Genomic DNA, 57,671 nt, shown 5'->3' on the forward strand with positions numbered 1-57,671 from the left:
TATGTTTCGATTAAATAATCGACCACGTAAAACACGAGACTATCAAACACCGAATGAAGTCTTGTACAATCGACAGGACAGGTTAGTTATTTTTTAACAAAATTGCAGTTATTGTTTGAATCCGCCGTGTCGAATAAAAATCAAGGGGTCAGACTCCTTGATTTAGCTTCAATAACTCCAGATGCCGCTAACTCCATTAGACGACGGAACTTTGGACATTCTATATGGCTCGGTGCTGAACATACTGCCGCATGTCTCAGCCCATCTCGCATCGCAGTCAATTTTCGAATAGTTTTGTCGAGCTCCTCGGCCTTATCTGTCAGCAACTGTCGATCAATTTGAGGATGCTCGTCAGTCCCTAACATTCGGGCAATTTCGTCTAGGGAAAATCCCGCTACACGACCGAGCGCAATCAACGCCAGCCGTTCCAACACGTTGCCCTTGAACAATCTACGCAGGCCCAGTCTGCCAACAGAAGTAATTAACTTCTTCTTCTCGTAGAAGCGCAGCGTGGAAGCAGGAACACCAGAACGTTTAGCGACTTCGGAAATATCCACGCCCACCCCTTGACCTCAAGTTGACTTCAAGTTGTAAGCTAGCACTACTTCTGAATAACGACAATCTTTGGAGCCCATATGAACAACTTGATATTCGCTCTTATCATCGGGATAAGCGCGACACTAATCATGGACTTGTGGGGTGTTATTCGTAAATTTCTATTCGATATCACACCACCCAACTATGGACTGGTGGGCCGCTGGATCGCCTACATGCCCCGCGGGCGGTTTCGTCATGAATCCATCGCGGCATCTTCTCCTGTACACGGCGAATACATCGTAGGTTGGACTGCTCATTACGTGATAGGAATCGCCTTCGCAGCTTTACTAATCAGTATCTGGGGAGGCGAATGGACTCAACATCCAACAATTGGACCCGCACTCGCTGTAGGCATTGGTACCGTCTTAGCCCCCTTCTTAATAATGCAACCGAGTATGGGTGCCGGTATTGCCGCCTCCCGAACCCCGCATCCGTTATCTGCACGAGTACAAAGCCTCATAACACATACGGTTTTTGGTTTTGGTCTCTATGCAACAGGCTGGGCTATCCGCTTCTTTTACTCATCATGAATAAAGTCTAGCCACAACAATTATTGAATTCAGCAAGTTAAACATAGGAAAATAAAATGCGTATTCCCGCTCGCTTTGCACCCGTCCTTTTCAGCGCATTACTCTCGGCCATCATGGTCTGTATCGTTTCAGCGTTCGTGCTCATACTTTCACAAGGAATCTATGCAGGATTTCCTTCGCAGTGGCTCAAAAGCTGTCTAACGATATGGCCGGTTGCGTTTCCAACCGTCGCAATTGTGGCTCCATGGGTACGACGCATCGTCAGCGAAGTAACCGGCTAATTTAGCGAAATCAAGAAGTGGGCCACCCCTGATTTGACGACACTTTAGAAAAGAGATAATAGTCTATCGTATTAAAAGGATCAGATCAGAGCCCCTTAAACGCTCGCGGAATTTATTAAAACGCATTTACCCAAAGGCATGCAAATATTAAACACCTAATATGACGAAATCATTTGCCACTCGATGATTTGCTTAATAGTCCGCCAATAAAATAAGTACAATACGCCTTCCTTGCCTTATCACTTTTGAGCCTATCATGGAATTTTTAGAATTTATTTTGCACGCGGAAACACATTTGCGCTCTTTTATCCAAGATCACGGCGCCTGGATTTATATTTTATTATTCCTGATCATTTTCTGCGAAACGGGTTTAGTAGTGACGCCGATATTACCGGGCGATTCATTATTATTTGCCGTAGGCGCATTAGCCGCCGAACAATTACTCGACCTAAACTTAACATTGATATTGCTGTGCATTGCCGGCATTACCGGCAACAGCCTTAATTACGCTATAGGTCGTTGGCTAGGACCAAAAGTTTTTCATTACGAACGTAGCCGCTGGTTTAATCCGCAATACTTGCAACGCACGCATGCTTTTTATGAAAAACACGGCGGCCAAGCGATTGTGCTTGCGCGTTTTATTCCCATCGTACGCACCTTTGCGCCTTTTGTGGCCGGCATCGGCAACATGCACGCCGGGAAATTCCTTTTTTATAATGTTATTGGTTGCATAGCCTGGATTGCGATATTTTTATACGCCGGTTTTTATGCAGGTAGTCTGCCCTTTGTGCAAAATAATTTTAAAATCTTAGTGCTCATTATCATCATCGTATCCTTTGCACCGTTAGTTTATGGTGTATGGAAAACCCGAAAAGAACTTAAACATGAAAACCAATAATTAACTCATTTCTAATTGACCGCACACATGCGGTCAATTTATGAGGACGCATATTCTATTACCATAAAAGTTCCGCAGGTGTATTCCGCCACAGCCGAACACGTGTTCGACGCATGGTTAGATGCGGATACCGTAGGTCAATGTTGTTTGCAACGCCTAATGGGAAAATGTTGCGAGTGGAAATTGATGCAGCAATCGGCGGCACATTTATTATTGTAGAACGCCGCGCAGAAAGTGATGCTGAGCATTACGGACACTACTTACGACGTGATTACCCGCATCGTTTAGCCTTTGAGTTTGCTGTGGAGAAATACTCGCAAGACCCCAGTCGCGTGACTATCGACATTAAGTCATTATCACAAGGCTGTGAATTAACGTTAACACATGACATAGATGCAAAATGGGCTGAATACACAGAGCGTAAAAAAACAAGGCTGGGTTAAGATTTTAGCAAGGCTTGCTCACAAGCCGAGCAAGCTTTAAAAAGGAATACAGGCGAATTACAAATAAATCCGCGCCATAACAAACATACCCGTGTGAACAGAAGAATCGTCAGTACTGGTTTCTATACTAGAATATTTCTCTTCGTAACCGCCTAATGAAGAGTTATATGAATATTCATATTTATCATTGCTTCCCTTTAATTCCATTTTTTTATAGGTTATTACTGCGCCAATGCCCAAATAAATTTTATCGTGCGCCTTATATTCAAAGCCTAAGCGTGGAGCTATAAAGAAGCCGTCTCCTTCCAAATTATGGCTACGTCTATCTAAATACTCATAATCATTATATTGATCAATAACTCTATGATACTCATTAACACTAGTCACTTTTTTTCGCGAATATCCGAAATTTAAACCATAGTTAAATAATATTTTTCCTGTGAAGGAATCATGTTTATATATTCCCACGCCCAAAGAAGAAACGTCGCTCGAATTACTATAAGCGTATCTATACAAATTATGGGTTGAATAAAGAGGCTCTTCATCATCAGTTGATTCATGAAATACAAATGGTTCGATAATATAACGCGCTGTTCGTATCGGCATAGATAAGTAACTGCTTCCTCCTAGATCTACGCCCAGACCTATCTCCGCACTAGTTGCCGGAAAAGAAATAGTGACCAGTAATGCTGCAATGCTTATATATCGAATCATTTTGTAGCCTCTAAATTATATCGTGCTGTTAATTTTAACTGTTTGTTTACATGCGGGTCGTGAGCGCTTGCCTCTTAAGATATCGCGAGCTGTTTAAATTAAAAATATAGCCTTACTTTCAAGTTGCTACCTGTAGAAGTAGAGGACCGCGCTGAAGATGTGCGTTGTTTATCAAATTCTTCGACAGAAGAATAAAGAGTGTTGTAATACGAATATTCTTCAGAAGTGCCTGTTGATTTTGTATTTGTGTAAGTCATATAGGCATTTATGCCAACATATATATTCTTATAAGCTTTATATTCAAGCCCAAGTTCTGGCCCCACAAAATATCCAGACCCATCACTATTATTAGCATCCTGCGACACGCTGATATTTCCATTGGAATCACTTTGATAGCTATAATAGTTATAAGTTTTTTCTTCGGTTTTTATATACCCCAATTTCACACCATAATTTATAGAAAAATTTTCTGCTAAAGCTTGATACGCATAAATTCCTAAACCAATAGAGTTATTTTCTATGGCACTTTTATAATTACTTACACTAGTAGATTCTGATGAGGGCTGATCTTCATTCGCATACTCATAAGACCAATGCGATATAAAAGGCTCAAAAATGTAATGCTCGGTGCGGATTGGAATTGATATTGAACTATTACCCCAGAATGTTGAACCTAAGCCTATTTCCACACTGCTCGCTGAAAACGAAGCCAGCATTAGTAATATTGTGATGTTTATATTTCGGATCATTTAGATAGCCCTCTACCATTACATAAATTTATTAGCGCAAAACCGTTTGCTTATTTGTGCGCTTCTCTGCGGGGCGCCGTTTAATGGATCCACGCGGCAGGAAGCAAGGTCACGAGGCTTGCTTGTACTTTGCAACATAAACTTCATATAAGCAGTGCTTAGCTATAATCGTTATAATCCCGCCCGCATGATTACCTTACAAAACCTTAGCCTACAGCGCGGCGTGAAGCCTTTATTAGACGCGGTGAATTTAACGATTCATCCTGGTCAGCGCGTGGCGTTAATTGGTGCGAACGGCACCGGCAAAACCAGTTTATTTAAATTGTTATTGGGTGAGCTCAATCAAGAAGCGGGCGAGTTAAGTATTCCGCGACAGTGGCGCGTGGCGCATATGGCGCAGGAAATTGCCGCAAGCGCGCAAAGCGCTTTAGATTTTGTGTTAGACGGTGATGCGGAGTTACGCGTCGTGCAGCGCAATATTGCACTCGCGGAAAGCAATCACGATCACACGGCATTAGCTCATCATCATTTGCTATTTGACACATTGGATGGTTATACCGCCAATAGTCGTGCAGAAATTTTGTTACGCGGTTTAGGTTTTGTCAGTAGCGATAGCGCGCGGCCGGTGTCGTCTTTTTCGGGTGGTTGGCGTATGCGTTTAGGTTTGGCGCAAGCGATGATGTGTCGTTCGGATTTATTGTTACTCGATGAACCCACTAACCATTTAGATTTAGACGCAACCTTATGGGTAGAAAAATGGTTAACGCAATATCGCGGTACCTTATTGTTAATTTCTCATGATCGTGAATTTATAGATGCAGTGGTTACGCATATCGCGCATTTAGAACAACAGAAAATTATTTTATATGCAGGAAATTATTCAGCGTTTGAAACCCAACGTGCCGCGCAATTGGCAAATCAGCAAGGGTCGTTTGAAAAACAACAACGCCAAATAGCCGACTTAGAACGTTTTATTACACGCTTTAAAGCCAAAGCTAGCAAAGCTAAACAAGCGCAAAGCCGTGTCAAACAATTAGAACGCATGGAAAAAATTGCCCCAGCGCATGTAGATTCGCCGTTTAATTTTAGTTTTAGCGAACCCGACAAATTGTCTGATCCTTTGTTGAAACTAGATCATGCGGATATTGGTTATGCGGACAACATTATTTTGCACGATGTTACGCAAAGCATACGCCCCGGTATGCGACTCGGTTTATTAGGCGCCAATGGCGCGGGCAAGTCGACTTTTTTACGCAGCTTAACGGCGGAGTTGCCCTTGATAAAAGGTGCGCGCATTACTGGCGAAAATCTTAACGTTGCGTATTTTGCACAAGATCAATTGCAAGCCTTGGATTTAAACGCCAGTCCTTTATTGCATTTGCAACGACTCAGCCCGCACGCGAGCGAACAAAGTTTACGCAGCTTTTTAGGTGGTTTTGATTTTCAGGGTGATCAAGCGCTCAGTGCTATTACGCATTTTTCGGGTGGCGAAAAAGCGCGTTTAGCACTCGCTATTTGTGTATGGAAGAAACCCAGTTTATTGGTGATGGACGAACCTACCAACCATCTTGATTTAGAAATGCGTCATGCGCTGACGATGGCGCTGCAAGCTTATACGGGTGCTTTGATTGTGGTGTCGCATGATCGTTATTTATTGCGCAACACCGTCGATGAGCTGCTATTAATTGCTAATGGCCACGTTAGTATATTTGCGGGTGATTTGCTTGATTATCAACAACTGCTGTTAAATCAAACTAACGATACAGTTGCTGATGCTCGTCAAGATGGAAAAACCGTTGACAAAAAAATGTTGCGCCAACAACAAGCGGAGCAACGCCGTTTATTAAAACCGTTGACGGATAAAATAAAACTCGCTGAAACTGAAATGCAAAAACTGCAACAAGCTTTAGCGAAGATAATAGAATCGTTAAACAATCAAGATTTATATACCGACGCCAACCGCGCTAAATTGCAAGCGGCTTTGCAACAGCAAGGCCAGTTGAAAAATGCTTTAGATGTTCAAGAACAGCTCTGGCTAAGCTTGATGGAAGAGCTGGAAATAGTGCAAAACCAGATGGCCACTGAGGCGTTATAAAAATAACTTTAAGTCTACCTGTTTTGCTTATATATTCTCTGCGCGTTGTCCCGAATAAATCCGGGAGAACTTTGGGATAAATTTAGAATAAATTTTATATAACATCGGCTAGGGCAAAATTAAACCAAAGGGAAAAATAATGGCGTTACTTTATAGGGTTGTTTTTGTTAATACGGCAGACTCCGAAACTGATTTAATGGCAATTAAGCACCGCTTAAGCCAACGTTTTCGTTTGACGCCGACTGCGTTAGACAAATTATTACGTAGCCGCGAAATGATCCTAAAAAATAATTTGACCGGCGAAAAAGCTGCCACGCTAAAAATGGCTATTGATGAAACCGGCGCTTATGCGCGTATTGAAGCGATGCCCGTGGATACTACGAACCAAGAATCCGTACCCAGTTTTATGGAAAAACGCCGTGTTGAACGCCGCACACCGAGTAGTCGTGACCGCCGCGTCCGAATTCGCAATGGCGCCATCCAACCGGATCGCCGAACCAAAGATCGACGCAATTAATTTATAAAATTTCTAAGGTGTTTTCCGTCAAAGCAAATTGTTGTTCACGCAAAGCCAACACTTGCTCTTCCCAATAGCGCGACGTATTAAACCATGGAAAGTTATGTGGGAACGCAGGGTCCGTCCAACGCTTCGCTAACCAGGCGCTGTAATTCAACATGCGTAGGGTGCGCAAGCTTTCGATTAAACGCAGTTCACGTAAATTAAAATCATGGAACTCACGATAACCTTCTAAGATTTCACTGAGCTGTTGGGTTTGTTCGGTTCTATCCCCTGATAACAGCATCCACAAATCTTGGATGGCCGGCCCCATTAGTGCATCATCAAAATCTACAAAATGTGCTTGCTCATCGCGCCATAAAATATTGCCCGGATGGCAATCACCATGCAAACGGATATTTTTATAATTACTGACGTCACTGAATATTTGATTCACTTGCAACAAAATATCGCGCGTTAATGTTTCGTAGGCTTCGCGTAGATGTTGCGGAATAAAATCATGCGTTAATAAATAATCGACGCTGGCTTCGCCAAAATTTTTGGTATTTAAATTAATCCGATGTTCAAAGGGTTGCGTCGCGCCTAATGCATGAATACGACCCAAACAACGCCCGATTATTAAGAGGTTATCTAAATTATCTAAAGGCGGCGCATGCCCACCTTGACGCGGGAAAATCGCAAACCGAAAACCATCATATTCATGCAAACTGCGCGCTTGCAGTATCAATGGTGGCACGACGGGTAATTCATGCTCTTTAAGTTCGGCGCACCACACGTGTTCTTCGAGAATTTGCGCATCGCTCCAACGTTCCGGCCGATAAAATTTCGCAATAATCGGCTGGCTATCTTCAATGCCCATTTGATATACACGATTTTCATAACTGTTTAACGCCAAGATTCGCAAATCAGCGATAAGACCTAGGCTTTCAATCGCGGCAATCACCGTATCGGGATTGAGACGACTGTAAGGATGTTGTGATTCGTTGCTATTCATCATGTCCAAACAGTTGCTTGCAAGGGGCGCTTAGCCTAGCATGACCGCCCACATAAACCATGACATTCTAATGATTACCTATGACGACTTACTCAATTCCCAGCCCTAGCGAACAAAGCATTCCTCAAACCGAGAATTTTTTTAAATTCGTGTTGCTGATGGTTTTATTGCAAGCTAGTTTTTATGTCACGGATTACACGTTGGATCATTTTGCGCTGCAATGGGCTGCGATCGGGCGCATGTTATTTATTGGCAGCATGGCCGTCATGAATGGCTTTTTGATTATTGGTCTGGGCGTGTTAGCGCATGACGCAGTACACAAAGTGCTGTTTCGTAATTTGACGCTGAATGAATGGGTCGGCGGGATCGCGACGGGGTTTGTAATGGTGCCTTTTTATGCTAATCGACAATTTCATTTAACGCATCATCGTTACGCGCATCAGCCTGAGCTTGATCCTGAAAACGAAATGCACAGTCCTTCATTTTGGTACGCCGCAACGATTGGCGCGACCATGGGTTTATATCTACAATATAAAATATTTTTTATCGATTTATTCACGCGCTTATTCGATGCGCGTTATACCGGCGCATTATTAAAAGACATTACGTTTCTTTTGTTGGCTGCCGGGTTTTATTTTATTTTGCCTACTTTATGGGGTGTGAATTTATTATTTACCTCGGTAGCGACTTTATTAACTTTTCCGCTGGTATTTTCGTATCGCGCTTTATCCGATCATTATGGAATTCCCGCAGTTGCACGCAAATCGCAACAACGCGAATATATTACCGATGGGACTGCATGGTATAGCGAAACCGATCCGATAAAAGTAACCGGTTGGGTGGTGCTCACGCATCCGTGGTTAGAATGGTTATGGAGCAGCGTGAATTATCACGAGGTGCATCATAAATATCCGTATTTATCGCACCAACATTTAAAAACAGTTTTTGAAAACACGCGCTCGCAGGTTCCGTACATGGTGATTAACGGTTATAGCGCATCATTATGGAATTTATACAAACGGCCTTATTACGAATCGCCAGAACAAGCCCAAACATTTTTAACTGTAAAATCTAATTAGAGCGCTTTGCTTTTAGTGGCAGCACAACGCTGACAGCGATACAGCGTCACCAGCTTGCCTTGTTTTACGTCGAATTGTTTTTCTTGAACAATTTGCCATTTATGAAATCCGTTTAAACATAAAATTTTATTTTTATGCTTATCCGCTAGTTTGATTTGCGGAGGTTTTTTAAATGGAATGATATCGCCCATATCACATACTCGTGTAGATCAGCGCGCTTCTGCATGTTGGATACATATTGCACCATGTTGCATAAGCGCGCTTTATTGCCAATGATTATAAAACTACCAGCGCATCTAAGGCTAAAACGCCATTAGGTAATGCGCGCACCGGATTAATATCAAGTTCTTTTATTTCTGGGTGTTCACACAACAAACGCGAAACGGATACTAACGCTTGCGCTAACGCTTTTTTATCTTTCGCTGGCGCACCACGCCAACCGTCTAACAACGCTTTGCCGCGCAAACTTTCAATCATTTCTTCTGCATCAACAATATCTAATGGCGCCAAGCGCGTGCAAACATCTTTAATCGCTTCTGCTTCCGTACCACCCAAACCTAATAATACGGTGGGGCCGAATACGGGATCTTGCAAACCACCAATAATTAAATCAACGCCACTGCTCGCCATTTCTTCTACAAAATAACCGCGTTTTTTGTTGCTGCTCTCGATCGCATCAATTGCATCTAGGGCTTTGTTAAATTGTTCTTCATTGCTGATTTTTAAATGTACGCCGCCTACATCGGATTTATGCGTAATGGTTCCGTCTAATACTTTTACTACTAAAGGCGGACGAAATTTTGAAAATGCAACTTGTGCTTCAGCGCGGGTCCAACAGGCTGCGGAATGCGGAGTTTTAAAACCGTATTCATTTAATAATGTTTTACCTTGATGCTCATCTAAAGCATTACCAATATCCACTTTTAATGCGGCTTTGGGTTTAGCTGTTTCGCTTTTGCCATAACGACTACGACGATGCGCATATTTTGCATCATTAACTAATGCAATCACGGCGCGCGCGGCGCGTTCAGGTGATGCAAACGCCGGCACACCTAAATTATTTAATGCTTTTAAAGTAGGATCTATTTCTTCAGGCAAACCTTGCGTGCCAAATATTAAGGGTTGTTTAACAACACCTTGAGCTTTTGTGAAAACATCCACTGGATCAATGGCGGCAGCCTCGGCAATCGCGTAGGTGATGGTTGCATCAATCGCGGGATCTTGATTAATGATTTGCAAAATTTCAGCAAACGCAGGCGACGGACGACCCGTGTCGACCGGATTTTTAATATACGTCAGCGGCGGCAAATGTTCGGCGATTTTTTTAACCGTAGCATCAGACAAATCTGGCATTTCAACGTGTTGTGATTTTAATTGATCCAAAATCAACAAAGCAGGACCTGCTTGGCCAGTTAATAATGCAATGCCGGGATTTGCTTTTGGTGTTAAACGTCGACGCGCTAATGCGCTTACTGCATCGGCTAATTCATGCGTGCTATCAACCACTACTGCACCGGCTTGTTTTAATGCAGAAATTTTTAAATCATAAGAGCCAGCCAAGTTGCCAGTGTGCGATTGCGCAAATGCGCCCACATCAGCGCGACCAATCGTAATCGCAACCACAGGTTTTTTCAGTGTGGCTTTGCTAATTGCATTAAATAATTTGCGGCCATCAGCAATGCCTTCTAAGTGCAACGCGATGGCTTTGGTTGCAGGATCATCCGCTAAAAATTCAATCACGTCCGCCGCATCAACATCCACAGCATTGCCTAAACCTACGGATAAACTAACGCCTAAACCTAAATGATGAATTAAAAATGCAACGGTTAAATTCACGCCGCCACTTTGCGCCACAACTGCGATATCGCCTGCGGCAATTTTATCGATGCCAGGCACGAAACAAACTGATGCGCCTACTGCTGGACGTAAAAATCCTGAGGTGTTAGGGCCGAGCAAACGAATGTTGTTGTCATGACAAATTTTTAAAATATCATTTTGTAATTTCAAACCTTCTTCGCCGGATTCACCAAAACCACCGCTGACAATTAACGCTGCGCCTAATTTTGCTTTTGCGCCATCTTGTAATGCGCCCACGCAGGCAGCAGCAGGAATCGCAAGTAATGCTAAATCAACTGGCTGACCAATTGCTTCTAATGATGGATACGCTTTGTGGCCGAGAATTTCATCGGCTTTTGGATTGATCGGATACACTTTGCCTGGAAAATTGGCTAACGCTTTTACCGCTTCATAACCCGCTTTGCCGGGTGACGCTGATGCGCCGATGATGGCGATGGATTTAGGATTAAATAATCTAGCTAATGTCGTCATATTAAAAGTCCACTCTAATATTAAATTTTAATTTGCTTTATTTATTCGGCATCCGGCTGCGCTTCAGGCGCGGCTTGTTTGAATGCGTCAAACTGCACTAATGCGTCATTGATGCGCGACAAATGCGGATAAGCATTCATGTCACATTTAAAACGCTTCGCGTTATAAACTTGCGGCACTAAACATACGTCGGCCATAGTAATGGTATCGCCAAAACAATATTTGCCTGCGTGTCGACTGACTAATTCTTCTAAACCTATAAAACCTTCTGTGACCCAATGTTGATACCACGTGTTCGCGGTATCTTCGTCATGTTTCAAAGTGGTTTTTAGATAATTTAAGACGCGTAAATTATTGAGCGGATGAATTTCGCAAGCAATGGCTTGTGCCATGGCGCGTACGTGCGCGCGGGCAACAATATCCGTCGGTAATAATTTCGCAGTGTTGGGATACGCTTCATCGAGATATTCAATGATCGCGAGTGATTGTCCTAACGCATTGCCGTTATCTTCTAAAGCCGGCACTAAACCCATGGGATTTAAAGCAAGATATTCTGGTTTTTTATGTTGACCACCATCTTTACGAAAATGCACAAAATGGGGTTCGTAACTTAAACCTTTATGATTCAGCGCAATGCGCACGCGATATGCGGCGGAGCTACGAAAGAAAGTATAGAGTTTTAACATGATGAGCTCTCCTTAAATACGGTAGATAATTTTTTAATTAATATTCTAGTCTTCTAGTTCAACAAATCTTTTTATGAAGGCTTCTGGTAAAGGTAGCGCTACTAACTTACCCACATTTACAGGATCGTTTATTCCCCAAAAACGGGTTTCAGTACCTTCAACGGCCACGACACCTTGATTGATAACGCGATGTTGTAATTCAAAGGTGCGCTCGCGCCATGATGTTAGTCGTGTTTCGATGGTTAGCGGTTCGCAATAACGACAAGGGGCGCGAAATTTAGCATTCACATCTACTAATGGAATGCCCACCGTGTTGTATTGTTGCATTGCTTGCGGAATAGGCAAATCGATAGCTGCAAAATAAGCCCAGGCCGCACGATCAAACCAACGGAAATAATTTGGATAAAACAAAATGCCGGCGTTATCGCATTCGCCCCATTCGGCAGTGAAGGTTTGTATTTGAGTGCGTTTCATCGGTGTTGTGTTATCAGCCGACTAAACGGTCGACTGATAACAATCTGCCATGTATTAATTAAACGATTTTGGTAACTAACATTTCGTCGATGCCTTCAATACCACCAGTAATGGTATCGCCAACTTTTACAGCGCCAACGCCAGCAGGTGTGCCGGTGTAAATTAAATCGCCAGCTTGTAATTTGAAAAATTTCGATAAGATAGAAACGATTTCCGCTGTATCCCAAATTAACTCTTTCAAATCCGCTTCTTGACGGGTTTCATTATTTACTTTCAACCAAATCTTGCCAGATTCTAAATGACCAACTTGGCTAACAGGATAAATTTTGGTGATCGGTGCAGATAAATCGAAAGCTTTGCCCGCATCCCATGGACGACCTTGTTCACGCGCAACTAATTGTAAATCACGACGTGTTAAATCGTTACCAACGGCATAACCATATATATAGTCTTTGGCTTTTTCGATCGGCACATTCACGGCTTCTTTACCAATCGCAATGACTAATTCAATTTCGTGATGAAAGTTTTCGGTTTCAGTTGCATAAGGAACATCAACATTGTTTGCAACAACTGCATCAGCTGGTTTGCAAAAAAAGAATGGCGGATCGCGCTCAGGATCTTTGCCCATTTCACGCGCATGCGCAGCGTAGTTACGACCCACGCAATAAATGCGATGGACAGGAAAACGATCTTTAGTGCCAGCAACTTCAACGCTGGGAATTTCAGTGGCGGGAACAACGTAACCCATGTGAATCTCCTTTAAAAAATCATGAACAATATAAATGTATATAAATCTGCGATCTCAGCATGCCCAATGAATGAGCAGATGACAGATGATCACAGCACAAGAAAGGTGGCGTAGTTTAGCGGTTTGCTACTTTAAAAGACATAGAACGTCGCGTTGCTCACTGACAACGGCCAACGACCTGCAGTAAATAAACGTAAACGCGCCATGAAAGGATGCCCTTCGCCTGCATCATTCAACATCGCTAAGGCTGCTTGAAAACACGCTTGTGACGCCGAACCCGCTGCCACTCGACTTAAGTTTTGATCTGCAACACCCATACGCGCTGCTGCTAATGCGGCATGGCCATGCACATGTTCCGCCGACATTTCATTTACTTCAGTAAGCAACATCAACAAAGCGTATTCGCCGATTGTTTTGCTGGCTTTTTCAAATAATTCTTTGCGTTGTTTCTCTTCCGCTTTCCACCAAAATTGATCCCATTCAGGATCCATCGTGATGCGCCGCGCTTCCGACCAATTCGCTACTGCTTTTACACTGTACGAAGCAAAACCAATTGTTTTGATGTATTGCTCAGCATCGTGTTGCTCGGTTTCAACCATAGGCTCGCCTACTGCTGTAAACCAACTGGCTTCATTAATATCATCGTATAAGCGCTGCAATTTTTTTTGCTGCGCGGCAAGATCTAACACTGCTGGCATATCAACTCGCTTAATTCGTTAGAGATATTATTAACGTGAGACGGGGCTTTTTTCTTCGCGCCATATACCAATTTTTTCTTGCACTACACGATCAGAATAACTAAACAACACCGCATCTTCTGGCACTTCGTGATAATGGAAAGTCCAATTTGGAATGGTGAATACATCATGCGCTTTCCAATGGAATGTCTGATCGCCAATCACCGTTTTACCGCTGCCTTCAACAACAACATAAACCGTTGCATCAGTAGAACGATAGGGCAAAGTTTTAAAATCTTTTGGCAATAACTGCATGCTGGTTGCAATGCTTGGCATTGCCCAACCACCCGTAATTGGATTGACGTATTTTAATTTAATGCCGTGCCACGGATCCCATTCCGCCGCGTTACGCAAGGTTTCTAAGGCTTCGCGGGTGCGGGTGTACGGATAATTAAAGACCGGTGAATTTAAATTTTTTGGTTTGTAATCAATCGGCAATAAACCTGAGCCGTAACGCGCTAAAGCATCACCTTCTGGACGACTAACATCTTGCATTGGCTTACCTAAATCTTCTGCGAAACCGGCGCCGAAGAAATGCACGAGTTCAATATCTAAGCCATCTAACCAAATAACAGGTTCGTTTACTTCGCTGCCGTGATCGTGCCATGTCCATGCGGGCGTAATAATAAAATCGCCTGGATGCATAATGGTTTTTTCGCCATCAACCGCGGTGTATGCGCCGCTACCTTCGATAATAAAACGTAAAGCCGATTGCGAATGACGATGGCTTGGCGCAACTTCACCGGGCAAAATTAATTGCAGCCCAGCATATAACGAATTAGTGATTTTAGAATCACCACGGAATTCTGGATTTTCTAAAATCAATACGCGACGAATCGCTTCTTCTGCGGTAATTAAGGTGCCTGCTTCCATCAAATGTTTACGCAGCACACTGTAATCCCAATGCGCAGGTTTGCCTTTGATGATCGGCGTGGGCGTGACCAATGCGTGCAGAATTTCCCACAGCGGAGTCAGGTTATCCGCGGAAATTTTGTTGTAGTACGACTTACGCACCTGTTGCATTTCTTGATCAGCGGGCTTGTTCATCACACTACTCCTGTTTCGGTTGTATTCTGCACGTCATCAATTACTGACATTACTTCATTTTGGAAAACTATTACGCCGCTAATTTCACTTCTGGCATTACTAAACCATATTTATCAGCAGCTTCTTTAGCGCGAACTAAAAAGTCTTCCACCATTTCTTCGTTCTTACGTTGCTTAATGCCCCATTTACGGTACATGTCGTTGTTCTTAGAATTTGGTGCGCCAAAAAACGGTGGTAACAATGGGATGTAACGATTCATCGCTTCTTGTACCGCTTTTCTGCCTTCTTCGGTTTTGATCAATTCACCAACGAATTCAACGCCGAAGTCATGATGGAAACGTTCTTCCGGCATCGTTGAACGCGCTAAATTGCGCAAAGGATGGAATGGGCAATGCAACAAATCTTCTACTTGCAAAATTTCTGCTAAGTCAGCAAACATTTTGATCACGCAGAATTCAGCCCAACTGGTTAATTCAAATTCAAAAATAGTGTTGTGCGCTTTATCGCGACCTGGTTCTAACTGTGCTTCAGGAATGCCGATTTTGTCGCCGAGTTCACGGAAACGCACGTGATGCGCATATTCTTCCATCGCTACACGGCAGGTTAACCATTTAGCATACGGAGTAGGTGCAAGTGCAATAGCAGGTTCATCAAATGCGCGCGCGCCTTGTAATTCATTTACTGAATGGCTGCGAACGATTTTGCGAACGGCATCTTTGAATTCTTGTGGTGCGCTTTCGAATTCTTCGATAGTTTTAATTTCGATTTGTGCTGACATAGTATTACCTCCAGAAAAATAATTAAATTTACTTAAACGACAGGTTCGTAATTGAATGCGTCGAGATCCGTTGATAGATCAACAAACTTCGGCACAAAGTCTTCTTTCATTTGATCCGCCAGCTGCGCTGCTGTCCATTCACCTTCGGCTGGTTTCAGCACGCAGGCAATCGGACGTGGTTGCGAGAACAAAAATATTTCGCGGCCACGTGCGCCAAACAATTGCCCAGAAATAGCTTGTGCTTCAGGCGAACATAAAAATGCAACGAAGCCGCCCACATGCGCAGCATCAATTTTTTGCGCACGGGTTTTGTATTCACCTTCGGGCACTAAATCGGTTACGCGGGTTGCCGCAAACGGACAAATTGCATTCGCTGTAACATTCGAACGACTCATTTCTTGCGCGGTGACGCGTGTCAAACTAAACAAACCGCCTTTTGCACTGGCGTAATTGGAAGTGCCCACGTTACCGTATAAACCCGCCGTCGATAACATGTTAACAACTCGTCCCCATTGATAACTTTCGCCGCCGCGACCCGACTTTGCTTGATCACGTAATACGGGCGTCGCTGCATTTAATAAATAATACGCAGCCGATAAATTATTTTGCATAACGCGATCCCAATCGGCGGGATTACCTTTAAACAACATGGCATCACGCAAAATTGCGGCGTTGTTAACAATGATGTCAACGCCGCCAAAAGTGTCTAGCGCTAATTTCACCGCAGCTTGCGCAGCAGCTGGACTCGCCATATTTTGCGTAAACGCGATCGTGTTCGCGCCTAATGTTTTTGCTAATGCTTGTGCTACGTTCGCATCTTCGCCGTCACCATTTACGGCGGCGCCGTTATCCGCAATAACAACACTCGCGCCCCGCGCATGTAATGCTTCAACAATGGCTTTACCAATGCCGCGCGCGCCACCGGTAACAATCGCCACTCGGCCTTGTAATGATTTTGTTTCTGTTGTCATGCTGCGCCACCTAATGCGGTTTGTTCTGCTTGCGTATAAAACGCATCGGCGTGAATTTTTTCTTTAATCACACCTAATTCGCCACACAGTGCGGTAGCCGCATTTACCATCGGTGGAGGCCCGCATAAATACGCGCGAAACTCCGCCATGTCTTTAAAGTCGTGACGTACTGCATCGGTTACAAAACCGGTGCGGCGTGTTGTTGCGGCACTGGGTTCGGATAACACCGGCACATATTTAAAATTCGGAAATTGCTTAGCCAAATTTTCAAAATGTTCAACTAAATATAAATCACGTTCGTCACGTGCACCGTAATAAAAATGTATCGGCTGGGTTGCGCCCGCGTGTAATGCGGTTTCAACAATCGACATGATCGGCGCTAATCCTGAACCACCTGCGATACCAATAATAGGGCTGCTGTCTTTTTCACGATAATAAGCAGAACCATTGGGGCCTTTGACGCGCACCAGATCACCGACGGCTAATTTTTCTGCAACATAATTACTGAGCAGACCGTTCGGTACTTGCCGAACGTGAAATTCTAACTCTGCTTCCTCTGGACGATTTGCCATTGAATATTGTCGTTGCGGAATATCGCGCCCCGGCACTTCAAGATCCGCAAATTGACCCGCGGTAAAGGTATAAGGGCCACCACCATCGATACGAATTTTGATGCGCCAAATATCATGCGTCATCTGATCTTTGGCGGTAATCGTGCAACGCATAATGCGTAAGGGATGTACCACACGATCTTCGGATTCTAACCAGGCAATTTCGCAATCGCTCCAAGGCACTGCGCGGCAACATAAAACCAAACCTTCATCTTTTTCGGCTTGGCTAAGTGCAAATTCAGAATAAGACGCCATTTCGACTTCACCGCTATATAAACGGGACTTACACGCCGCGCAATTACCAGCACGGCAATCAAACGGATAATTCACGCCTTGCTCGAGCGCAGCATCCAGAATAGTCTGACCCATCTTGACGGTAATGGGCTGCTCAACTTGTCGAATTTTTACTGAAAAGCTCATTGCACTTCCGCTGCGATATATTGTAAGGTACCCATACAATATAGACGGTAAGCCCAAACTGTCAAGTGGATTTTTTAATAAAACCTTAATAATTTATTTCAATAACGTTGTTAGCACGCGATCGAGCAGGAAACGACCATGACGGATAAGCCCAGCAAATCACTTAATAAATCCCTTAATAAACCGGGAGACAAAACCCATTACGGGATTCTGCCGTCTTTATTAGGATTTCAAGTGCGTCGCGCTCAGTTTGCCATGTTCCAGCATTTTCAAAAATACATAGAAATGACCGATATCACGCCTAGCCAAACCGGTGTTCTCGTTTTGGTCGGTGAAAATCCTGGCATTAGCCAAGTAGCGCTGGCTAAAGCCATCGGCATCGAACGCGCCAGTCTCGGCGAAGTCATCGGGCGTTTTGAAAAACAAGGTTGGATTACCCGCAAAGAAGCACCTTGGGATAAACGCTCACTTGCGGTTTATTTAACCGAGGCCGGCGAAAAATTAGTAAAAGAACTGCTGCCGGCTATTCAAGCGCATGAAGAACTTTTATCGAATAACTTCACAACGGAAGAACGCGAAACCTTAATTCATTTGTTGCGCCGCTTAGCCGATAATTTCGATTAATCACTCTTAATCACAATTTAATCTTGGAAATCGTCATTAAATCCAACAAAGTTTCATGCAAAATTACAACAGAGTCCCTATACTGCGCGCCCCTCTCTGGCCTCGCGTATGTATATAGGATGGGTTGTGGAGGGTTTCGTGAGCGTCGCTCACCTTCACACATAAGGCCCTATCATGTCCGCAATAGCAGAAGACACATCCGATATTATTCGTTTTCAAGATCTCAATTTATCTGAGCCTGTACTTAAAGCAGTATTAGATGTGGGTTATGAAATTCCATCGCCGATTCAAGCGCAAATTATTCCGCATATTCTGGCGGGCCGAGACGTTTTAGGCCAAGCCCAAACCGGTACCGGCAAAACCGCTGCATTTGCATTGCCTTTGTTGTGCCGCATTGATTTGAAAAAAAGCCAACCACAAGTTTTAGTGTTAGCGCCTACTCGCGAACTTGCGATTCAAGTAGCAGAAGCGTTTCAACGTTATGCGACGCATCTTAAAGGTCTGCATGTGTTGCCTATATATGGCGGCCAGCAATACAGCACGCAGTTACAACAATTAAAACGCGGTGTGCATGTGATTGTCGGCACGCCCGGTCGCGTCATGGATCACATGCGCCGCGGCACTTTAAATTTAGACGCGCTGCAATGTTTAGTATTAGATGAAGCCGATGAAATGTTGCGCATGGGTTTTATTGACGACGTTGAATGGGTGTTAGAACAAACACCGCCAAAACGCCAAGTGGCCTTATTTTCTGCAACCATGCCTTCGGTTATTCGTCGCATCGCGCAACAACATTTACAAGATCCAGAAGAAGTCACTATTAAAGTTCGTACGTCCACGGCTGAAACCATCAATCAGCGTTTCTTAATTGCCAACGGCAATCAAAAATTAGATGCTTTAACGCGCGTATTAGAAGCCGAAACATTTAACGGTGTGATTATTTTTGTACGCACTAAAATTACCACCGAAGAATTAGCTGAAAAATTACAAGCACGCGGTTACTCAGCAGCGGCACTGAATGGTGATATTGCCCAGAAACAACGTGAACGTACCGTTGAACGCATTAAAAATGGCCAACTCGATATTTTAATCGCAACCGATGTTGCAGCACGCGGGCTAGACGTAGAACGTATTAGTCACGTTATTAATTATGATATTCCTTACGATACCGAAGCCTATGTGCATCGTATTGGCCGTACGGGCCGCGCTGGTCGTAGTGGTGAAGCTATTTTATTTGTTGCGCCACGTGAAACGCGCATGTTAGCGACGATTGAACGTGCTACGCGTCAAAAAATCGAACGCATGGAATTACCTTCGGTAGAAATAATTAACGATAAACGTATCACTGCGTTTAAAAAACTCATTGGCGATACGATCAACGCCGGCGAGTTAGAATTTTTTAATCAGTTAATTACTGATTTTCACAAAGAAACCGAAATTCCAATGCTCGATATCGCCGGCGCGTTAGCAAAATTGGCGCAAGGCGACCAACCGTTGTTGATTGAAAACAAACCGTTCAAAAATGATTTCAAAGAATCACGCAGCGATAATTCGCGTCCGCGCGAAGATCGTGCGCCTCGCGGTGATCGACCACCGCGTCGCGATCGCGATTCACGTTCTGATCGCGATGCCGCACCACGTCATGATCGCGGTGAACGCGATAATAATCGTGGTCAAGATCGTAATCGAGATCGTGATGCACCGCCGCGTCGCGAACGCGCGGTTCCAGAAGCGGGCATGGCACGTTTTCGAGTGGATGTCGGTCATGATCATGGCGTTAAACCCGGCAACTTAGTGGGTGCAATTGCTAATGAAACCGGTATCGACAGCGCTTACATCGGTCATATCAAAATTCATGACGATTACAGCACCGTCGACTTGCCGAGTGATTTGCCATCCAAATCGTTACAAGTGTTACAAAAAACATGGGTAGCCGGTCGTCAATTGTCTATTCGCCGCATTGATGGCGATGATGCACAGGAATCTTCAGATAACGTTCGCACTGCAGCACCGCGTGATCCCAATAAACGCGCCAGCCGTCCTGCAAAATCCACTGCGGAATATGGTGACAGACCCGCTCGCTCCGATAGATCAGATAGACCAGAAAGATCAGACAAGCCAACCGCGCGCGCGCCCAAAGCCGCTTTTGATGGCGAAAAACCAGCCCGCAAATTAGCTTTAAAAGAAAGTGACGGTAGCACCAGTCCGCGCAAACCTATTAAAGCCGGCAAACCTAGCTACAAGCCCAAAAATAAAGCAGAGTAAGTCCTGATAGCGTGACATTTCGCCAAGTGCATCCGCATTTGGCGCTCGCCACCCGACAAAATGATGTTTTTTCTCTAAAAAAAGATGGTTTTTGCTAAAAAAAGGGCGTAGATTTGCTGCTGCTGCGGATTTTGCCGCGATTGTTTAGGTTCGTATCCTCGTGTTACTCCAAAAACTCCCCGCTTATAAAGCTGCAGTTCTTCTTCAACTTCTCTAAATTGGTAAATAGAAATGGCTACAGGTACTGTTAAATGGTTCAACGAGTCTAAGGGTTATGGTTTCATCACCCCAGACAATGGCAGCAAAGACGTGTTTGTACACTTCCAAGCTATCCAAGGCTCCGGTTTCCGCACTTTGGCCGAAGGCCAAAAAGTGGCTTTCGACATCGAGCAAGGCCCCAAAGGCCCTCAAGCAGCGAATGTTGTAGCACAGTAATTTTACTGTTCTATCGCGACTTGAACAAAAGCCCCGCCATGCGGGGTTTTTGCTTTTTAGCTTATTAAGTTAAAGACCGCATTAAGATGCGTGTTTAATTTGATAAACCTGATGAATATGTAAATCCCGCAAAAAATCAGGATCTGTCATGGCGCGACTCACATCTTTTATGTGATAACGCGTTTCTAACACAGCATCCAATTTAAATTTACGATAATTCGTCGAAAAAATTAAAACCCCACCTTTGCTCAATAAACGCATTACATGTTGAATGATTTCAGCATGGTCACGTTGAATATCTAAAGTGCCTTCCATGCCTTTAGAGTTTGAAAAACTCGGTGGATCTAGGAAAATTACATCATATTGTCCATACGCCGTTTCTATCCATTCCAAACAATTGGCGCGCAAGACGCGGTGTTTGCGTAAGTCCATGCCGTTCAATTTAAAATTATGTTCAGCCCATTCGATATAGGTATTCGACAAATCAACGCTCACACTTTCACTAGCGCCCGCCAAAGCGGCTTGCACCGTAACGCTGCCGGTATAACAAAATAAATTTAAAAAACGTTGGCCTTGTACATTTTCAGCAATCCAACGGCGCACCGGCCGATGATCTAAAAATAATCCTGTATCCAAATAGTCAGTTAAGTTTATTGAATACTGTGCCGGGCCTTCTTGCACAATCATGGTTTCGCCGCGTTGATTCAATTTTTGATATTGTTCTTTGCCTTTTTGACGGCGACGTTCTTTATAAAAAATTCTTTCTTCTGGCACATTCAACGCTACCGGTAACGCACGCTGAATTTCTTTAAAGCGTTTAGCGGCCGCTTCATCATCCACGGTTTTCGGTGCGGCATATTCGGCTACATGCACATAGTTTGCGTAAATATCGACGGCTACCGAATATTCCGGCATATCCGCATCATACAAACGATACGCATGAATATTATTTTTCTTAACCCAACTCGCTAATTTTTTCTGATTTTTTTGCAAGCGATTAGCAAACATTTGCGCGCCTTCGCTTAAGCGCGGAATCCCATCACGAAAATTTTCTGCTTGCACTGAAAACAACAATAACTTACACGGCAAGGCACCATTAAACAGCGCGTACGATTTTTGCGAACGCAAACCTAATGCGTGACCAAAATCAGGATTGCCAGTAAAAATCGCCGCCTGCCATGATTGGAATCCTTTTTTTATACTCGTGCCAATCTGCGCGTACAACGCTCGCAAACCTTTTTCTTCACTAAGGCGTTCGCCGTAAGGTGGATTAGTAATCAATAATCCCTGCACCTTATTTTTATCGTCGTCTTCATTAAGTATTTGCTGCGTAGGATTTTTTAAGTGCTCAACCGCTTGCTGCTCAAAATGTAAATGTTTCGCAACGCCGGCGCGCAATGCATTGGCTCGTGCTTGTTGTAATACTTTGGCATCTTGATCATAACCATACGCTATTATTTCTTGCAGTGGTTTTTGTGCGGCGCTGGCTGCGTCTACTTGCAACTGCCACAAAGCCGGATCATGCCCACGCCATGCATCTAATTCAAAAGGCGCGCGCAACACACCAGGAGCAATATTTGCTGCCATTAAAGCCGCTTCAATCAACAAGGTACCCGAGCCGCACAACGGATCTACAATGGGCGCATGATCCATTAGCGCTGGCCAACCCGCGCGAATTAATAAAGCGGCCGCTAAATTTTCTTTGAGCGGTGCGATGCCTGCTTCTAAACGATAACCGCGCTGATGTAGTGAATGACCATTGAGCTGCAAACTCAAAGTTAAATGTTCGTGATGCAAACGCGCATGAATGCGTATGTCAGGATTTTGTGTATCAACGGAAGGTCGATCGCCCAACTGATTACGCATGCGATCAACAACCGCATCTTTAATGCGTTGCGCGCCAAATTGTGTATGACGAATATGTTCGTTACTGCCATCAAAATTAACGACAAACGTTGTGGATGTTTGTAAATGCTCTTCCCACGGAATGTTGGCCGCGATCTCGTACAATGCCTCGGGCGAATCTAATTTTGCTTGCGCTAAAATAATGCGAATGCCATTGGCTAAACGCGTCCACAAACCGACACGATAAATTTCTTCCAGAGTCATGTCGGCCGCAACACCTGCTACCGCTGTTTTGCTTACAGTAATACCAAGCTGCGCGCATTCATCAGCTAACAAACCTTCGATTGATTTAGGGCAGGTAATAAAACATTCGTATTGAGTCATTATGATTTCATTTGTTTTTTGAGAAATATATTAAAAAAATATTTTTGTTTAAGCGTATTAAGCTTGAATCCAATATTTAACGTTTTGAGTTTTTAAAAAAGTTTCGGCGTGTTTACCATGCAACATCGCCAGCGTAGATAAAATTCCCGCTTGCGTACACGTTGCCGCTGCCACACTCACCGAACGTGGCGCATTATTAACCGGCCAAGCCGTGCGCGGATTTAAGATATGACTATAACGTTTGCCTTTACGTAACAAATAACGGCGCGCATCACCACTAGTCGTCAGAGCACCTTGCTGTAGTTTAATCAACATACTCACGCCCGTGCCGCCAACTGATTCGATACCCACTTCCCAATAAGGTCGTTGTTTAGGTGCTGCGCTTGCGCATAAGTCACCACCAAAATTAATTAACACGGGTAATTGATACTTTGTTATCACGCATTGTAAAGCACTGTCCACTGCGTACTCTTTGCCGATACCACCTAAATCTATTTCCATCCCGGCCGGTAAAGTAATAAACGGTTTTTGCCATTGTACTTTTGACCATCCAATATACGGCAACAACGCTTTCGCAGCCTGCCGCGCAGGAATATTATCTGAACCATCAAAACGCCAAATTTTTCGCAACACACCGCAGGTTACATCAAACAAACCATCGCTTAAAACATAACAATGTGCAGCAAAATCTAATAACCGCGCAACTTCATCATCTACTTCAATTGCATTGCCGGCACTATGATTGATTGCATAAATAATATTGTCGTCACGATAACGGCTGAATTTTTGTTCAACTCGCCAAGCCTCATCGGCAACCAATTTAGTGATCGCCGCACACACAGATGCATCATGAGTCTCCACAATAACCTCGCAAGGCGAAGCCATCGCGACAAATTGCCCTACCCAAAAATCGCCTCGCGCCAGCGGTTCACTCAAGGTGTGTGATAAATGATCTGGCATTTTTATTTATCGTCCTCGCTGACGCCCATTTGCGTCTTTTAACTGACCAACAATGCCGCAATGATGGCACTTCGGCGAGCTAGTATATTAGAATGGCCACGATCTGGCAGACTGTTCTTGTGGAGATAAAAGAATGAGATTTTCAGTTGTACGCGCGATCTTAATCGTGCTCATTGGTTTTATGGCTAGTGTTAGTAACCTCGCCTTTAGTGCGCAAGCCCCTCAGTTTGTTTTACCTACCGCCAAAGGTACGCCCGTTTCATTGGCTAGTTTGCGCGGCAAAGTGGTTTATGTAGATTTTTGGGCTTCATGGTGTGGCCCCTGTCGTAAATCATTTCCGTGGATGAGCGAAATGCAAACCCGTTACGGCGAAAAATTCAAAGTTGTTGCCATCAATCTCGACGAAAATCGCAATGATGCGTATAAATTTATTACTGAAATCAAACCTAATTTCACTATCGTATTTGACCCTAAAGGCACGAGCGCCGAAAGCTACAAAGTGATTGGTATGCCGAGTTCTTATTTAATTGATAAAAATGGCAAACTAGTCGACTCATTTGTAGGTTATCGTTTCGAAGACAAAGCCATGGTTGAAAAGAAAATTAACGCTCTGTTAGCTCAATAACATTCTCTTATCCTCTTAAATTAAGGGCTACTTCATGCGAACGATTTTTATGAAGACTAGATTTTTACTGCTGCTAGGGCTGCTGTTCACTTTATGCGCCTGTGCACCCATTAAACCTTGGGAGCGCGGCATATTGGCGCAACCCACCATGCAATTAGTGCCAGACAAAATGGTCAGCTATGGCAATGACCATATTTATTTTAGTAAAGAAGGCTCAACCGGTGGTAAGGGCGTAGGCGGAGGTGGCTGTGGCTGCAACTAAAACAAAATTTATTGCTGGCAATCTCGCTGTTGCGACGTGCGCCTTGTTATCACAACAGGTGCGCGCATCGGCCGTTGAAAATGATTGGGTATTAGATACCTCCTACCTTTCTTATACTGAATCCGATAATCGTGTCGCGGTTGATAAACTCATTATTAAGGTTGATGGCGCCATCAGTGAACGGGACTCGGTTGCCTTAGGCTTTATTTTTGACACCATGAGCGGCGCTACGCCTACTGGCGCAGTACAAGCGACTAACCTCGTTAGCGTTTCAGGTGCTTCTGGTGCAGGCGGCTTAGGCGCCGGCGGTGCCGCATTATCACTCGCGCCGTTTGAAGACACGCGCTTAGGCGTAGATTTTACCTGGAGCCATGCGAACAATCGTTTTTGGCGCACCAAATATGGTGCCGCTGTTTCGGTAGAAAATGACTATACCTCGCTGACCGGCAGCATTAATCAAGAAATGGAAACCGAAGATAAGCTACGCATGGTTGCGTATGGCATCTCACTATCACAAGACGCCATCTCACGCACCGGCGGCGACACACCCGGCCCCTTAACCAATATTGATGATGGCACCGTCTATGGTGAAGGCGAACGCAACACGGTAGATATGTTTACCGGCGTTACGCAAGTGATTAATGCCAGAATGTTAGCGCGCTTTAATTTATCGTACACCTTGTCAGCGGGTTACCATTCCGATCCATACAAAGTGGTCAGCGTTGCCAATGAAGATGACATTGAATTAGAACGTTATTATGAAAGCCGACCCGATCGTCGTCGTCGCTCATCTTTCTTCAGCGAATTGGTCTATCAAACTAAAAAAGGCAGCGATTTACACGTTTCTCATCGTTACTACAATGATGACTGGGGCATTGAATCTCAAACACTCGAGTACACTCAGTACTTTCATTTCAAAGGCAATAACGGTGTCATCTTTGCCAATGACTGGTATTTAGCGCCCAGCGTGCGTTATTACACTCAAACGAAAGCTGATTTCTTTTACCGCAGTATTCCGGTATTTAGCGAACTACCAGACTACGCCAGTGCAGACGGCCGTTTAGATGACATGCAAACTTATTCAGCCGGCGTGCAATACAGCCGACCTGCAGGACGAGGCGGTGAGTTCCGTGCGCGCGTGTTGAACGTATATCAAACATTTGAAGATTCTACCTTTGATCAACTGTCTTCTCTCACTTTCCAAGTGAGTTACAAAGTGAGTTTTTATTAAGCGTTTAATTTAAAAATAGTGAAGTAATAAAAAAGCCGCTTAAAGCGGCTTTTTTATATTTCGAAATAACATTTGTTTAGAACAATGACGGTTCGTCAGCTACGCTTTCATTAAGTGGAGAATCATTACTCGTCAATACTTCTGGGTTTTGCACACCAAAATATTTATACACCGTTGAAGCAATCGCCATAGGTTCTGCTTCATAACTATCATTGGTGGGCATTAAATCTTGGTTATTCTGTTTAGAAGGGCCTACTCGCTGCGTTTTACCAACAACTTTACCTAATGCGCCTACCGGCCGTACTTGGCCCGCTCCAGCGGAACCTGGTGCTCCCAGCGTATAAAGTATTTGAGTATTACCATGATCCCAACCGCTCGATGCATTGAGATTACAGTGGCGTCCAAACTCACCAAACACATTAATCACGATATTATTTTTGTGCGGGCTTGCAGAATTGGCAATATGATTATTTACAGCAAACCGTAAAGCTTGCATTAATTGCCGCATACGATCTGCATAACGATCTGTACCATTATTATGATCATCCCAACCGCCCAAACCTCCACCAACAGTAATAAAAAAACTGTCCGCATTAGTAGACAACGCTAATGTTACCGCAGCTTTAATGCGCCCAGAATACCCATTATTAGCAGGATAAATATTACCGGCCAATTCGCCTCGTAGCCCATCAACTAAACCTTCCATTTGTTGACGTAACACAAAACTATCAACCGCTTTGGAATAACGCACGCGGTGCTGCGCCGTAACCACTTTGTCAATCAAAGCATTTAACTCAGCATTATATGCCGCATCAACACCTAAATCACGGGCAAATGGATTATCTAGAGTTTCACTGAGCGTGATACCTTTAAGAGTCAAAGGCAAACTTCTACTAGGATCAGGTGCAAATGCCGTCGTTGCGCCTTCGAAAGAAACAAAGGGTAGCACTAATTGATCCACCGTTTTACCACCTAAGGCAGCGGAACCATTCAATACTCCGCGATTAAGATCCATCAGCGTGGCAATACGAGTACCCATACCAGGCGTATTATCAATATCAAGCGAACCCTTCAATCCCATAAAAATACTTTGACGATGTGAACGACTATCTTCTTTGCGTTTAGTCAACGTACGATAAACCGTCATTTGACCGTCTGTGACCATCTCACTCATTTCAGTGCCGCCCGCATCTTTCCAAAAACCTCGGCTATTAATTTGGCCATTGGTAGCATCCGCTGCCGTTGTAGTTGTAATTCCATTAATAGTATTAGCGTATGAAGTTTGCGAATTTAAATTAATATCGCCTATGTTTGTAAGATTAGCAGCCAAATCAGAAGGGCCACCGTATAAAAAAATATTGATAACACGAGGCATTGCTGCTGCGGAAGGCGGGGTTAAAACCGCAGCGGCATAATTTGGAGCTGCGGCATAAGCCTTATTCAACAAGGAATGCATCGTTAGTGAAGCAGGAATAATTACACGAGTTGCACCAGCAATACTGGCTGCCTTTAAAAAATCTCTACGTTTCATATAAGCACCCAACCCTTAATTTATTGCCGGAAAATAATAAAATTCTGGCAGACGTGAGATGTAATCAAACGTTAACCGCGCAACATCACCATAATTACCCGTTCTGATTCTTAACTGGCCGTTCACTTGTTGCGTCCAGCCGCGTGCTACAAAAATATTAAATAAATCTGTTTGCTCGACTGGCAAGGCTGAACGAGTTAGTGCTGATAAAAATAAGAAATTTAAATATTGTTCAGGCGTCATCACAGCAATATTACTACGCAGCTGACTGCCATTATCAGTGTAAATAATACGCCTGTTGTAATTGTTAATTTGCCGCAACAATTGTTCACGCACAGCTTTGTGATAATTAGCAAAACTTAATGCATCCATAGGTGTTTCGGCTTGACGGCCAATTTTGTATTCCATCGGCGCCCATGACATATCCCCAAGATATATAGCATTACCTTGATTACTTGCTAAATTTCTAAATACATCACGATTAGTATCGCCACCTGTACCCACATCAGGATTCCATTTAAAAGTACCGAGTAAAGAAAAATAATTTTCTTCGAAAGATTTAGGACGTTCGGTATATAACAAATATTGGCGGGAGAATAAAACCGCTTTAAAAATGTCTTCAAAAGTTTCGGGGTTACTGCCCGCAATCGATTGAATCATGGCTTGGCGAACATCATTCGTACTTTCGGCCATTAAAGAATTTACAATAATTTCTGTTACTCGCGGAATAACTAATGGATGACCCGCGATCATGTCGTAAACATCTTCACAATCAACTATGTAATAAGCGCCAAATACAATTTGCGGCACTGTATTACGTATACCAGTTCCTCTTAGTTGGTAACCATCGTCATCACCTGTGAGCGAATAATTTTTGCAGGCAATCCCGCCTTTTCGCGAATCTTCTTTGGTATCAAACAATCCTAAATATAACTCTGCCGCTTCTAAAAAATGATTTTCGGCAGAACGGGAAACGCGCCAGCGCGATAAAGTGGGTAAATGTGAACGAATGATTTGGCGAACAGATTGTTTATTTTTAAGCCCTGTATACAGACGCTCATAGTTATTAAAGCCATCATTTATATCTGTACTTTCCATTTCTAGTGCGGGCGAAAACATAATCGTGTTACTTAAGAACCATGCCATCCAATGCACAAACGCATCACGACTCACTGGATATTCATATATGAACGCCAAAGGAGTTTCACGTGCGCTGTAATCATTAGTATCGTTGTTCGGATCATAACTAAAATTATATTTAGCGCCTCCTGGAATAGGATTGCCCTGTGCGTCTACACCACTAATTTCCGTAATAACCGCATCATTTTGATAATTAGGCACTAAGGTTCTTAAGGCGCTGCGCATATTGGTTAAATATTTTGCATCGTTGACTGTCGCTGCACGCGCTAGGCTGCGAGTGCCGGTAGTGGTCGCGCTACCGGAAAAAAAGCTTTCTACTGGCACGCCTTTAAACATTGCGCCATTTAATTTCCGCGCGACTTGATATTGCTGTTCGGGTGTTAACGACGCATATTCTGCATCGGTCATGCCTGCTGCATAACCTGATGTTTGTAAATCGCCGTTGTCACCATCGCTGGGTAAACCAGGATTACACCCTGCGAGCAAGATGCTCGAAAGTACCAATAATGTCAGTAGTAGTCTCATCGCTTTGTACCGCAAGATGCTAAGTAAATAGGTTATGTCTCATCGTTTATAGCCTACTCACCAGGCTCGATAGACACTTTTTTGTTCGCACTGATGTGCTGTTTTGTTGCCAATGCCGCTAACGCAGACATTCGCCTTACAGCTACGTGCGGTCGATTATAGTCAGAAATGTGTAGGCTGTGTCGAGATGCCGACAGCCGCTTAATTGATTGTTTTTGTTAGCATTGTTTAATGAAATCTAAAAAACCATGCGCACTTTTTTAGTGCTGTGGATTTGTTGTTAAAAATCAAACAATTAATCTTGTGCACAAGGCTTTCACGTAGATTCTTTCTAATACTTACAACGCTACATGGCTGTTGATAGCGTTCTAAAATTCCGATTAGTGGTGGTTTTTTAGCTCTATAAACCAATCGGTAAGCTGAATAGATGTTTGGGTTGATGCTTTGAAAAATACCAGCTCAACAATCCCTTTTGCCGAGCCTGAGCATTTGTTCATTTCATTTATTCAGTCGCCTTTAACATCAAGCACCGATGGCTTTAGCATCAATAATATGTTGCTTCCAAATTTGTGGACCAGTTTGATGCACTGATTCACCTTTGCTATCTACCGCGACTGTCACTGGCATGTCTTCGACGACAAATTCATGGATCGCTTCCATGCCTAAATCTTCAAAACCTACAATATGAGCTTTACGTATGGCTTTAGAGACTAAATACGCTGCACCACCTACCGCCATTAAATAAACGGCTTGATGTTTTTTGATCGCTTCAATCGCAATAGGTCCGCGTTCGGCTTTACCGATCATGCCGATCAAACCGGTTTGCGCGAGCATGGTTTCGGTAAATTTATCCATTCGCGTTGCGGTGGTCGGGCCGGCCGGGCCGACCACTTCATTGCCCACTGGATCGACGGGGCCCACGTAATAAATGAATTTATTTTTAAAATCGACCGGTAATTTTTCACCTTTGGCTAACATATCCACCATGCGTTTATGCGCGGCATCACGGCCGGTAAACATGCTACCGCTCAGCAATAAGGTTTCGCCCGGCTGCCAAGTTTGGATTTCCGCCGGGGTGACATTATTTAAATTTACGCGCTTAACACTGGCACCAATTTCCCAGGCGATCTTGGGCCAGTCTTCTAATTTTGGTACTGGCAATTCAGCGATACCGCTGCCGTCTAATTCAAAATGCACATGCCGTGTCGCGGCGCAGTTCGGAATCATTGCTACTGGTTTATTCGCTGCGTGAGTTGGGTAATCCAAAATTTGCACATCAAGCACGGTCGTTAAACCGCCTAAACCTTGCGCGCCAATACCTAAATCATTCACGGCTTGGAAAATTTCCAAACGTAATTCTTCTAAACCATTTTGTGCGCCGCGTGCTTTGAGCTCATGAATGTCGATAGACTTCATGCAGGCTTCTTTAGCCATCAACATGGCTTTTTCTGCGGTGCCGCCAATGCCAATACCTAAAATACCCGGCGGACACCAACCCGCGCCCATGGTGGGTACTGTTTTAACGATCCAATCGACTATCGAATCGGATGGATTCAACATGGCTAGTTTTGATTTCGCTTCGGAGCCGCCACCTTTGGCCGCCACTTGTACATCAATAACATCACCGGGCACCACGCTCATATGAATAACCGCAGGGGTGTTGTCTTTGGTATTGATACGTTTTCCGGCGGGATCGCTCAAAATCGACGCGCGTAATTTATTATCGGGATGGTTATAAGCACGACGCACACCTTCATTCACCATTTCTTCGACGCTCAATTGGGTATCCCACTGCACTTGCATACCGATTTTTAAAATCACGGTGACGATGCCTGTGTCTTGGCAAATGGGACGATGACCTTCTGCGCACATGCGTGAGTTGATCAAAATTTGCGCCAGCGCGTCTTTGGCTGAAGCGGATTCTTCTTTTAGATAGGCTGCATGCACCGCATCAATAAAATCTTTCGGGTGGTAATACGAAATGTGCTGCAACGCGTCAGCAATACTTTGAATAAAATCGTCTTGGCGAATAACGGTCATAACACTCTCTCGCAACAGCAGCAGCAGTAGTCAAATAAGGATCGGAACAGAACGGTGATTGGACAAGATTCTCAGCTTGGTGTATTTAGTTTGTAACACCCACTATCGGCAAGGCCAACTATTCATGCGGCAGTTTACCACTGGCATTCATTCGACTGAAGCGAAACACGTGCGATCATGAGCCGCACAGAATTTCTAGATCTCGATATCCTGCCGCAGTTGATTGGTTACAATATTCAACGCGCGCAAATTGCGGTGTATCGGGATTTTATGCGCAGCGTCGAAGATTACGGCATGACGCCTACGCAGTTTGCCGTATTAGCCTTGGTCGGCGCCAATGCGGGAGTTTCACAAGTAAGCTTGGGGAAAACGCTAAACGTGGATCGCGCCACCATTATGGCGGTAGTGGATAAATTGCAAAATCGGAATTTATTAGAACGACGACCTTCGGTGCAAGATCGACGCAAACAAGATTTACATTTAACCGCGCATGGCGAAGAGAGCTTACAGATTTTGCGAAACCGCATTCACGCGCATGAAGCGCGTTTAACGACTCAGTTTTCTAGCGATGAAGGTCTCGAATTAATTCGCCTATTACAAAAACTGCAACGGTCGCCACGTGATTAACGCGCGCCATATTAATGATGAGTTAGAGTGAAATTTACTAGAAAGTTATTAGGAGCATGACATGAGTTTCCCCGGCAGTTTTCCTTCCGTACGGATGCGTCGCATGCGCCGCGATGAATTTTCGCGACGTTTGATGCGCGAAACGTTATTAACGCCAGCGGATTTTATTTATCCAATGTTTATATTAGACGGCCAAGCGCAGCGCGAAACAATTAATAGCATGCCGGGTGTAGAACGCATCAGCATTGATAATTTATTAATCGAATGCGCTGAAATAGTGGCGCTAGGTATTCCGGCGATTGCTTTATTTCCTTGTACCGCTGCGGATAAAAAATCAGACGACGCACGCGAAGCGTATAACCCGCAAGGATTAGCGCAACGCGCGGTGCGTGCTGTTAAAGAACATTTTCCTAACTTAGGCGTAATAACAGATGTAGCGCTTGATCCTTTCACGAGTCACGGTCAAGACGGTTTAATTGATAAAAATGGTTATGTATTAAATGATGAAACCGTTGCCGTTTTAGTTAAGCAAGCGTTATCACATGCGCAAGCGGGTGCGGATGTTGTTGCGCCTTCTGACATGATGGATGGACGCATTGGTGAAATTCGTGCAGCGTTAGAAGCCAAAGGTTTTATTCATACGCGCATCTTGGCGTACTCAGCAAAATACGCTTCAAGTTTTTATGGCCCGTTTCGCGATGCAGTCGGTTCTGCGGCAAATTTAGGCAGCAGCAATAAATACAGTTATCAAATGGATCCGGCGAATAGCAATGAAGCGTTATACGAAGTCGCGCTCGATTTGCAAGAAGGTGCTGACATGGTGATGATTAAACCAGGTTTACCGTATTTAGATATTGTGCGACGGATTAAAGATGAATTTAAAGCACCTACCTTTGTGTATCAAGTGAGCGGTGAATACGCGATGTTAAAAGCGGCCGGACAAAATGCGTGGATTAATGAAAAAGCATGTGTGCTTGAAGCATTGTTATCAATGAAACGGGCCGGCGCTGATGGGATTTTGACTTATTACGCTAAACAAGCCGCTATTTGGTTAAAAGAATCTTAAATGTCGCATTCGGTTGATCGCTATGCCGTCATGGGTTTTCCGATTGAACACAGTCGTTCACCGGAGATTCATTTAAATTTTGCAGCCCAAATGCAACAAGCGCTGGAATACACGCGCATTGAAGTACAGCCCGAAGATTTTTCAACGGCATTAAACGCATTTCAAGACAGTGGCGGCAAGGGTTTAAATATCACCGTGCCATTAAAAGAATTGGCATGGCGCGCTTGCCTACAACGCGATGAATTTGCTGAGCGCGCAAAAGCCGTTAACACCATTCGCTTTAACGCCGATGGCACACGCGAAGGTTTTAATACGGATGGAATCGGTTTGGTGCGCGATCTTACGAAACACCAAATTGAGTTACCCGACAAACGTATTTTAATTTTGGGTGCAGGCGGTGCTGTGCGCGGCATTTTAGCGCCGTTGTTACAACAATCACCCGCTGAATTAGTGATTGCTAATCGCACGCTCAGCAAAGCCCAACAACTCGTTAGCGAATTTGAAGACTTAGGTTTTTTACACGCGGTCGAATTAAATAATGTGGGTAAATATGCGTATGACATTATTATTAATGCCACCAGCAGCGGTTTGTATAATGAATGCCCCAACATCGCGGCTGACGCCATTAATTCGCATACAGTTATTTATGACATGGTGTACGGCAAAGAAACCGCATTTATACAATGGGCAAAAACCCAAGGCGCGACCCAAACATTCGATGGTATGGGCATGTTGATCGAACAAGCAGCCGAAGCTTTTAGAATCTGGCGCGGCGTATTACCGAACACCCAAAATATCTAAGAATAACTAAGCCTTTTGTTATGGGCCTTTAACGCAGTGCTGCTGTCGTCGAATCACTTTATACTGGCTCGCATTCGGCAAGGCATGAATTTTGTACCTCGATTTTTATTTTTAGAACCCGTTTAGGAGTTGCAATATGTTTCGTCAACCATGGCTCACCCTGATTATTAGCGCTTCAGTTTTGAACGCGATTGCTATGCCTGTTCATGCCTACAGTTATTTAAGCTCATTACCTGGCACACGCGCAGCGGGTATGGCCGGCGCATTCACTGCGCAAGCCGATGACAGCAGCGCCATTTATTACAATCCAGCCGGTTTAGCATTAACGACACCCGAACATAATGAATTCACCATTGGCATGGCAGAAGCGCCTGCCATTAAAGGCGCCAACAACAACATGATCAGTGGTAATTCAAAAGTAGCTTGGTTAGATTTTCGTTTGAGCAAGCATATGAATTTTGCTCATTTTCAAACCTTGCAATACTTAAACCACAGCGGCAAAACTATTAATAACTATCAAACATCTGCGGCTACGGCTGTCAGTCTGGGCCGTTATATCCACATTGGTGGTAGTTTTGATGTGGTTTCAGCTACACAAAATTACGCAGTTGAAGATAGCGCCTTAGGTGGAACTGTCGGCGTGCTTTTCCGCTTTTTTGATTACGAAGAATTTGTGTTTGATGGCGGGTTTAATTACAAAACCGAAGCAGACTTAAAATCATATCTCACTGAAGGTTATCTAGGTCGTCCGGCATCCGCCGCCTTGGGCTTACATACTGGCATATTAATAAAAGAAAACTGGGTGCATGTTAATTTACAAGTAGAAGGCGCTGATTGGAAAACCATTACAGGCTCTACTGGTGACGAAACCGACACCACTATTTATGGTGAAAAATATTATTTTGGAAAATATACGCGCATTGCTTTAGGTGCTGAAGTGATTCGGCCGTTAAACGCCAAAAAAGAACTTTCTATGCGCGTTGGTTTTTCGCAAGGCGCGGATGACAATGAAATTGCTCCATATGACTATGACAGCATCACACTCGGCGCGGGCATATCTTTTGATAAGAAACGCATGCTTAACTTTTCATTTGAAAAACGCGATGCTGAATTAAATGTGCTCAACAATAGCGTGAAATTACTTTCGTTTTCGTTTTCAGAAAACTTCTAACATTACTTTTAAAGTGTTAGTTTAATATTGGTTTTTTAATTTTGTATAATGCGCGCCTGAGTATTTGAAGTAGTTTTTTTCTTCTTCGCTCAGTTCGCGCATTTTCTTTGCAGGACTGCCGGCCCACAAGCCACCATCTAATACTTTACCCGGTGTGACTAACGCGCCCGCTGCAAGCAAAGTATGTTTTTTGATCAATACGCGATCTAAAACAATAGCACTAATACCAATTAAACATTCATCTTCCACTACACACGCATGCAACACGGCATTGTGGCCAATAGTCACATCATTACCAATCACTAAAGGCACGCCTTCGGGATTGTGTTCATTTTTATGTGTGACGTGCAAAGTTACATTGTCTTGAATGCTGGTACGTTCGCCGATGCTAATGTTATTAACATCACCACGAATCACGGCACCCGGCCAAACACTACTGTCTGCGCCGATAGTGACGTTGCCAATAACGGTGGCAGCAGCATCAACATACGCGGTGGGATGCAGAATGGGATCAACGCCTTGGAATGGTCTTACTGTCATAACAATATCCTAAATAATTTTTATCTTAAAGTTACTAATTCTTCGCCACTGGTGGGATGAATTGCTAGCGTATCATCAAAATCTTTTTTGGTAGCGCCCATGCGGATTGCCACTGCAAAACCTTGCAAAATTTCATCAACGCCATTACCAATCATATGGCAGCCAATTACTTTTTCTTCAGCACCTTGCACAATAAGCTTCATCCAGGTTTTATTCGCGTTATCGCTAAAAGCATACCGCATAGACGTAAATTCGGTTTGATAAATTTTTATGTCGTCGCCGTACTGTTCGCGTGCTTGCGCTTCGGTTAACCCCACCACGGCAATCGGCGGATGCGTAAAAACTACGCTGGGAATTACGTCGTACAATAAACGGCGCTGGGCTTGCGCATTAAATAAACGATCCGCTAGTCGCCTACCTGCAGCGACGGCTACGGGCGTTAACGCCGCTCGACCCGTAACATCACCCAACGCATAAATACCTGTGACATTAGTATTTTGATATTCATCGGTTATTACATAATTTTTATTATCTAATTTAATTTTTGCAGCGTTTAAATTTAATTTTTTAATGTTTGCTTGGCGTCCAATCGCCCAAATAACACAATCAGTTTGTTCGGTACTTGCATCATCAAAATGAGCAATCAGTTGTTCTGTAGTTTTTTCAAGCTGAAGGATATTGCTATGCGCACGAATCGTGACGCCGGCTTTTTTTAACACTTGCAACAAACGTTCGCTAATGCCTGCATCAAATTCACGCAATGGTTTGTCCTGGCGCAACACTAACGTAACGGCGCTACCTAACGCGCTCAACATACTCGCTAATTCCACTCCAATATAACCCGCGCCGACAATCATAACGCGTACGGGTTGTTCGCTTAGTTCAAAAAAACCATCTGAGTTAATGCCGTGTTCTGCGCCGATAATGCTAGGCATTGTCGGATAACCACCCGTCGCGATAATAATATGTGATGCGTGATATAAATGACCGTTTACACTAACCGTATGAGCATCTACAAACTGTGCTTCGCCTTTAATGACAGTCACAGAATTTTTATCTAACCCGCGCTGATAAGCTGCGTGCAAATGCTCAATATAAGCACTGCGTTTAGCGATGAGTATTGGCCACGAAAAACCATGCGTTGCGTTTTTATTAAACGCAAATCCATAGTCCGCAGCTAAATCTAATGTTTCTGCAATATCAGTGGCATACCACATGATTTTTTTTGGTACGCAACCTACATTCACACAGGTGCCACCTAAAACATTAGCTTCAATCAAGACTACGCGTTGACCGTATTGCGCAGCACGATTGGCGGCGGCAATACCACCACTGCCCGCACCGATCACCAATAGATCCCAATTTTCTTTGTTCATAATGTTATAAGTTTCGCTCATGATTCAATAGCTTTGTTAAACTGTGAACAAGACTATCACGAACGGATTATTCTGTAATGCGCTGGCGCTTGATTATTAATTTTATCCATAAGCTGAAAACAATCTGCCTGCAATGGGCTCATTATTTATATCGCGCTGCACTCAAGGTGTTCTGCGCTATTAAATCCGCTGGCCAACGTTGCTGGACAGCGCCTTTTACTTTGCGCATGCGTGATCGCCTGTATTGGTACGCACGACTGTGTCGTTTACACAAACCTATTGGTACTTTTTTATTATTATGGCCCACATTGTGGGCATTATGGATTGCCAGCAAAGGACAACCTGATTATGTGATTTTAACTATTTTCATATTAGGCACATGGTTAATGCGTTCGGCTGGTTGCGCGCTCAATGATATTGCCGATCGCAAAATTGATGGCCGAGTCCAACGCACTCAAGATCGACCTATTGTTATGGGTAAGGTTTCGGTAACTGAAGCACTTTGTGTATTTGTGCTGTTGTGCGGCGGTGCATTTTTATTAGTTTTGCAACTTAACCAATTAACTATTTATCTTTCTTTGGGCGCATTAATCTTAGCCAGCATTTATCCCTTTGCGAAACGTTACACTTATTTGCCGCAAGTAATTTTAGGCGCCGCTTTTAGTGCGAGTATTCCCATGGCATTCGCTGCACAAACAAATGAATTGCCTGCTATCGCGTGGTTGTTATATGCGATTTCTGTCATTTGGTGTACGGCGTATGATACGCAATACGCGATGGCGGATTATGCTGACGATATTAAAATCGGCGTTAAGTCATTAGCCATTTTATTACGCGCGATGTTTGGCAACGCCGATGTTTGGATCATCATGAGTTTGCATAGTTTGGCTTTGTTAGGTTTGTTAATGATCGGTCAGAAGTTAAATTTTTCTATTTGGTTTTATGCCGCATGTGCGTTGGCAGTTGTAAATTTAATTTATCAAGCTTGGTTAATTCGCCAACATGATCCCGCGCGTTGTTTTAGAGCGTTTATGGCGAATAATTATTTAGGCGCTACTATTTTCGCGGGTTTATTAGCGCATTATCATTTATCAACATAAACCGCTCGCGCTAGCGCCCATACTTCTACATGCTGCGCGCCAGCGCGTTTTAACACGCGGGCTAACTCATTGGCAGTTGATCCTGATGTCATAACATCGTCAACGATCGCCACTCGTTTAGGTATCACACCCTTTATTTTAAAAGCGCCACGCACATTGCTGCGACGTTGTTTAGCGGATAAATCTTTCTGTTCAGTCGTCGCTTTAATGCGCTGACAACTTGCGCGCAATACCGGCAAGCGCCAATGTTTGGCTAAATCATAAGCGATTAATGCGGCTTGATTAAAACCGCGTGGTCGTTCGCGGCTGTGGTGCAAGGGCACCGGAATTAATGCGTCTATGTTTTGGTACGAAATACTCGTACATTGCTGCAACCATAATTCACTTAGAGCCCGACCCATCGCGAGCTGCTTGTCATATTTAAAACGATGAATTGCACTACGCACGGGTTCTTCATAAATCCACGCCGCGTGCGCGCTATCAAATATGGGATGCTTTTTTTGGCAAGCGCCGCATAACACACCCGACGCAAATGGCCCGTTTAAAGGTAAAGCACAAGCAGTGCACGCATTTTGCAGCAGCGGTAAATCTTGCGCGCAAGCGGCGCAACAATCGCGCGCGGTATCGCTGGTTTGGCCACAAAATACGCAATGGCCCGGCCAGTAGCAGTGAGTTTTAAGGCGCTTGATCCACGCCGTGATGATTGTTCGCCCGTCCATGCACCTAATTCCTTATAGGATTATTTTAATTATTCGACCGTCAACCTATTTGCCGACTTCCTGTTTACGGCCAATTGCTGCAGAATGGCCACTGTTGCAAAACCCCTTGATGCGGTCAACGCAAAAACTAATTTAATTTATTCTCATTTCTTGAGGCGCACGTCATGACCCAAACTACGCATTCATCTATTGCCATTCGCCACAATTGGCAATTAAAAGAAGTACAAGCGCTATTTGCGCTGCCGTTTAATGAATTGTTATTTAAAGCGCAGACGATTCATCGCGAAAATTTTAATCCGAACGCCGTCCAAATGAGCACCTTGCTGAGCATTAAAACCGGCGCTTGTCCGGAAGATTGCGGTTATTGCCCACAAAGCGCGCATCACGATACTGAAATAGAAAAAGAACGTTTATTGCCGTTAGATGAAGTCATCAGCGCGGCGCGTGCGGCTAAAGATAAAGGCGCTTCACGTTTTTGTATGGGTGCTGCTTGGCGCAATCCCACGGATAAGAATTTAGATAAAGTCATCGACATGATTACCGCTGTGCGTAGCGAAGGTTTGGAAACCTGTGTAACGTTAGGCATGTTGTCAGGCGCGCAAGCGCAGCGTTTAAAAGATTCTGGTTTAGATTATTACAATCACAATTTAGATACGTCGCCGGAATTTTATGGTCAAGTGATTACGACCCGCACTTATCAAGATCGTTTAGATACTTTGTCGCATGTGCGCGATGCGGGTATTAATGTGTGTTGCGGCGGCATTGTAGGTATGGGCGAAAAACCCGCAGATCGTGCAGGTTTGTTAATGCAATTAGCTAATCTGCCACAACATCCAGAATCGGTGCCGATTAATTTATTAGTGCAAGTAAAAGGTACACCACTGCATGGTGTTGATGCCTTAGATCCTATCGATTTTGTTAAAACAATCGCGGTGGCTAGAATTTTAATGCCCGCATCGTATGTGCGTTTATCCGCAGGTCGCACTGACATGGACGATAGCACGCAAGCGTTATGTTTTTTCGCCGGTGCAAATTCTGTGTTCTACGGTGAAAAATTATTGACCACTGAAAATCCTGATATGGATCATGATCAGCGTTTATTCGCTAAATTAGGTTTAACGAAACTTGATCCGCTAGTGAATAAACAAACGTCACGCGAAGATCCACACTGCGCTAGCATTCGTCTCAGCGCGTAAATCATGCCAGACTTTGATCGCTTAGCGCGTGCGTTAGAACAACGACGCGCTGAACATCTTTATCGCACTTGTCGCATTACGGAATCTCCGCAAGCACCTGAAATGATTATCGACGGCAAAGCTGTTATCAGCTTTTGCAGCAATGATTATTTGGGTCTCGCTAATCATCCAAAAATTATCGAAGCATTTACGCAAGGCGCGCAACGTTGGGGCGTGGGCAGCGGCGCGGCGCATTTAATCAACGGCCATAGCGGCGCACATGCCGAACTTGAAATAGCCTTGGCTGAATTTACTGGCTGCGAACGTGCGCTCTTATTCTCTACTGGTTATATGGCAAATTTGGGCGTTGCTTCCGCTTTTATCGGTCGACACGATCGCGTTTTCCAAGATCGTTGGAATCATGCTTCGTTAATTGATGCCGGCGTAATGAGCCGCGCCAAAGTACAACGTTATGCGCATACCGATACAGATGCGCTAGCCGCTTTATTAAATGCTGAATTAAATACTGATACCCAAAAACAAAATTGGGTATTAACGGATGCCGTGTTTTCGATGGATGGCGATCTTGCGCCACTGCCCGCACTCGCGCAATTATGCGCAAAACCTCATTCATGGTTAGTCGTAGATGATGCGCATGGTTTTGGCGTATTAGGCCCACAAGGTCGCGGCAGTTGTGCTTTATTTAATTTAGATCAACAACAAATACCAATTGTGATGGGTACTTTAGGCAAAGCTTTTGGCACCGCAGGCGCTTTTGTTGCGGGTCGCCGCGAAATCATCGAAACCTTGATTCAACAAGCACACACCTATGTTTATACCACCGCGATGCCAGCAGCTTTAGCCTGCGCGAGTTTGGCGAGTCTTGAGTTAGTCCGTGAAGAACAATGGCGGCGCGAGCGATTGCAGCAATTAATCCAATTGTTTCATAGGTTAATAGATCAAGCAGGTTTGCCGCGTTTAGCGAGCAATACACCTATCCAACCGATTTTAGTCGGCGACAGCGCACGGGCTTTGCGTTTAAGTCAGGCTTTATTTGAGCAAAATATATTAGTGACCGCGATTCGGCCGCCGACTGTACCTGTTGGGACTGCGCGTTTGCGAATTACCTTATCGGCGGCGCACACGGATGCGCAGTTATTACGCTTATGCGAAACCCTGGCTTCCGTTTGGCAAGAATGTCCGCTATAAAGTCGTATTGCTTTACTCACCGATCGAGAACTTAATCATGCGCTATCGTTTATTAAGCTATGTTTTGCTAACCACTGCTTTGTTCGCTAACCCTTGTCTGGCATTAGGCAAATGGGGTTATTACGTAGGTTTGTCTCATGGTGGCGATTCAATCAGTGATGCTTACAATCAAAATGCGATTGGTAATGCGGATAGCACAAAATTAAATAAACTCACTGATAGTTTACAAGCTGGTGGCTTGGCGCATGTTGCGCTAGGTTATCAAATGGACATCACTTCGAGTGGCTCATGGATAGGTCGTGCTACCGTGGGTTGGAAATTTGATAGTCGCGCTTCAGGCACAGATAACATTAGTTTTGATCGTTATCCGGTTGAACTTGCGGTGTACCACGAAGCGATTCCCGAACATTTTTTTGGCTTCGGTATCATCAGAGAACATTCGCCTTATATTGATATCAGTCTAAGCAGCGGCTCTAATCTTGATGTGGATTTAAACACCGCCACCGGTTTTGCGTTGCTTTACGGCTGGCAGGTATATGGAAAAACCGAATTAGGCGCACGTTACACCAATATTTCGTATGAAGGCGGCGGTCTTAATGGTTCTTTAGACGGCAGTAGCATCGGGATGTATGTGACCCAATATTTTGATCGCTAGATATTACAACCAACCACGGCTCGCAAAGGAACAACTGTCCGTATCGCCCACCACTAAATGATCTAACACGCGAATATCTAATAACGCTAAAGCCGATTTAATGCGTTCAGTTAAACGTTTATCTGCATCACTCGGTTCTGCAATGCCTGACGGATGATTATGCGCAAGAATCAACGCAGCCGCATTTAATGCTAACGCTCGACGCGCAATTTCTCGCGGATACACACTCGCACTATCGAGTGTCCCACGAAATAATTCTTCAAACCCTAATACCCGATGTTTGTTATCTAGAAACAAACAAGCAAATACTTCATAAGGGTAATCTCGTAACCGCGCGCGAATATAAATTTCAGCGGCGTCTGGCGAAGTCAGCGCGTCACTGCGTTGCAAATTTGCCAATAAATGACGTTTAACAATTTCTAAGGCTGCTTGTAACTGTGCATATTTTGCTTCGCCAATCCCAGGCAACGCCAATACTTGCGCGGCATCTGCGCTTAATAAACTTCGCAAATCACCAAAGTGTTGAATTAGAGTTCTTGCTAAAGCAACCGCGCTTTGACCTTTGATGCCTGTGCGTAAAAAAATTGCCAGTAATTCCGCATCCGATAATGCGGCAGCGCCTTTAGTTAATAATTTTTCACGCGGTCTTTCCGCTAACGGCCAATCCTTGATCGTCATAATAATATCCCTGTGTTGATGCGTTCATTTTGTGTTACAGCCCAAACGTTAATCTACCAGAACGCTAATCTATTTTAGATAAGCATTACCTCAATGGCAATGCATTGTCTTGAATGCTTAATCTTCCATTCCTAATTCTTTTAATTTGCGCGTTAAGGTGTTACGACCCCAGCCTAATAATTTTGCTGCGTCTTGTTTACGTCCGCCGGTTTTGCGCAAAGCAACGTTAATTAAACAACGCTCAAATGAAGGCAGCGCTTCAGATAATAAATCGTGTGCGCCAGCTTGTAATTGTTCGGTCGCCCAATCATCTAAAATATGTTCCCATTGAATAGCTTGCTTATCCGCATTTTTTGCATTGGTTTTTTCTAATAATTCTGGTGGCAATTCGCCCATTTGAATCACGCGACCACTTGCCATCACGGTTAACCAACGACTTAAGTTTTCTAACTGCCGAACATTACCAGGCCATTCTTGAGTTTTTAGCCACGCTTCAACATCAGGTGATAATGCTTTTACATCCACCGATAACTCAAGCGCCGCTTGTTTTAAAAAATGACGCATTAATAAAGGCACATCTTGGCGGCGTTCACGCAATGCAGGAATATGCACACGTATTACATTTAGACGATGAAACAAGTCTTCACGAAAACGTCCATCCGCAACTAACTTTTCTAAATCTTGATGAGTTGCTGCAATAATGCGCACATTCACGCGCACCGGCGCATGACCGCCGACGCGATAAAATTCACCATCCGATAAAACCCGCAACAAGCGCGTTTGTAATTCCGCTGGCATGTCGCCAATTTCGTCTAAAAATAAAGTGCCTTCATTCGCTTGTTCAAACCGACCTTGACGTTGCGCTTGTGCGCCGGTGAATGCGCCGCGCTCATGACCAAATAATTCAGACTCTAATAAATCTTTTGGAATAGCGGCCATATTTAAAGCAATAAACGGTTTGCTCGCGCGTGGACTATGACGATGCAATGCGCGCGCAACTAATTCTTTACCCGTGCCAGATTCACCGTTGATTAACACCGTAATATTAGATTGCGATAAACGACCAATCGCACGAAACACTTCTTGCATCGCCGGTGCTTCGCCAATAATTTCAGGGGCTTTATCGTCACTGTGTTCAGTCGTATGTATGGCTTGTTGACGAAACTCACATGCTCTGCGCGTTAAAGCAACTGCGTCATTAACATCAAACGGTTTTGGCAAATATTCAAATGCGCCACCTTCGTACGCCGATACTGCGCTGTCTAAATCTGAATGCGCAGTAGTAATAATGATAGGAATTTCAGGATAGTCTTTACGAAAGCGCTGCATAAAACCTAAGCCATCTAAACCCGGCATACGAATATCCGTAATCACAACATCAGGTCGTTGATCTTTTAACGCTAACAAAGCTTCGTCGGCACTTTCAAACGTTGAAACATGTAAATTGGCTTGTTGCAAAGCACGTTGTAGTACCCAACGAATGGATTGATCGTCATCAATCACCCAAATATTATCGTGCTTCAACATGTTGTGTTTCCGTTATGTGATCTTGCGTGCGATTAATGGGAATAAAAAATGTAAATTGGGTGCGACCGGGTTCGCTTTGACATTCGATTAAACCATCGTGTAATTGCAATAATGATTGCGCAATAGTTAAACCTAAACCGGTGCCTTCTGAACGACCCGTTACCATCGGATAAAAAATCTGTGCAGCTAATTCCGTCGGAATACCAGAGCCGTTATCAATGATGTCGAGACGCAACACTAAACGATGAATATTACGCCCTATCGTGAACGCTCTTAATGCACGCGTACGAAAAGTAATTACGCCGCTATCGCCCGTGGCTTGCCACGCATTGCGCACAATATTTAAAGTTGCTTGAATTAACTGACCACGATCAGCCCAAATTTCTGGAATGCTAGGATCGTAGTCTTGAATGAAACGCAGTTGTGCGCCCGCTTCAGCAATAATTAAACGCATCACGTGTTGCAACACTTCATGAATATTGACGGTGGTTTTATCTGGCCGCGTATTCGGCCCCAACATATTGCGCACTAATGCGCGCAAACGATCGGCTTCTTGAATAATAATTTGCGTGTATTCTTTTGCGTCTTCCGATAATTCACGTTCTAACAATTGTGCCGCACCACGCAAACCGCCTAATGGATTATTGATTTCATGCGCGAGTCCCCGCGCCATTTCATGAATCGTGGCATTTTGTGCGATGCGTTGTTCTTCGCGCGCAATCCGCAGGATGCGATCAATCGGATTTAATTCAATTAACACGCGTTGCGCTATCGCGCCTTCGTAAATCGGTGTAATCGAACAATCAACGGTGCATTCTTGGCCATTCGGTAATTGCAAAGTCAATTCTCGATAAGTGTAGTCATGACCGGACGCTAAACTCCGCTGCACACAACTGGCCAAATCTCCCGCCGCAATATTCAAATGGATCTGCGAAAACTCTAAATGCTGCGCCATCCGCAAACTGGTGCCCAACAAGGCTTCTGCCGCCGGATTCATATACATCACGGCTAACGCCCGGTCGGTTAGCACAACCGCCGTATTGAGGTGTTCGAGTATTCGCGCGTAATCATTGGGGTTCATAACGATTCTTTATTCTCCAAGCCGCGCTAATGCAAAATTCAAACCAATCACCACGCTAATTAATTTTCAGTTCAACAATAAAAAAATCTGCTTTTTCAGCGAGTTATCAAGCAAAACTACGGGTAGGGAAAAGCACGAACAGACATGCGCACTATTATAGTGCGCAACAAGACAAGGCATGCGCTGGTTTGAAGCTATTTACTCAAATAATAAGACTATTTTTTTTTAGCTTTGGCGATAACGGGTTTTTTATACAAAGGATGCGAGGGATTTAAAACGGTGGCCTGTTGTGCATGAACATTCACTGCCGGCGCTTCAATCAGCGTTTGGCCATTTTTATCAACGACTTTGGCGCTAATGCTATGGGTACCGCGTTCTACCTGGCCAACATTCGTGCTCGCCGTATTTTCAGCGACCACTTTACCGTCCATGAGTAATTGCAGTGTGTGGCCTTGTGAACTTTGTAAATCCGGCTGCAAGGAAGCGCTGATGGTTAGCGTATCGGTGTTAACTTTAATTATTTGATCTGCGGTGGGTACTAAAATTGTCAAACTGGTGTATTGAAATACGGGCTCGCGGCCATTGCCAAAATTCACCGCAGGCACATCCACTACCGGTCGTGAATTGATAATGGGCAAGGCCATTTCGGTGGCGTCTTCTTTAGGCGGCAAATCGGTATAGGTCACGTTGCCTTGTTTATCCAACACTTTATAAAGCTTTTTAACCGCAGGCGCGTCGGCAGCGGGCTCGGTGGAAGGTATGCCTTGGCTTACTGCGAACGAGGCCATTAAGCAGCTACTCAGTAAAACTGTCATTAAAATGCGCATAAAACCCTCACAGCTTAGAAGTGGCTTTATTGTAGCCCAAAAAAAACGCCCCTTTAAAGAAAGGGGCGTTTTTACTGACCGACGTACTGTTAAATTAAACGCTGTAATACAGTTCAAATTCAGCAGGATGGGTCGCCATACGTAAACGAGTAACTTCTTCCATTTTCAATTCGATGTAAGCATCAATCAAATCGTCGGTGAATACACCACCCATGGTGAGAAATTCACGATCGTTATCCAATGCATCCAACGCCATATCTAATGAATGACAAACTTTAGAGATCTTTTTGTCTTCTTCAGGCGGCAAGTCATACAAGTTTTTATCCATAGCATCGCCAGGGTGAATCTTGTTTTTAATGCCGTCCAAACCAGCCATCAACATTGCTGCGAAAGCTAAGTAAGGGTTCGCGCTGCAATCAGGGAAACGTACTTCGATACGACGACCTTTAGGATTGCTAACGTAAGGAATACGAATTGATGCAGAACGATTACGCGCTGAATAAGCCAACATAACAGGCGCTTCGTAGCCAGGAACCAGGCGCTTGTAAGAGTTGGTTGAGGCATTAGTAAACGCATTCAAGGCTTTAGCATGCTTCAGAATACCGCCAATGTAGAACAATGCGGTTTCAGACAAACCACCATATAAATCACCGGTGAAGAGGTTCTTGCCGCCCTTCGCTAATGATTGATGCACATGCATACCGCTGCCGTTATCACCCACTAAAGGCTTCGGCATGAAAGTCGCGGTTTTGCCATATTGGTGAGCAACGTTATGCACCACGTATTTATGGGTTTGTAACTCGTCAGCTTTCAAGGTCAAGGTGTTAAAGCGGGTACCAATTTCGCATTGGCCAGCTGTAGCTACTTCGTGATGATGCACTTCAACGACATGACCCATTTCTTCTAAGGTCGTGCACATAGCTGAACGTAAATCTTGTAAAGAGTCGATAGGTGGAACTGGGAAATAACCGCCTTTTACTACCGGACGATGGCCAGTATTGCCGCCTTCGAAGGTTCCTTTAGAAGACCATGCGGCTTCTTCAGAACCGATTTGGAAAAACGAACCTTCAATGCTATTGCCCCATTTGACGTCGTCAAATACGAAGAACTCGGCTTCTGGACCAAAAAACGCCGTATCAGCAATGCCGGTTGATTTCATATAGGTTTCAGCGCGTTTTGCTAATGAACGTGGATCACGCTCATAACCTTGCATAGTGGCAGGCTCAATAACGTCGCAACGCAAAATCAAGGTGGTTTCTTGGAAGAAAGGATCCAAAACAGCAGATTCAGGATCTGGCATCAAAATCATGTCGGATTCATTAATGCCTTTCCAACCAGCAATAGAAGAACCATCGAACATTTTGCCTTCTTCGAAGGTGCTCGCTTCTACCGTGCTAGCGGGTGCGGTTACGTGTTGTTCTTTACCCTTAGTATCGGTAAAGCGGAAATCGACGTATCGAACGTCTTTTTCTTTAATTAATTTTAAAACGTCATTAGCAGACATCTCATGCTCCAAAAACAGTTAATCGGGTCTGGGAAGCTCAAAAGGCTTTGGCTGCCGCTACAGCATAAAATGTGCCATGCGTCGCAGATAACAAAAGTCTTCAAAAACAAAGTGGTGGATGCGGGTTATCGTATAAATGCACTGCTTGAGAGCGCTTATAGCGGGTGCCAGCACTAATTTAGTGCGCCACTTGCTGTCTCTTTCATTCCCTATTAAGTACGGCCGTTGCCGACCGTTTACAGCGCGGGCATTCTGCCCGATGCGCGTCTTATTGAAAAGCTTTGCTTAGCTATTCAAGACTTACTGATTATTAGGGCGGCAGGCTATACTTGCGCGCCTTGTTATATGAGTGGTGTTACACGTGAGCTCGAGTCTAGAAAAAAGTATTCCAAAAAAATTCGATCCTAAATTTGATGTAACCACCTTCCAAGGCTTAATCCTAAGCTTGCAAGATTACTGGGCTCAGCACGGCTGCGCTATTTTGCAACCTTATGATATGGAAATGGGCGCAGGCACATTTCACCCCTCGACTTTTTTACGCGCGATTGGCCCCGAACCTTGGCGTGCTGCGTATGTACAACCTTCACGTCGTCCCACCGATGGCCGTTACGGCGAAAACCCCAATCGCTTACAACATTATTATCAGTTTCAAGTACTGCTCAAACCGTCGCCGGACAATATTCAAGAATTGTATTTAGATTCATTACGCATGTTAGGTTTTGATCTTCTGGTGCACGACATTCGCTTCGTCGAAGACAACTGGGAATCACCGACATTAGGCGCGTGGGGTTTGGGTTGGGAGGTTTGGCTAAATGGAATGGAAGTCACGCAATTTACTTATTTCCAACAAGTCGGTGGCTTAGATTGCAAACCTGTCAGCGGTGAAATCACTTACGGTTTAGAACGCTTAGCGATGTATTTGCAAAATGTGGAAAGTGTTTACGATTTAGTGTGGGCTCGCGGACCACAAGGCGTAGTAACGTATGGTCATGTGTATCATCAAAACGAAGTTGAACAATCGCGTTATAACTTTGAAGAAGCGGATACCGCTTGGTTATTCAGTGCGTTCGATCAACATGAAAAAGAATGTTTACGTTTGCTAGAAAAAGCCTTGCCATTGCCAGCGTATGAACAAATCTTAAAAGCGTCGCATACCTTTAATTTGCTGGATGCGCGGCATGCAATTTCAGTCACCGAACGCCAACGATTTATTTTGCGTGTGCGGACATTGGCGCGCGAAGTTGCGCAAGCGTATTACCAAGCGCGTGAAACATTAGGCTTTCCTATGTTGTCTGCTACTAAGGAAACTCACTAATGAGCGCAACAAAATTATCCAGCCTGCTCATCGAAATTGGCACCGAAGAATTACCACCTTTAGCATTGCCCGCTTTATCCAGCGCATTTGCAGAAGGAATTCAACGCGGCTTTAAAGATTTAGGTTTTAGTGAATTCAGCATAGAAACATTTGCCACGCCACGCCGTTTAGCCGTGTTGTTAAAAAATGTTCCGCTACAACAACCCGATCAAAAAATTGAACGTCGTGGACCACCAGCACAAGCCGCGTTTGATAAAGACGGCAAACCTACAAAAGCTGCCGAAGCATTTGCACAATCTTGCGGTGTTAGCATCGAAAAAATTCAACGCTTAAAAACCGATAAAGGCGAATACCTTTATTACGAAGCAACCCAAGCCGGCGCTGCAACCACTGAATGTGTCGCGGCGATTGTGCAAACATCACTCGATGCTTTACCGATTCCTAAGCGCATGCGCTGGGGCAGTGGCAATGCAGAATTTGTCCGTCCCGTTAAATGGTTGGTTTTATTATTTGGCGAACAGATTATTCCCGCCACTATTTTAGGCGTGACAGCATCGAACCAAACATTTGGGCATCGTTTTTATAACGCTGATGCCATCACGCTAAAACATGCTGATGATTATGAAAAAATCTTAGCGGATGCGAAAGTGATCGCCAACTTTGCAAAACGCCGCGATGCCATTCAACAACAAGTACAAACTGCAGCAACAACAGTGGGCGGCAATATTCGTTGGCAACAAGATAGTGATTTATTAAACGAGGTCACCGCCTTAGTTGAATGGCCTTCTGCCGTTAGCTGCCAATTCGAAACGCATTTCCTTGCCGTACCTGCCGAAGCGTTGGTTTCCACAATGAAAACCAATCAGCGTTATTTCGCCGTTTATGATGCACAAGACAAACTCACCGCGCATTTTATTACCGTTGCCAATATTGAAAGCGCCGATGTTGCACAAGTACGCGCGGGCAATGAACGTGTCGTACGTCCGCGTTTTGCGGATGCGAAGTTTTTCTTTGAAAATGATAAACGCAGCACCTTAGCCGCAAGACAAAACAAATTAAATGACATCGTATTTCAAACCAAATTAGGCTCTATCGGTGACAAAGTTAATCGCATGGTTAGCATTGCTTTAGTCATCAGCAAAACCATTAACGCTGATGAATCATCGATCACCACCGCGGGTGGTCTTGCGAAATGTGATTTGTTAACGGATATGGTGCAAGAATTTCCAGAATTACAAGGCATCATCGGTAGTTATTATGCGCGTTATGACGGTGAAGCCGATGAAGTCTGCGCTGCGATTCGTGAACATTATTTACCCCGCTTTGCCGGTGACGTTTTACCCGAAACCAAAACCGGTCAGGCGCTGGCCTTAGCTGATCGCATTGATACCTTATTAGGTGTTTTTAGTATTGGCCAACAACCGACCGGCTCCAAAGATCCGTTTGGTTTGCGCCGCGCTGCCATTGGCGTGATTCGTATTATTCTCGATAAAAAACTCGATATTGATTTATTAGAGCTGTTAAAAAAATCAGCAGCTGATGACTTTAAAGCTGAGCTTAATGCGCGCGCCGCAGCGGAGCCGGTATTTGATTACATCATCGGTCGTCTACGCGCTGAATATGAAAACGACGGCTTTACACCACAACAATTCGAAGCGGTGTTGGCCTGCAAACCTACGCGCTTATTAGATTTTGATAAACGCATGCGCGCCTTAGCTGCGTTTCAAAAATTAGATGCGAGCACATCATTGGCAGCCGCCAACAAACGCATTAGCAATATCTTGAAAAAGACTGCAGCGCCTGCTAACACAAATATTAATGTTGCATTGCTAAACGAAACCGCAGAGAAAAATTTGTATCAGGCACTTATTACACTACTGCCAACGGTAGAGCCACTGATCCATAACAGTCAATACGAACAAGCTTTAGTACAACTCGCGGCATTACGAGAACCCGTTGATGCGTTTTTTGAAAACGTCATGGTGATGGCTGATGATACCGCCGTGCGTAATAATCGCTTGAATCTATTACTACAGTTAAAAAATACCTTCGGCAGCATTGCCGATATCAGTCATTTATAAATTACGTCTGGATAAACACCGTGTTTAAAAAACTAGAACTCTACATTCGCGCTATTATTTATTTTTTATTTTCTGCGACCGTTACCGTCACGCATGGCATTGGCATGATTTCCTTAGGCTGGATATCTTTCGCTTCATGCTCCGCCATTGGTCGTCACTGGTGTCGTTGCAATATTTGGGCATTAAAATATATCTGCAAGCTGGATTATCGAGTAGAAGGTGCTGAGCATATTCCGACCACACCCACTATTGTGCTTTCCAAACATCAGTCGGCTTATGAAACGTATTTGTTCATGAAATTATTTCCACCCATTTCATGGGTGTTAAAACGTGAATTGTTTTTAATTCCTGTGTTTGGTTGGAGCTTGGCATTAACCAAACCGATTGCTATTGATCGTAAAGCCGGCGCACGCGCAATTGATCAAGTCGTTAAACAAGGCATTCAAAGTTTAAAAGAAGGGCGATGGGTCGTTATTTTTCCTGAAGGCACACGCACACGTCCTGGCAGCCCAGTAAATTATCGCGCGGGTGGTAGCGTGCTCGCCGTTAAAAGCGGTCAACCCATTTTACCCGTCGCTTTAAACACGGGTGCATTTTGGCCAAAAGGTCAATTCATTAAATACCCTGGCACCATCACCGTTTGTTTTGGCCCATTGATTGAAACCACCAACAAAACATCTGAAGAAGTTTTGGCAGAAACCAAAGCATGGATAGAAAATAAAATGGAAGAAATCAATCAACGGGCGACTGTTTAACATTTAACTATGTTGCCGCAAAAAAACTGGCGTACTTTTTTTAGAACAGCTCTACAAAACCTTCGTCAACACGCCCTTAGCGCTTTTTTTCTGGCGCGTCATCCGCGCACACCCGTGCTTGCTCGTTTACTGCTAGTTTTAATAGTCGCTTATGCGTTTAGCCCAATTGATTTTATTCCTGACTTTATTCCGATCTTAGGTCAGCTGGATGATTTATTATTTGTGTCATTAGGCATTTTTATTGTACGGCAATTAGTTTCAGCATCACTGTGGAATGAATGCGCGGACATGGCTAAAACTACACTAGCAAAACCACCGAGTAGCAAGGTAGGTTTATTCATTGTTATTGCTCTGTGGTTAATCATCATTTCATTGAGCGTTTATTATTTTATTTAATCATCTAATACAAAAAAATAGCTTGGTAGATGCGCGGCATAAAATATGCATCGGCATTTTTAATCAAAAACATTCGACTCGTCGTTACGTGACTATAGCGGCGGAGCGACGAGCGAAATCTCTTTTGAGTTTTTATGTCACATTGCGATGGCAAAAAATGAATAATGATATTATTCACCTAGGTGAATAATATCCCCGGATTTCACCGAATCAATTCGGTTTCATCCAGGCTACATACTATTATTTTACATCGGCAATTATTTCAATTATTTTCGACAAACAATTCTCGCCACAAACCCGACAACAGCCTCTTATATATTTATGGTTAGCTTCAATGTATATCTGAGCATTGGTGATACCTAGATCAGCTAACTGACATTTGGAGCACCAAGTATCTTTCAGATACGAATTCTTTTCAGTTTCTGACAGGGTATTTAAGTCGATTATTTTCTTCATGTTTTCCTTAGCCAGGTAGCGTAGCGAGCAAGGGACAATAACATCAGGCATTGTGCCGACTGTAAAGATAGCCAGTGAATACTCTCTGCTTATTATTCACTCTGAATTTCTGCTTAAAGTTAACATCTCGAAAAATGGGTGTAATTGGGTGTATTATTGGTTGATGCTGAAAACCAACACCCTCCAGATCACCCCTCAAATCCTCAATCTCATCGCCAAAATCGATGAGTTTAAAGGCGCGTGGCGCGCTTTGGGGACGCTGGCGCCCGAGCGTTTATCGGCGCTGCGGCGGGTTGCTACTATCGAAAGCATCGGTTCTTCCACGCGCATCGAGGGCAGCAAGCTGTCCGATCGAGAGGTGGAACTGCTGTTATCTAAGCTTGAAATCAAATCTTTTGCTTCCCGCGACGAACAAGAAGTAGCGGGTTATGCGGAGCTGATGGATGTGGTGTTTTCGTCTTGGCAATCGATTCCATTCACTGAAAACCATCTTAAACAATTGCATCAAATCCTACTGCGCTATAGTGAAAAGGACGATTGGCATCGCGGTAGTTACAAAACCAACGCGAACAATATCGTTGCTTTCGACGAAAACGGTGTGCAAATTGGCATCGTGTTTCAAACCGCCTCGCCTTTTGATACGCCGCGCTTAATGACAGACCTGTTGACGTGGGTGAATGAAGAACGCGAAGCGTCCCACTTACATCCGCTGCTAATTATCGCGCTATATGTTGTGGTATTTTTGGAAATCCATCCTTTCCAGGATGGCAATGGCCGATTAAGCCGAGTGTTAACCACGCTTTTGCTGTTACAAGCGGGTTATGTTTATGTGCCATATAGTTCGCTAGAAAGTGTGATCGAACAAAACAAAGAAGCTTATTATCTAGCGTTGCGGCAAACACAAAGCACCATTCGCAACGATTCGCCGAACTGGCAACCATGGCTTATATTTTTTCTCAGCTCGCTTGCCGACCAAGTTGAACGGCTTACCAAAAAAGTGAAACGCGAAAAAATCGTGCTAGCGGCTATGCCAGAATTATCTTTGCAAATTGTAGAATTCGCGCGCGAACATGGTCGCATCACTATTGGCGAAGCGATTAAACTCACTAATACTAGTCGCAATACACTGAAACAACATTTTCGAACACTTGTTGAGCGTGGCACACTAAACCAACATGGTAGTGGTCGCGGTGTTTGGTACACCTTACGCTGAACAAGCTGCAATTTTAAAAATTTTTTTAATATTAATTTAACGCTCGTGAACAAATATGGCTGAACCTTTAAAAAATCATTTTGGCGTAGACGTACCGAAAAAAATCGCAGCAATGATCAGCGCAGTTTATCCACGTTTTCCTACAGAGGCATTTATTACGGATGCGCTCACGGGTTATCAAGCATTAGAGTTAATGCCGCGTGGTTGGCATATCGCGCATGTTTTACGTCGGCATTTGCCGCAGGATTACGCAAAGGCTGCTGAAATATTAATGGCGTCGCTGGGAGCCAAACTAACGCAAACCGATAACAATGGCATGGCACCTTTTTTATATATGCCGCATGCATTTTTTGTTGCTGAATATGGTTTAGATCATTTTGAAATTTCGATGCAAGCGCAGTATGAATTAACTCAGCGTTTCACTGCTGAATTCAGTATTCGTCCTTATCTTATGCAGCATCAAGCAAAAACCTTGGCGCGTTTGCGCGAGTGGACAAAGGACGAAAACGCATCTGTGCGACGCCTGGTTTCTGAAGGCACACGGCCGCGTTTGCCATGGGCACCACGTCTGCGTGAATTCCAACGTGATCCGACACCTGTTTTAGCTTTGCTTGAATGTTTAAAAGATGATCCCGCTTTATATGTGCGGCGTTCGGTGGCTAATAATTTAAATGATATTGGCAAAGATCATCCCGATATACTAGTTAAGACTGCCAAAAGCTGGATGCAGGATGCGGATGAAAATCGTCGCTGGATTGTGCGGCATGCTTTACGTTCAGCGGTTAAAAATGCAGATGCTGCGGCATTGCAGATTTTAGGTTTTAGCAAAAGCAAAACGTTGTTGACGCAGAATGCCAAGATTAAACCTAAGCGTGCGGCAATAGGCGAAGCGGTGGTTATTAGTTTTGAGATTCAAAACAAATCAACTAAACCGCAATCAGCACTAGTAGATTTCTGCATACATTTTGTAAAAGCCAATGGCAAGACTAGCGCCAAAGTATTTAAGCTTAAAAAACTGGTTTTAGCGCCGGGTGAAATATGCGCGCTTAGCAAAAAGATTTCTTTAAAAGAGATGACGACTCGCAAGCATTATGCGGGGCTACATAAAGTAAATTTATTAATTAATGGCGCTAGCTCGTCATTGGGTGAGTTTTATTTACGCATATAACATCCTGCAATAAAAAAGCCGCAGAAGCGGCTTTTTTATTCTAAATATTAAAAAAAATCCTAGCTATAAATTTCTTCGATGTGTTTTTCGTTCAAGATGGTTTCACACAATAAACGCAAGAAAAATTGCGGCAAGGTTAAGTCATCGGCTGAATCGATATAAGCAGCAATGCACTCATCATGTGACACAAAATGCAGTGTAGGCTCATCCATTGCATTTAATTCAGCGGGATTACCAATAATCCAGTTTTGACCATAATCAATCACACCTAATAAATCGGGCAAGGAGTAACCCGCTTCTTCTAATGATTCAATAAAACTTTCGTTGTCGTCGCTGGCTTCTTCGAGAACATTAAAATCCCAGCCCCATTCTTTACAACCGCCATCTTCATTTAAACCATTAAACGTAAACCAACCGCCGCCACGCGCTTCCCAATGGATGCCGTTATGCGCTTGTGCAAGCGCCACCCAAGAAGCTGGGGCTGCGTCATCATCACCTTCAAACGGTGCTTCGCATTTAATGTCAGCCATTTCACCTTTGTTGTCCGCATACTCAAAGCGCAACACTAATTTTTCATCAATAATGTCAGCTTCGACAAATTGTTCCATTAAGTTATCGAGCAGCTCTTCATCTTCGGAACCGCTAACTAAAAACATAAGATGCTCGCGCACTTGTTCGCTGACATCTTCTTTGTTGCCGACTAATGCTTGCCAATCTTCGTAGTAACTTGTCATAGTGCCTCTTAATGTACGCTGCTTGATGAAGGTGATTTATTTTATTAACTGTTTGGCTAAGAATTTTCTAAATACAATGAAACTGACCGCAATGCTTATTTTAATCAACAAGCTTGCGAGCCATATACGGTCGCCCAGTTGACGCGAGGTATCATAACTATCTGTGCCTACAATAAATATGTTGTAACCAATTGTGTTAACAATTGATGAGATGTCGCTGACTAAAACAAAAATACCAATCAGCGCAAAACAAACGGCGATATTAGTTTGGGTAAAATACTGCGCTTGTTGTTGGTTGGTTTGAACAATAAGCTTGTTTGAAATGTACCACATTAACCATAAAGCAAAAATCGCAATTATCGACAGTAAAGCAAAAAAGCCATACACGATCGGACGCACTTCACCGGCTTGGACTAAACCTAACACCAAACTAGGAAAGCTGGTGAGCATATAAAACATGGACAGCAAGGTCATAAACTTTAGTGCCAGTGCTGTGAGTTCGCGTTGTGTCATGATAGATCCTTATGGGCAGGGATTGGGATAACGAATATGAATAGTGTCTATTGCATTTAATAACTCTGTCGATAATACAACATTAAGACTGCTAATGTTTTCAGCAAGCTGGGTTAACGCAGTTGCGCCCACTAGTGTGCTCGCTACAAAAGGTCGGCTAATAACATAGGCCAATGCCATTTGCACGGGTGTTAGATTATTTTCTTGTGCGAGCGCTGTGTATGCCGCAGCGGCCTCATGACCTTGTGCATTATTGTAACGTTGAAAACGATTAAACAAAGTCAGCCGCGCATTTGCAGGTTTTTTGCCTTGCGCATATTTCCCACTTAACAATCCAAACGCTAAAGGCGAATACGCTAATAGCGGTAAATTTTCACGATGACTCATTTCTGCCAAACCAATTTCAAATGAGCGATTTATTAAGTTATACGGATTTTGGATGCTAACAATTTTAGGTAAATTATGTTGTTGCGCTAATTGCAAATATTGCATTACACCCCAAGGGGTTTCATTTGAAATGCCGATGTAACGTATTTTTCCCGTCTGCACAAGTGTTGCTAGTGCTTGCAAGGTTTCTAATATGCTGGTGCTAATGGGCGTGTCTTTATGCGCATAACCCAACTTACCAAAATAATTCGCCGGGCGTTCTGGCCAATGCAATTGATACAAGTCTATGTAGTCTGTTTGCAAACGCCGCAATGAATCATCAACGGCTTGATTAAGTTGCGGCGCATTAAAAAGCGGGCCTCCGCGCAAATAATCCATATCGCGGCCTGGGCCTGCGGCTTTGGTGGCCAGTATAAAGTCATCACGCTTATTACGTTTATTTATCCACGTGCCAATGTAACGCTCGGTTGAGCCTTGTGTTGTTTGCTTCGGCGGCACCGGATACATTTCTGCGCTATCAATAAAATTGATGCCTTGGCTCAGCGCATAATCTAATTGCGCGTGTGCTTCTGTTTCGCTATTTTGTTCGCCCCAGGTCATCGTTCCTAAACCAATCGCGGAGATTGATAAATCACTGTGGCCTAATTGATGGTAACGCATAGCGCTCATATTATTTTAGCGCTCGCGCTTGGTCGACCAAACGTTTAATGGTGGGCGTAAAAATAAGTTCCATCGCAAAAATTAATTTTGGTCCTGGAATTACAATGGTATTACGCCGCGACATAAATGAATTATCAATCATTTGTAGTAAATACGGAAAGCTCACTTCGAATTTTTCCGGTTGGTCAAAACGAATGACAACTAAGCTTTCATCCAATGTCGGTACATCGCGTGCAATAAAAGGATTTGAAGTATCGACGGTAGGCACGCGCTGAAAATTTATATCAGTGCGACTGAATTGTGGGGTGATATAACGCACATAATCATTCATACGGCGTAAAATAGTCGCAACACTGTCTTCGGTGGTATAACC

Annotated in this window: 58 protein-coding genes (1 of these 58 running past the window's edge); 27 read left to right on the forward strand and 31 right to left on the reverse strand. The window is 44.0% G+C overall.

What is annotated here, in order from left to right:
- Positions 1-140: 140 nt before the first annotated feature.
- Positions 141-557 (reverse strand): helix-turn-helix domain-containing protein, encoded by a 417-nt coding sequence (locus H0W44_02775; GenBank protein ID MBA3581357.1) that lies wholly within the window; start codon positions 555-557, stop codon positions 141-143.
- 78 nt (positions 558-635) lie between these two features.
- Between H0W44_02775 and H0W44_02780 the strand changes: the two genes are divergently transcribed.
- The 4 genes from H0W44_02780 (at position 636) to H0W44_02795 (ending at position 2,749) form a co-directional block, all read left to right on the forward strand.
- Complete coding sequence (locus tag H0W44_02780; protein ID MBA3581358.1) at positions 636-1,127, forward strand: DUF2938 domain-containing protein; 492 nt, start codon at positions 636-638, stop codon at positions 1,125-1,127.
- Between the two features lie 62 nt (positions 1,128-1,189).
- Positions 1,190-1,408, forward strand: coding sequence for a DUF2798 domain-containing protein (locus H0W44_02785; protein MBA3581359.1), 219 nt, complete (start codon positions 1,190-1,192; stop codon positions 1,406-1,408).
- A 256-nt stretch (positions 1,409-1,664) separates the two neighbouring features.
- Complete coding sequence (locus H0W44_02790; protein ID MBA3581360.1) at positions 1,665-2,306, forward strand: DedA family protein; 642 nt, start codon at positions 1,665-1,667, stop codon at positions 2,304-2,306.
- 140 nt (positions 2,307-2,446) lie between these two features.
- The gene (locus H0W44_02795; GenBank protein MBA3581361.1) at positions 2,447-2,749 is read left to right on the forward strand and encodes an SRPBCC domain-containing protein; all 303 of its coding nucleotides are present in this window, start codon (positions 2,447-2,449) and stop codon (positions 2,747-2,749) included.
- A gap of 57 nt (positions 2,750-2,806) precedes the next feature.
- On the opposite strand, the gene H0W44_02800 is transcribed toward H0W44_02795, so the two are convergent.
- Positions 2,807-3,463, reverse strand: a complete 657-nt coding sequence (locus tag H0W44_02800) for a hypothetical protein (protein ID MBA3581362.1) — start codon at positions 3,461-3,463, stop codon at positions 2,807-2,809.
- 98 nt (positions 3,464-3,561) lie between these two features.
- Positions 3,562-4,212 carry a hypothetical protein gene (locus H0W44_02805; GenBank protein MBA3581363.1) on the reverse strand — a complete coding sequence of 217 codons (651 nt, stop codon included), beginning with the start codon at positions 4,210-4,212 and terminating at the stop codon, positions 3,562-3,564.
- A 187-nt stretch (positions 4,213-4,399) separates the two neighbouring features.
- Here H0W44_02805 and H0W44_02810 point away from each other — a divergent pair, with 187 nt between their 5' ends.
- Both H0W44_02810 and H0W44_02815 read left to right on the forward strand, forming a co-directional pair.
- Entirely contained in the window at positions 4,400-6,307 is a 1,908-nt protein-coding gene (locus tag H0W44_02810) for an ATP-binding cassette domain-containing protein (GenBank protein MBA3581364.1), read from the forward strand.
- Between the two features lie 139 nt (positions 6,308-6,446).
- Positions 6,447-6,824 (forward strand): hypothetical protein, encoded by a 378-nt coding sequence (locus H0W44_02815; protein MBA3581365.1) that lies wholly within the window; start codon positions 6,447-6,449, stop codon positions 6,822-6,824.
- 1 nt (position 6,825) lies between these two features.
- On the opposite strand, the gene H0W44_02820 is transcribed toward H0W44_02815, so the two are convergent.
- Complete coding sequence (locus tag H0W44_02820) at positions 6,826-7,818, reverse strand: serine/threonine protein kinase (GenBank protein ID MBA3581366.1); 993 nt, start codon at positions 7,816-7,818, stop codon at positions 6,826-6,828.
- Between the two features lie 80 nt (positions 7,819-7,898).
- Between H0W44_02820 and H0W44_02825 the strand changes: the two genes are divergently transcribed.
- Positions 7,899-8,897: a fatty acid desaturase gene (locus H0W44_02825; protein ID MBA3581367.1), complete on the forward strand. Its 999-nt coding sequence runs from the start codon at positions 7,899-7,901 to the stop codon at positions 8,895-8,897.
- On the opposite strand, the gene H0W44_02830 is transcribed toward H0W44_02825, so the two are convergent.
- The 10 genes from H0W44_02830 to H0W44_02875 form a co-directional block, all read right to left on the reverse strand.
- Positions 8,894-9,088 (reverse strand): hypothetical protein, encoded by a 195-nt coding sequence (locus tag H0W44_02830; GenBank protein MBA3581368.1) that lies wholly within the window; start codon positions 9,086-9,088, stop codon positions 8,894-8,896. The genes H0W44_02825 and H0W44_02830 overlap by 4 nt on opposite strands.
- Before the next feature lie 85 nt (positions 9,089-9,173).
- Complete coding sequence (locus tag H0W44_02835; GenBank protein ID MBA3581369.1) at positions 9,174-11,225, reverse strand: acetate--CoA ligase family protein; 2,052 nt, start codon at positions 11,223-11,225, stop codon at positions 9,174-9,176.
- Between the two features lie 41 nt (positions 11,226-11,266).
- Entirely contained in the window at positions 11,267-11,911 is a 645-nt protein-coding gene (gene maiA / locus H0W44_02840) for a maleylacetoacetate isomerase (protein ID MBA3581370.1), read from the reverse strand.
- A 45-nt stretch (positions 11,912-11,956) separates the two neighbouring features.
- Positions 11,957-12,385, reverse strand: a complete 429-nt coding sequence (locus H0W44_02845) for an acyl-CoA thioesterase (protein MBA3581371.1) — start codon at positions 12,383-12,385, stop codon at positions 11,957-11,959.
- Between the two features lie 58 nt (positions 12,386-12,443).
- Positions 12,444-13,133: a fumarylacetoacetate hydrolase family protein gene (locus H0W44_02850; protein MBA3581372.1), complete on the reverse strand. Its 690-nt coding sequence runs from the start codon at positions 13,131-13,133 to the stop codon at positions 12,444-12,446.
- Positions 13,134-13,264: 131 nt separating this feature from the next.
- Positions 13,265-13,831, reverse strand: a complete 567-nt coding sequence (locus H0W44_02855) for a hypothetical protein (protein ID MBA3581373.1) — start codon at positions 13,829-13,831, stop codon at positions 13,265-13,267.
- 30 nt (positions 13,832-13,861) lie between these two features.
- Complete coding sequence (gene gtdA / locus H0W44_02860) at positions 13,862-14,893, reverse strand: gentisate 1,2-dioxygenase (GenBank protein MBA3581374.1); 1,032 nt, start codon at positions 14,891-14,893, stop codon at positions 13,862-13,864.
- A gap of 94 nt (positions 14,894-14,987) precedes the next feature.
- Positions 14,988-15,695 carry a phenylacetate-CoA oxygenase subunit PaaI gene (locus H0W44_02865; GenBank protein MBA3581375.1) on the reverse strand — a complete coding sequence of 236 codons (708 nt, stop codon included), beginning with the start codon at positions 15,693-15,695 and terminating at the stop codon, positions 14,988-14,990.
- A 32-nt stretch (positions 15,696-15,727) separates the two neighbouring features.
- The gene (locus tag H0W44_02870) at positions 15,728-16,666 is read right to left on the reverse strand and encodes an SDR family NAD(P)-dependent oxidoreductase (GenBank protein MBA3581376.1); all 939 of its coding nucleotides are present in this window, start codon (positions 16,664-16,666) and stop codon (positions 15,728-15,730) included.
- Positions 16,663-17,697 (reverse strand): 2Fe-2S iron-sulfur cluster binding domain-containing protein, encoded by a 1,035-nt coding sequence (locus tag H0W44_02875; protein ID MBA3581377.1) that lies wholly within the window; start codon positions 17,695-17,697, stop codon positions 16,663-16,665. Before H0W44_02875 ends, H0W44_02870 begins: the two co-directional genes overlap by 4 nt.
- A 138-nt stretch (positions 17,698-17,835) precedes the next feature.
- Here H0W44_02875 and H0W44_02880 point away from each other — a divergent pair, with 138 nt between their 5' ends.
- The 3 genes from H0W44_02880 (at position 17,836) to H0W44_02890 (ending at position 21,021) form a co-directional block, all read left to right on the forward strand.
- A complete protein-coding gene (locus tag H0W44_02880; GenBank protein MBA3581378.1) occupies positions 17,836-18,321 on the forward strand; it encodes a MarR family transcriptional regulator in 486 nt (161 codons plus the stop codon).
- A 183-nt stretch (positions 18,322-18,504) separates the two neighbouring features.
- Positions 18,505-20,586, forward strand: coding sequence for a DEAD/DEAH box helicase (locus H0W44_02885; GenBank protein ID MBA3581379.1), 2,082 nt, complete (start codon positions 18,505-18,507; stop codon positions 20,584-20,586).
- A gap of 231 nt (positions 20,587-20,817) precedes the next feature.
- Entirely contained in the window at positions 20,818-21,021 is a 204-nt protein-coding gene (locus H0W44_02890) for a cold-shock protein (GenBank protein ID MBA3581380.1), read from the forward strand.
- An 81-nt stretch (positions 21,022-21,102) separates the two neighbouring features.
- On the opposite strand, the gene rlmKL is transcribed toward H0W44_02890, so the two are convergent.
- Together rlmKL and H0W44_02900 are read right to left on the reverse strand one after the other, a co-directional pair.
- The gene (gene rlmKL, locus H0W44_02895) at positions 21,103-23,250 is read right to left on the reverse strand and encodes a bifunctional 23S rRNA (guanine(2069)-N(7))-methyltransferase RlmK/23S rRNA (guanine(2445)-N(2))-methyltransferase RlmL (protein MBA3581381.1); all 2,148 of its coding nucleotides are present in this window, start codon (positions 23,248-23,250) and stop codon (positions 21,103-21,105) included.
- A gap of 57 nt (positions 23,251-23,307) precedes the next feature.
- A complete protein-coding gene (locus H0W44_02900) occupies positions 23,308-24,210 on the reverse strand; it encodes an FAD:protein FMN transferase (protein ID MBA3581382.1) in 903 nt (300 codons plus the stop codon).
- Positions 24,211-24,343: 133 nt separating this feature from the next.
- Here H0W44_02900 and H0W44_02905 point away from each other — a divergent pair, with 133 nt between their 5' ends.
- The 3 genes from H0W44_02905 to H0W44_02915 are packed head-to-tail and all read left to right on the forward strand — an operon-like array spanning position 24,344 to position 26,328.
- Positions 24,344-24,835 (forward strand): TlpA family protein disulfide reductase, encoded by a 492-nt coding sequence (locus tag H0W44_02905; GenBank protein ID MBA3581383.1) that lies wholly within the window; start codon positions 24,344-24,346, stop codon positions 24,833-24,835.
- Positions 24,836-24,884: 49 nt separating this feature from the next.
- Positions 24,885-25,097 (forward strand): DUF4266 domain-containing protein, encoded by a 213-nt coding sequence (locus tag H0W44_02910; protein ID MBA3581384.1) that lies wholly within the window; start codon positions 24,885-24,887, stop codon positions 25,095-25,097.
- Positions 25,084-26,328, forward strand: a complete 1,245-nt coding sequence (locus H0W44_02915) for a DUF3570 domain-containing protein (protein MBA3581385.1) — start codon at positions 25,084-25,086, stop codon at positions 26,326-26,328. The genes H0W44_02910 and H0W44_02915 overlap by 14 nt, the downstream gene beginning before the upstream one ends.
- A gap of 76 nt (positions 26,329-26,404) precedes the next feature.
- Here the strand turns inward: H0W44_02915 and H0W44_02920 are convergent, their stop codons facing one another.
- The 3 genes from H0W44_02920 to H0W44_02930 form a co-directional block, all read right to left on the reverse strand.
- Positions 26,405-27,859, reverse strand: coding sequence for a DUF1501 domain-containing protein (locus tag H0W44_02920; GenBank protein MBA3581386.1), 1,455 nt, complete (start codon positions 27,857-27,859; stop codon positions 26,405-26,407).
- 15 nt (positions 27,860-27,874) lie between these two features.
- The gene (locus H0W44_02925; GenBank protein MBA3581387.1) at positions 27,875-29,524 is read right to left on the reverse strand and encodes a hypothetical protein; all 1,650 of its coding nucleotides are present in this window, start codon (positions 29,522-29,524) and stop codon (positions 27,875-27,877) included.
- 522 nt (positions 29,525-30,046) lie between these two features.
- A complete protein-coding gene (locus H0W44_02930; GenBank protein MBA3581388.1) occupies positions 30,047-31,564 on the reverse strand; it encodes a fumarate hydratase in 1,518 nt (505 codons plus the stop codon).
- 177 nt (positions 31,565-31,741) lie between these two features.
- Here H0W44_02930 and H0W44_02935 point away from each other — a divergent pair, with 177 nt between their 5' ends.
- From H0W44_02935 to H0W44_02950, 4 genes are all read left to right on the forward strand, one after another.
- Positions 31,742-32,191: a MarR family transcriptional regulator gene (locus H0W44_02935; GenBank protein MBA3581389.1), complete on the forward strand. Its 450-nt coding sequence runs from the start codon at positions 31,742-31,744 to the stop codon at positions 32,189-32,191.
- Between the two features lie 61 nt (positions 32,192-32,252).
- On the forward strand, positions 32,253-33,257 hold the full coding sequence (gene hemB / locus H0W44_02940) for a porphobilinogen synthase (GenBank protein ID MBA3581390.1): 1,005 nt from the start codon (positions 32,253-32,255) through the stop codon (positions 33,255-33,257).
- Positions 33,258-34,058, forward strand: a complete 801-nt coding sequence (gene aroE / locus H0W44_02945; GenBank protein MBA3581391.1) for a shikimate dehydrogenase — start codon at positions 33,258-33,260, stop codon at positions 34,056-34,058.
- Positions 34,059-34,194: 136 nt separating this feature from the next.
- Entirely contained in the window at positions 34,195-35,229 is a 1,035-nt protein-coding gene (locus tag H0W44_02950) for a hypothetical protein (GenBank protein ID MBA3581392.1), read from the forward strand.
- A 21-nt stretch (positions 35,230-35,250) separates the two neighbouring features.
- Here H0W44_02950 and H0W44_02955 read toward each other — a convergent pair whose 3' ends face one another.
- Positions 35,251-35,769, reverse strand: coding sequence for a gamma carbonic anhydrase family protein (locus H0W44_02955; GenBank protein MBA3581393.1), 519 nt, complete (start codon positions 35,767-35,769; stop codon positions 35,251-35,253).
- A 20-nt stretch (positions 35,770-35,789) separates the two neighbouring features.
- Positions 35,790-37,145: a glutathione-disulfide reductase gene (gorA, locus tag H0W44_02960; protein ID MBA3581394.1), complete on the reverse strand. Its 1,356-nt coding sequence runs from the start codon at positions 37,143-37,145 to the stop codon at positions 35,790-35,792.
- A 227-nt stretch (positions 37,146-37,372) separates the two neighbouring features.
- Between gorA and ubiA the strand changes: the two genes are divergently transcribed.
- Positions 37,373-38,245: a 4-hydroxybenzoate octaprenyltransferase gene (ubiA, locus tag H0W44_02965; protein ID MBA3581395.1), complete on the forward strand. Its 873-nt coding sequence runs from the start codon at positions 37,373-37,375 to the stop codon at positions 38,243-38,245.
- Here ubiA and H0W44_02970 read toward each other — a convergent pair.
- Positions 38,230-38,964: a ComF family protein gene (locus tag H0W44_02970; protein MBA3581396.1), complete on the reverse strand. Its 735-nt coding sequence runs from the start codon at positions 38,962-38,964 to the stop codon at positions 38,230-38,232. The two genes, ubiA and H0W44_02970, sit on opposite strands and share 16 nt — an antisense overlap.
- Before the next feature lie 164 nt (positions 38,965-39,128).
- Here H0W44_02970 and bioB point away from each other — a divergent pair, with 164 nt between their 5' ends.
- Genes bioB through H0W44_02985 form a run of 3 tightly spaced genes read left to right on the forward strand, consistent with a single transcriptional unit; the run spans position 39,129 to position 42,003 of the window.
- Positions 39,129-40,160: a biotin synthase BioB gene (bioB, locus tag H0W44_02975; GenBank protein MBA3581397.1), complete on the forward strand. Its 1,032-nt coding sequence runs from the start codon at positions 39,129-39,131 to the stop codon at positions 40,158-40,160.
- A 3-nt stretch (positions 40,161-40,163) separates the two neighbouring features.
- Positions 40,164-41,348 (forward strand): 8-amino-7-oxononanoate synthase, encoded by a 1,185-nt coding sequence (bioF, locus tag H0W44_02980; GenBank protein ID MBA3581398.1) that lies wholly within the window; start codon positions 40,164-40,166, stop codon positions 41,346-41,348.
- A 37-nt stretch (positions 41,349-41,385) separates the two neighbouring features.
- Positions 41,386-42,003, forward strand: a complete 618-nt coding sequence (locus tag H0W44_02985) for a hypothetical protein (protein MBA3581399.1) — start codon at positions 41,386-41,388, stop codon at positions 42,001-42,003.
- Positions 42,004-42,006: 3 nt separating this feature from the next.
- Here the strand turns inward: H0W44_02985 and radC are convergent, their stop codons facing one another.
- The 5 genes from radC to glnA form a co-directional block, all read right to left on the reverse strand.
- Positions 42,007-42,681 (reverse strand): DNA repair protein RadC, encoded by a 675-nt coding sequence (radC, locus tag H0W44_02990; protein ID MBA3581400.1) that lies wholly within the window; start codon positions 42,679-42,681, stop codon positions 42,007-42,009.
- Positions 42,682-42,798: 117 nt separating this feature from the next.
- A complete protein-coding gene (gene ntrC / locus H0W44_02995) occupies positions 42,799-44,208 on the reverse strand; it encodes a nitrogen regulation protein NR(I) (protein ID MBA3581401.1) in 1,410 nt (469 codons plus the stop codon).
- Positions 44,192-45,289 carry a PAS domain-containing protein gene (locus H0W44_03000; GenBank protein MBA3581402.1) on the reverse strand — a complete coding sequence of 366 codons (1,098 nt, stop codon included), beginning with the start codon at positions 45,287-45,289 and terminating at the stop codon, positions 44,192-44,194. Before H0W44_03000 ends, ntrC begins: the two co-directional genes overlap by 17 nt.
- Before the next feature lie 215 nt (positions 45,290-45,504).
- Positions 45,505-46,104, reverse strand: a complete 600-nt coding sequence (locus H0W44_03005; protein ID MBA3581403.1) for a hypothetical protein — start codon at positions 46,102-46,104, stop codon at positions 45,505-45,507.
- Between the two features lie 106 nt (positions 46,105-46,210).
- Positions 46,211-47,620 carry a glutamate--ammonia ligase gene (gene glnA, locus H0W44_03010; GenBank protein ID MBA3581404.1) on the reverse strand — a complete coding sequence of 470 codons (1,410 nt, stop codon included), beginning with the start codon at positions 47,618-47,620 and terminating at the stop codon, positions 46,211-46,213.
- A gap of 385 nt (positions 47,621-48,005) precedes the next feature.
- Here glnA and glyQ point away from each other — a divergent pair, with 385 nt between their 5' ends.
- The 6 genes from glyQ (at position 48,006) to H0W44_03040 (ending at position 55,004) form a co-directional block, all read left to right on the forward strand.
- On the forward strand, positions 48,006-48,935 hold the full coding sequence (gene glyQ / locus H0W44_03015) for a glycine--tRNA ligase subunit alpha (protein ID MBA3581405.1): 930 nt from the start codon (positions 48,006-48,008) through the stop codon (positions 48,933-48,935).
- Entirely contained in the window at positions 48,935-51,016 is a 2,082-nt protein-coding gene (locus H0W44_03020) for a glycine--tRNA ligase subunit beta (GenBank protein ID MBA3581406.1), read from the forward strand. The genes glyQ and H0W44_03020 overlap by 1 nt, the downstream gene beginning before the upstream one ends.
- Before the next feature lie 104 nt (positions 51,017-51,120).
- Complete coding sequence (locus tag H0W44_03025) at positions 51,121-51,771, forward strand: 1-acyl-sn-glycerol-3-phosphate acyltransferase (protein MBA3581407.1); 651 nt, start codon at positions 51,121-51,123, stop codon at positions 51,769-51,771.
- Between the two features lie 9 nt (positions 51,772-51,780).
- Complete coding sequence (locus H0W44_03030; GenBank protein ID MBA3581408.1) at positions 51,781-52,167, forward strand: DUF1232 domain-containing protein; 387 nt, start codon at positions 51,781-51,783, stop codon at positions 52,165-52,167.
- Positions 52,168-52,786: 619 nt separating this feature from the next.
- Positions 52,787-53,836: a Fic family protein gene (locus H0W44_03035; GenBank protein MBA3581409.1), complete on the forward strand. Its 1,050-nt coding sequence runs from the start codon at positions 52,787-52,789 to the stop codon at positions 53,834-53,836.
- 55 nt (positions 53,837-53,891) lie between these two features.
- Entirely contained in the window at positions 53,892-55,004 is a 1,113-nt protein-coding gene (locus H0W44_03040) for a DNA alkylation repair protein (GenBank protein ID MBA3581410.1), read from the forward strand.
- A 59-nt stretch (positions 55,005-55,063) separates the two neighbouring features.
- Here H0W44_03040 and H0W44_03045 read toward each other — a convergent pair whose 3' ends face one another.
- The 4 genes in view from H0W44_03045 to H0W44_03060 are tightly spaced (at most 36 nt apart) and all read right to left on the reverse strand, a layout consistent with a single transcriptional unit that may run on beyond the window.
- On the reverse strand, positions 55,064-55,738 hold the full coding sequence (locus H0W44_03045; protein MBA3581411.1) for a hypothetical protein: 675 nt from the start codon (positions 55,736-55,738) through the stop codon (positions 55,064-55,066).
- A gap of 36 nt (positions 55,739-55,774) precedes the next feature.
- Positions 55,775-56,251, reverse strand: a complete 477-nt coding sequence (locus H0W44_03050; GenBank protein ID MBA3581412.1) for a hypothetical protein — start codon at positions 56,249-56,251, stop codon at positions 55,775-55,777.
- Positions 56,252-56,260: 9 nt separating this feature from the next.
- Positions 56,261-57,298 (reverse strand): NADP(H)-dependent aldo-keto reductase, encoded by a 1,038-nt coding sequence (locus tag H0W44_03055; GenBank protein ID MBA3581413.1) that lies wholly within the window; start codon positions 57,296-57,298, stop codon positions 56,261-56,263.
- A gap of 10 nt (positions 57,299-57,308) precedes the next feature.
- Positions 57,309-57,671: the 3' portion of a phosphoribulokinase gene (locus tag H0W44_03060; protein MBA3581414.1), read on the reverse strand. 519 nt of this gene lie beyond the right edge of the window; only the last 363 of its 882 coding nucleotides appear in the window; the start codon falls outside the window, past its right edge; its stop codon occupies positions 57,309-57,311.

It is taken from the genome of Gammaproteobacteria bacterium (assembly GCA_013817245.1).
In the GTDB taxonomy this organism is placed as follows: domain Bacteria; phylum Pseudomonadota; class Gammaproteobacteria; order HTCC5015; family HTCC5015; genus JACDDA01.

What these genes read in the sequence shown, in the direction of transcription:
- ntrC (MBA3581401.1), bottom strand. Translation starts at nt 44,208, where the DNA reads ATGTTGAAGCACGATAATATTTGGGTGATTGATGACGATCAATCCATT.
- H0W44_03055 (MBA3581413.1), bottom strand. Translation starts at nt 57,298, where the DNA reads ATGCGTTACCATCAATTAGGCCACAGTGATTTATCAATCTCCGCGATT.
- H0W44_02790 (MBA3581360.1), top strand. Translation starts at nt 1,665, where the DNA reads ATGGAATTTTTAGAATTTATTTTGCACGCGGAAACACATTTGCGCTCT.
- H0W44_02920 (MBA3581386.1), bottom strand. Translation starts at nt 27,859, where the DNA reads ATGAAACGTAGAGATTTTTTAAAGGCAGCCAGTATTGCTGGTGCAACT.
- H0W44_02950 (MBA3581392.1), top strand. Translation starts at nt 34,195, where the DNA reads ATGTTTCGTCAACCATGGCTCACCCTGATTATTAGCGCTTCAGTTTTG.
- gorA (MBA3581394.1), bottom strand. Translation starts at nt 37,145, where the DNA reads ATGAACAAAGAAAATTGGGATCTATTGGTGATCGGTGCGGGCAGTGGT.
- H0W44_02970 (MBA3581396.1), bottom strand. Translation starts at nt 38,964, where the DNA reads ATGGACGGGCGAACAATCATCACGGCGTGGATCAAGCGCCTTAAAACT.
- bioB (MBA3581397.1), top strand. Translation starts at nt 39,129, where the DNA reads ATGACCCAAACTACGCATTCATCTATTGCCATTCGCCACAATTGGCAA.
- H0W44_02805 (MBA3581363.1), bottom strand. Translation starts at nt 4,212, where the DNA reads ATGATCCGAAATATAAACATCACAATATTACTAATGCTGGCTTCGTTT.
- H0W44_03040 (MBA3581410.1), top strand. Translation starts at nt 53,892, where the DNA reads ATGGCTGAACCTTTAAAAAATCATTTTGGCGTAGACGTACCGAAAAAA.
- H0W44_03030 (MBA3581408.1), top strand. Translation starts at nt 51,781, where the DNA reads ATGTTGCCGCAAAAAAACTGGCGTACTTTTTTTAGAACAGCTCTACAA.
- aroE (MBA3581391.1), top strand. Translation starts at nt 33,258, where the DNA reads ATGTCGCATTCGGTTGATCGCTATGCCGTCATGGGTTTTCCGATTGAA.
- H0W44_03050 (MBA3581412.1), bottom strand. Translation starts at nt 56,251, where the DNA reads ATGACACAACGCGAACTCACAGCACTGGCACTAAAGTTTATGACCTTG.
- H0W44_02815 (MBA3581365.1), top strand. Translation starts at nt 6,447, where the DNA reads ATGGCGTTACTTTATAGGGTTGTTTTTGTTAATACGGCAGACTCCGAA.
- bioF (MBA3581398.1), top strand. Translation starts at nt 40,164, where the DNA reads ATGCCAGACTTTGATCGCTTAGCGCGTGCGTTAGAACAACGACGCGCT.
- H0W44_02810 (MBA3581364.1), top strand. Translation starts at nt 4,400, where the DNA reads ATGATTACCTTACAAAACCTTAGCCTACAGCGCGGCGTGAAGCCTTTA.
- H0W44_02910 (MBA3581384.1), top strand. Translation starts at nt 24,885, where the DNA reads ATGAAGACTAGATTTTTACTGCTGCTAGGGCTGCTGTTCACTTTATGC.
- glnA (MBA3581404.1), bottom strand. Translation starts at nt 47,620, where the DNA reads ATGTCTGCTAATGACGTTTTAAAATTAATTAAAGAAAAAGACGTTCGA.
- H0W44_02835 (MBA3581369.1), bottom strand. Translation starts at nt 11,225, where the DNA reads ATGACGACATTAGCTAGATTATTTAATCCTAAATCCATCGCCATCATC.
- H0W44_03005 (MBA3581403.1), bottom strand. Translation starts at nt 46,104, where the DNA reads ATGACAGTTTTACTGAGTAGCTGCTTAATGGCCTCGTTCGCAGTAAGC.
- gtdA (MBA3581374.1), bottom strand. Translation starts at nt 14,893, where the DNA reads ATGCAACAGGTGCGTAAGTCGTACTACAACAAAATTTCCGCGGATAAC.
- maiA (MBA3581370.1), bottom strand. Translation starts at nt 11,911, where the DNA reads ATGTTAAAACTCTATACTTTCTTTCGTAGCTCCGCCGCATATCGCGTG.
- H0W44_02820 (MBA3581366.1), bottom strand. Translation starts at nt 7,818, where the DNA reads ATGAATAGCAACGAATCACAACATCCTTACAGTCGTCTCAATCCCGAT.
- H0W44_02925 (MBA3581387.1), bottom strand. Translation starts at nt 29,524, where the DNA reads ATGAGACTACTACTGACATTATTGGTACTTTCGAGCATCTTGCTCGCA.
- H0W44_02825 (MBA3581367.1), top strand. Translation starts at nt 7,899, where the DNA reads ATGACGACTTACTCAATTCCCAGCCCTAGCGAACAAAGCATTCCTCAA.
- rlmKL (MBA3581381.1), bottom strand. Translation starts at nt 23,250, where the DNA reads ATGACTCAATACGAATGTTTTATTACCTGCCCTAAATCAATCGAAGGT.
- H0W44_02845 (MBA3581371.1), bottom strand. Translation starts at nt 12,385, where the DNA reads ATGAAACGCACTCAAATACAAACCTTCACTGCCGAATGGGGCGAATGC.
- H0W44_03045 (MBA3581411.1), bottom strand. Translation starts at nt 55,738, where the DNA reads ATGACAAGTTACTACGAAGATTGGCAAGCATTAGTCGGCAACAAAGAA.
- H0W44_02865 (MBA3581375.1), bottom strand. Translation starts at nt 15,695, where the DNA reads ATGTCAGCACAAATCGAAATTAAAACTATCGAAGAATTCGAAAGCGCA.
- H0W44_02780 (MBA3581358.1), top strand. Translation starts at nt 636, where the DNA reads ATGAACAACTTGATATTCGCTCTTATCATCGGGATAAGCGCGACACTA.
- H0W44_02855 (MBA3581373.1), bottom strand. Translation starts at nt 13,831, where the DNA reads ATGCCAGCAGTGTTAGATCTTGCCGCGCAGCAAAAAAAATTGCAGCGC.
- H0W44_02985 (MBA3581399.1), top strand. Translation starts at nt 41,386, where the DNA reads ATGCGCTATCGTTTATTAAGCTATGTTTTGCTAACCACTGCTTTGTTC.
- hemB (MBA3581390.1), top strand. Translation starts at nt 32,253, where the DNA reads ATGAGTTTCCCCGGCAGTTTTCCTTCCGTACGGATGCGTCGCATGCGC.
- radC (MBA3581400.1), bottom strand. Translation starts at nt 42,681, where the DNA reads ATGACGATCAAGGATTGGCCGTTAGCGGAAAGACCGCGTGAAAAATTA.
- H0W44_02850 (MBA3581372.1), bottom strand. Translation starts at nt 13,133, where the DNA reads ATGGGTTACGTTGTTCCCGCCACTGAAATTCCCAGCGTTGAAGTTGCT.
- H0W44_02900 (MBA3581382.1), bottom strand. Translation starts at nt 24,210, where the DNA reads ATGCCAGATCATTTATCACACACCTTGAGTGAACCGCTGGCGCGAGGC.
- H0W44_03020 (MBA3581406.1), top strand. Translation starts at nt 48,935, where the DNA reads ATGAGCGCAACAAAATTATCCAGCCTGCTCATCGAAATTGGCACCGAA.
- H0W44_02935 (MBA3581389.1), top strand. Translation starts at nt 31,742, where the DNA reads ATGAGCCGCACAGAATTTCTAGATCTCGATATCCTGCCGCAGTTGATT.
- H0W44_03025 (MBA3581407.1), top strand. Translation starts at nt 51,121, where the DNA reads ATGATTTCCTTAGGCTGGATATCTTTCGCTTCATGCTCCGCCATTGGT.
- H0W44_02905 (MBA3581383.1), top strand. Translation starts at nt 24,344, where the DNA reads ATGAGATTTTCAGTTGTACGCGCGATCTTAATCGTGCTCATTGGTTTT.
- H0W44_02930 (MBA3581388.1), bottom strand. Translation starts at nt 31,564, where the DNA reads ATGACCGTTATTCGCCAAGACGATTTTATTCAAAGTATTGCTGACGCG.
- H0W44_02875 (MBA3581377.1), bottom strand. Translation starts at nt 17,697, where the DNA reads ATGAGCTTTTCAGTAAAAATTCGACAAGTTGAGCAGCCCATTACCGTC.
- H0W44_02830 (MBA3581368.1), bottom strand. Translation starts at nt 9,088, where the DNA reads ATGGGCGATATCATTCCATTTAAAAAACCTCCGCAAATCAAACTAGCG.
- H0W44_02880 (MBA3581378.1), top strand. Translation starts at nt 17,836, where the DNA reads ATGACGGATAAGCCCAGCAAATCACTTAATAAATCCCTTAATAAACCG.
- H0W44_02870 (MBA3581376.1), bottom strand. Translation starts at nt 16,666, where the DNA reads ATGACAACAGAAACAAAATCATTACAAGGCCGAGTGGCGATTGTTACC.
- H0W44_02795 (MBA3581361.1), top strand. Translation starts at nt 2,447, where the DNA reads ATGTTGTTTGCAACGCCTAATGGGAAAATGTTGCGAGTGGAAATTGAT.
- H0W44_02890 (MBA3581380.1), top strand. Translation starts at nt 20,818, where the DNA reads ATGGCTACAGGTACTGTTAAATGGTTCAACGAGTCTAAGGGTTATGGT.
- H0W44_02955 (MBA3581393.1), bottom strand. Translation starts at nt 35,769, where the DNA reads ATGACAGTAAGACCATTCCAAGGCGTTGATCCCATTCTGCATCCCACC.
- H0W44_03000 (MBA3581402.1), bottom strand. Translation starts at nt 45,289, where the DNA reads ATGAACCCCAATGATTACGCGCGAATACTCGAACACCTCAATACGGCG.
- H0W44_03035 (MBA3581409.1), top strand. Translation starts at nt 52,787, where the DNA reads ATGCTGAAAACCAACACCCTCCAGATCACCCCTCAAATCCTCAATCTC.
- ubiA (MBA3581395.1), top strand. Translation starts at nt 37,373, where the DNA reads ATGCGTGATCGCCTGTATTGGTACGCACGACTGTGTCGTTTACACAAA.
- H0W44_02800 (MBA3581362.1), bottom strand. Translation starts at nt 3,463, where the DNA reads ATGATTCGATATATAAGCATTGCAGCATTACTGGTCACTATTTCTTTT.